General features: G+C 58.1%; 52 protein-coding genes, 1 tRNA gene and 3 riboswitches (2 of these 56 cut by a window edge). Of the genes, 20 read left to right on the top strand and 33 right to left on the bottom strand.

All coding sequences use genetic code 11. The features are described from left to right. Positions 1 to 2,372: the 3' portion of an ATP-binding protein gene (locus RUH64_RS05630; protein ID WP_313811977.1), read on the top strand. Its footprint begins 955 nt before the window's first position; the window shows 2,372 of its 3,327 coding nt (coding positions 956-3,327); its start codon lies beyond the left edge, outside the window; the stop codon is at positions 2,370 to 2,372. A 77-nt stretch (positions 2,373 to 2,449) separates the two neighbouring features. On the opposite strand, the gene RUH64_RS05635 is transcribed toward RUH64_RS05630, so the two are convergent. The 5 genes from RUH64_RS05635 to RUH64_RS05655 form a co-directional block, all read right to left on the bottom strand. Next, positions 2,450 to 2,794, bottom strand: coding sequence for a DUF6176 family protein (locus RUH64_RS05635; RefSeq protein WP_313811979.1), 345 nt, complete (start codon positions 2,792 to 2,794; stop codon positions 2,450 to 2,452). 107 nt (positions 2,795 to 2,901) lie between these two features. Continuing rightward, positions 2,902 to 5,412 carry an FtsX-like permease family protein gene (locus RUH64_RS05640; protein ID WP_313811981.1) on the bottom strand — a complete coding sequence of 837 codons (2,511 nt, stop codon included), beginning with the start codon at positions 5,410 to 5,412 and terminating at the stop codon, positions 2,902 to 2,904. Between the two features lie 3 nt (positions 5,413 to 5,415). Further along, entirely contained in the window at positions 5,416 to 6,165 is a 750-nt protein-coding gene (locus RUH64_RS05645) for an ABC transporter ATP-binding protein (RefSeq protein WP_313811982.1), read from the bottom strand. A gap of 126 nt (positions 6,166 to 6,291) precedes the next feature. Beyond that, entirely contained in the window at positions 6,292 to 7,206 is a 915-nt protein-coding gene (locus RUH64_RS05650) for a cation diffusion facilitator family transporter (RefSeq protein WP_313811984.1), read from the bottom strand. A gap of 4 nt (positions 7,207 to 7,210) precedes the next feature. Then, a complete protein-coding gene (locus RUH64_RS05655; protein ID WP_313811986.1) occupies positions 7,211 to 7,582 on the bottom strand; it encodes a metalloregulator ArsR/SmtB family transcription factor in 372 nt (123 codons plus the stop codon). Between the two features lie 80 nt (positions 7,583 to 7,662). Between RUH64_RS05655 and RUH64_RS05660 the strand changes: the two genes are divergently transcribed. Next, positions 7,663 to 8,259, top strand: a complete 597-nt coding sequence (locus RUH64_RS05660) for a DNA-3-methyladenine glycosylase I (protein WP_313811987.1) — start codon at positions 7,663 to 7,665, stop codon at positions 8,257 to 8,259. Positions 8,260 to 8,556: 297 nt separating this feature from the next. On the opposite strand, the gene RUH64_RS05665 is transcribed toward RUH64_RS05660, so the two are convergent. From RUH64_RS05665 to RUH64_RS05675, 3 genes are all read right to left on the bottom strand, one after another. After that, positions 8,557 to 9,429, bottom strand: a complete 873-nt coding sequence (locus tag RUH64_RS05665; RefSeq protein WP_313811989.1) for a siderophore-interacting protein — start codon at positions 9,427 to 9,429, stop codon at positions 8,557 to 8,559. Positions 9,430 to 9,492: 63 nt separating this feature from the next. Next, positions 9,493 to 9,960, bottom strand: a complete 468-nt coding sequence (locus RUH64_RS05670) for a thioesterase family protein (protein WP_313811991.1) — start codon at positions 9,958 to 9,960, stop codon at positions 9,493 to 9,495. Then, positions 9,957 to 11,042: a phosphatase domain-containing protein gene (locus RUH64_RS05675; protein WP_313811993.1), complete on the bottom strand. Its 1,086-nt coding sequence runs from the start codon at positions 11,040 to 11,042 to the stop codon at positions 9,957 to 9,959. The genes RUH64_RS05670 and RUH64_RS05675 overlap by 4 nt, the downstream gene beginning before the upstream one ends. 97 nt (positions 11,043 to 11,139) lie before the next feature. On the opposite strand from RUH64_RS05675, the gene RUH64_RS05680 reads away from it, so the two are divergent. Then, on the top strand, positions 11,140 to 11,574 hold the full coding sequence (locus RUH64_RS05680) for a pyridoxamine 5'-phosphate oxidase family protein (protein WP_313811994.1): 435 nt from the start codon (positions 11,140 to 11,142) through the stop codon (positions 11,572 to 11,574). 72 nt (positions 11,575 to 11,646) lie between these two features. Here RUH64_RS05680 and RUH64_RS05685 read toward each other — a convergent pair whose 3' ends face one another. Genes RUH64_RS05685 through RUH64_RS05695 form a run of 3 tightly spaced genes read right to left on the bottom strand, consistent with a single transcriptional unit; the run spans position 11,647 to position 15,200 of the window. Next, positions 11,647 to 12,504 (bottom strand): 3-hydroxyacyl-CoA dehydrogenase family protein, encoded by an 858-nt coding sequence (locus RUH64_RS05685; RefSeq protein WP_313811996.1) that lies wholly within the window; start codon positions 12,502 to 12,504, stop codon positions 11,647 to 11,649. Between the two features lie 33 nt (positions 12,505 to 12,537). Next, a complete protein-coding gene (locus tag RUH64_RS05690; protein WP_313811998.1) occupies positions 12,538 to 14,013 on the bottom strand; it encodes an aldehyde dehydrogenase family protein in 1,476 nt (491 codons plus the stop codon). Positions 14,014 to 14,024: 11 nt separating this feature from the next. Next, positions 14,025 to 15,200, bottom strand: coding sequence for an acyl-CoA dehydrogenase family protein (locus tag RUH64_RS05695; RefSeq protein WP_313812000.1), 1,176 nt, complete (start codon positions 15,198 to 15,200; stop codon positions 14,025 to 14,027). Positions 15,201 to 15,313: 113 nt separating this feature from the next. Between RUH64_RS05695 and RUH64_RS05700 the strand changes: the two genes are divergently transcribed. Further along, positions 15,314 to 16,861: a PucR family transcriptional regulator ligand-binding domain-containing protein gene (locus RUH64_RS05700; RefSeq protein ID WP_313812002.1), complete on the top strand. Its 1,548-nt coding sequence runs from the start codon at positions 15,314 to 15,316 to the stop codon at positions 16,859 to 16,861. On the opposite strand, the gene RUH64_RS05705 is transcribed toward RUH64_RS05700, so the two are convergent. Continuing rightward, positions 16,858 to 18,039: a CaiB/BaiF CoA-transferase family protein gene (locus RUH64_RS05705; protein ID WP_313812003.1), complete on the bottom strand. Its 1,182-nt coding sequence runs from the start codon at positions 18,037 to 18,039 to the stop codon at positions 16,858 to 16,860. The two genes, RUH64_RS05700 and RUH64_RS05705, sit on opposite strands and share 4 nt — an antisense overlap. A gap of 154 nt (positions 18,040 to 18,193) precedes the next feature. Between RUH64_RS05705 and RUH64_RS05710 the strand changes: the two genes are divergently transcribed. Beyond that, positions 18,194 to 19,051 carry an inositol monophosphatase gene (locus RUH64_RS05710; protein ID WP_313812005.1) on the top strand — a complete coding sequence of 286 codons (858 nt, stop codon included), beginning with the start codon at positions 18,194 to 18,196 and terminating at the stop codon, positions 19,049 to 19,051. Positions 19,052 to 19,127: 76 nt separating this feature from the next. Further along, positions 19,128 to 19,346: a hypothetical protein gene (locus RUH64_RS05715; RefSeq protein WP_313812007.1), complete on the top strand. Its 219-nt coding sequence runs from the start codon at positions 19,128 to 19,130 to the stop codon at positions 19,344 to 19,346. Positions 19,347 to 19,428: 82 nt separating this feature from the next. Here the strand turns inward: RUH64_RS05715 and RUH64_RS05720 are convergent, their stop codons facing one another. From RUH64_RS05720 to RUH64_RS05735, 4 genes are all read right to left on the bottom strand, one after another. Then, entirely contained in the window at positions 19,429 to 21,069 is a 1,641-nt protein-coding gene (locus RUH64_RS05720; RefSeq protein WP_313812009.1) for a thiamine pyrophosphate-binding protein, read from the bottom strand. Continuing rightward, positions 21,069 to 22,055: an agmatinase gene (gene speB, locus RUH64_RS05725; protein WP_313812011.1), complete on the bottom strand. Its 987-nt coding sequence runs from the start codon at positions 22,053 to 22,055 to the stop codon at positions 21,069 to 21,071. The genes RUH64_RS05720 and speB overlap by 1 nt, the downstream gene beginning before the upstream one ends. A gap of 726 nt (positions 22,056 to 22,781) precedes the next feature. Further along, positions 22,782 to 23,213, bottom strand: coding sequence for a hypothetical protein (locus RUH64_RS05730; protein WP_313812013.1), 432 nt, complete (start codon positions 23,211 to 23,213; stop codon positions 22,782 to 22,784). Positions 23,214 to 23,356: 143 nt separating this feature from the next. Then, complete coding sequence (locus RUH64_RS05735) at positions 23,357 to 23,920, bottom strand: helix-turn-helix domain-containing protein (RefSeq protein WP_313812015.1); 564 nt, start codon at positions 23,918 to 23,920, stop codon at positions 23,357 to 23,359. A gap of 187 nt (positions 23,921 to 24,107) precedes the next feature. Between RUH64_RS05735 and RUH64_RS05740 the strand changes: the two genes are divergently transcribed. The 3 genes from RUH64_RS05740 to RUH64_RS05750 all read left to right on the top strand — a co-directional run bounded on the left by RUH64_RS05740 (position 24,108) and on the right by RUH64_RS05750 (position 26,349). Next, positions 24,108 to 24,704, top strand: a complete 597-nt coding sequence (locus RUH64_RS05740; RefSeq protein ID WP_313812017.1) for a DinB family protein — start codon at positions 24,108 to 24,110, stop codon at positions 24,702 to 24,704. Positions 24,705 to 24,795: 91 nt separating this feature from the next. Beyond that, a riboswitch (SAM riboswitch) is annotated at positions 24,796 to 24,909 on the top strand. Positions 24,910 to 24,924: 15 nt separating this feature from the next. Next, complete coding sequence (locus RUH64_RS05745) at positions 24,925 to 25,191, top strand: hypothetical protein (RefSeq protein WP_313812019.1); 267 nt, start codon at positions 24,925 to 24,927, stop codon at positions 25,189 to 25,191. Positions 25,192 to 25,245: 54 nt separating this feature from the next. Then, the gene (locus RUH64_RS05750) at positions 25,246 to 26,349 is read left to right on the top strand and encodes a VIT1/CCC1 transporter family protein (RefSeq protein WP_313812021.1); all 1,104 of its coding nucleotides are present in this window, start codon (positions 25,246 to 25,248) and stop codon (positions 26,347 to 26,349) included. 26 nt (positions 26,350 to 26,375) lie between these two features. Here the strand turns inward: RUH64_RS05750 and RUH64_RS05755 are convergent, their stop codons facing one another. Both RUH64_RS05755 and RUH64_RS05760 read right to left on the bottom strand, forming a co-directional pair. Beyond that, positions 26,376 to 27,167, bottom strand: a complete 792-nt coding sequence (locus RUH64_RS05755) for an HAD family acid phosphatase (RefSeq protein ID WP_313812022.1) — start codon at positions 27,165 to 27,167, stop codon at positions 26,376 to 26,378. Positions 27,168 to 27,303: 136 nt separating this feature from the next. Then, entirely contained in the window at positions 27,304 to 28,485 is a 1,182-nt protein-coding gene (locus tag RUH64_RS05760; RefSeq protein WP_313812023.1) for an LOG family protein, read from the bottom strand. 86 nt (positions 28,486 to 28,571) lie between these two features. Between RUH64_RS05760 and RUH64_RS05765 the strand changes: the two genes are divergently transcribed. Continuing rightward, positions 28,572 to 31,928, top strand: coding sequence for an SNF2-related protein (locus tag RUH64_RS05765; protein WP_313812024.1), 3,357 nt, complete (start codon positions 28,572 to 28,574; stop codon positions 31,926 to 31,928). A 163-nt stretch (positions 31,929 to 32,091) separates the two neighbouring features. Further along, positions 32,092 to 32,376 carry a hypothetical protein gene (locus tag RUH64_RS05770; RefSeq protein ID WP_313812026.1) on the top strand — a complete coding sequence of 95 codons (285 nt, stop codon included), beginning with the start codon at positions 32,092 to 32,094 and terminating at the stop codon, positions 32,374 to 32,376. 253 nt (positions 32,377 to 32,629) lie between these two features. Here the strand turns inward: RUH64_RS05770 and sucD are convergent, their stop codons facing one another. The 3 genes from sucD to pcrA all read right to left on the bottom strand — a co-directional run bounded on the left by sucD (position 32,630) and on the right by pcrA (position 37,346). Next, on the bottom strand, positions 32,630 to 33,532 hold the full coding sequence (gene sucD, locus RUH64_RS05775; RefSeq protein WP_313812028.1) for a succinate--CoA ligase subunit alpha: 903 nt from the start codon (positions 33,530 to 33,532) through the stop codon (positions 32,630 to 32,632). 16 nt (positions 33,533 to 33,548) lie between these two features. Continuing rightward, complete coding sequence (sucC, locus tag RUH64_RS05780) at positions 33,549 to 34,721, bottom strand: ADP-forming succinate--CoA ligase subunit beta (RefSeq protein WP_313812030.1); 1,173 nt, start codon at positions 34,719 to 34,721, stop codon at positions 33,549 to 33,551. Between the two features lie 243 nt (positions 34,722 to 34,964). Beyond that, positions 34,965 to 37,346: a DNA helicase PcrA gene (gene pcrA, locus RUH64_RS05785; protein WP_313812032.1), complete on the bottom strand. Its 2,382-nt coding sequence runs from the start codon at positions 37,344 to 37,346 to the stop codon at positions 34,965 to 34,967. An 83-nt stretch (positions 37,347 to 37,429) separates the two neighbouring features. On the opposite strand from pcrA, the gene RUH64_RS05790 reads away from it, so the two are divergent. Together RUH64_RS05790 and RUH64_RS05795 are read left to right on the top strand one after the other, a co-directional pair. Beyond that, entirely contained in the window at positions 37,430 to 38,098 is a 669-nt protein-coding gene (locus RUH64_RS05790; protein WP_313812034.1) for a hypothetical protein, read from the top strand. A 65-nt stretch (positions 38,099 to 38,163) separates the two neighbouring features. Then, positions 38,164 to 38,240: transfer RNA gene (locus RUH64_RS05795), tRNA-Arg, on the top strand. 355 nt (positions 38,241 to 38,595) lie between these two features. On the opposite strand, the gene RUH64_RS05800 is transcribed toward RUH64_RS05795, so the two are convergent. The 5 genes from RUH64_RS05800 to RUH64_RS05820 all read right to left on the bottom strand — a co-directional run bounded on the left by RUH64_RS05800 (position 38,596) and on the right by RUH64_RS05820 (position 44,321). Continuing rightward, a complete protein-coding gene (locus RUH64_RS05800; protein ID WP_313812036.1) occupies positions 38,596 to 39,825 on the bottom strand; it encodes an ROK family transcriptional regulator in 1,230 nt (409 codons plus the stop codon). A 621-nt stretch (positions 39,826 to 40,446) separates the two neighbouring features. Then, positions 40,447 to 40,977 carry an HNH endonuclease gene (locus tag RUH64_RS05805; protein ID WP_396275989.1) on the bottom strand — a complete coding sequence of 177 codons (531 nt, stop codon included), beginning with the start codon at positions 40,975 to 40,977 and terminating at the stop codon, positions 40,447 to 40,449. Between the two features lie 195 nt (positions 40,978 to 41,172). Next, the gene (locus RUH64_RS05810) at positions 41,173 to 42,033 is read right to left on the bottom strand and encodes an NlpC/P60 family protein (RefSeq protein ID WP_313812040.1); all 861 of its coding nucleotides are present in this window, start codon (positions 42,031 to 42,033) and stop codon (positions 41,173 to 41,175) included. Positions 42,034 to 42,037: 4 nt separating this feature from the next. Beyond that, positions 42,038 to 42,207: riboswitch (cyclic di-AMP (ydaO/yuaA leader) on the bottom strand. A gap of 123 nt (positions 42,208 to 42,330) precedes the next feature. After that, positions 42,331 to 43,362, bottom strand: a complete 1,032-nt coding sequence (locus tag RUH64_RS05815; RefSeq protein WP_313812042.1) for a M23 family metallopeptidase — start codon at positions 43,360 to 43,362, stop codon at positions 42,331 to 42,333. A gap of 2 nt (positions 43,363 to 43,364) precedes the next feature. Further along, positions 43,365 to 43,547, bottom strand: a riboswitch (cyclic di-AMP (ydaO/yuaA leader). Between the two features lie 75 nt (positions 43,548 to 43,622). Beyond that, positions 43,623 to 44,321 (bottom strand): metal-dependent transcriptional regulator, encoded by a 699-nt coding sequence (locus tag RUH64_RS05820; protein ID WP_313812044.1) that lies wholly within the window; start codon positions 44,319 to 44,321, stop codon positions 43,623 to 43,625. 257 nt (positions 44,322 to 44,578) lie between these two features. On the opposite strand from RUH64_RS05820, the gene serC reads away from it, so the two are divergent. Next, a complete protein-coding gene (gene serC / locus RUH64_RS05825) occupies positions 44,579 to 45,706 on the top strand; it encodes a phosphoserine transaminase (RefSeq protein WP_313812045.1) in 1,128 nt (375 codons plus the stop codon). A 78-nt stretch (positions 45,707 to 45,784) separates the two neighbouring features. On the opposite strand, the gene RUH64_RS05830 is transcribed toward serC, so the two are convergent. Then, a complete protein-coding gene (locus tag RUH64_RS05830) occupies positions 45,785 to 46,420 on the bottom strand; it encodes a DUF3027 domain-containing protein (protein WP_313812046.1) in 636 nt (211 codons plus the stop codon). A gap of 3 nt (positions 46,421 to 46,423) precedes the next feature. Then, the gene (locus RUH64_RS05835; RefSeq protein ID WP_313812047.1) at positions 46,424 to 46,807 is read right to left on the bottom strand and encodes a cold-shock protein; all 384 of its coding nucleotides are present in this window, start codon (positions 46,805 to 46,807) and stop codon (positions 46,424 to 46,426) included. 250 nt (positions 46,808 to 47,057) lie between these two features. On the opposite strand from RUH64_RS05835, the gene RUH64_RS05840 reads away from it, so the two are divergent. The 4 genes from RUH64_RS05840 (at position 47,058) to RUH64_RS05855 (ending at position 50,020) form a co-directional block, all read left to right on the top strand. After that, positions 47,058 to 47,276 (top strand): hypothetical protein, encoded by a 219-nt coding sequence (locus tag RUH64_RS05840; protein ID WP_313812048.1) that lies wholly within the window; start codon positions 47,058 to 47,060, stop codon positions 47,274 to 47,276. Between the two features lie 57 nt (positions 47,277 to 47,333). After that, positions 47,334 to 48,041 carry a response regulator transcription factor gene (locus RUH64_RS05845; RefSeq protein ID WP_313812049.1) on the top strand — a complete coding sequence of 236 codons (708 nt, stop codon included), beginning with the start codon at positions 47,334 to 47,336 and terminating at the stop codon, positions 48,039 to 48,041. A 99-nt stretch (positions 48,042 to 48,140) separates the two neighbouring features. Further along, positions 48,141 to 49,634: a HAMP domain-containing sensor histidine kinase gene (locus tag RUH64_RS05850; RefSeq protein WP_313812078.1), complete on the top strand. Its 1,494-nt coding sequence runs from the start codon at positions 48,141 to 48,143 to the stop codon at positions 49,632 to 49,634. Between the two features lie 95 nt (positions 49,635 to 49,729). Next, on the top strand, positions 49,730 to 50,020 hold the full coding sequence (locus RUH64_RS05855) for a WXG100 family type VII secretion target (protein ID WP_313812050.1): 291 nt from the start codon (positions 49,730 to 49,732) through the stop codon (positions 50,018 to 50,020). An 87-nt stretch (positions 50,021 to 50,107) separates the two neighbouring features. Here RUH64_RS05855 and RUH64_RS05860 read toward each other — a convergent pair whose 3' ends face one another. Next, positions 50,108 to 51,262, bottom strand: coding sequence for an LPXTG cell wall anchor domain-containing protein (locus RUH64_RS05860; protein ID WP_313812052.1), 1,155 nt, complete (start codon positions 51,260 to 51,262; stop codon positions 50,108 to 50,110). A 290-nt stretch (positions 51,263 to 51,552) separates the two neighbouring features. On the opposite strand from RUH64_RS05860, the gene RUH64_RS05865 reads away from it, so the two are divergent. Then, the gene (locus tag RUH64_RS05865; protein ID WP_313812054.1) at positions 51,553 to 52,443 is read left to right on the top strand and encodes a DUF4031 domain-containing protein; all 891 of its coding nucleotides are present in this window, start codon (positions 51,553 to 51,555) and stop codon (positions 52,441 to 52,443) included. An 84-nt stretch (positions 52,444 to 52,527) separates the two neighbouring features. Here the strand turns inward: RUH64_RS05865 and groL are convergent, their stop codons facing one another. The 3 genes from groL to RUH64_RS05880 all read right to left on the bottom strand — a co-directional run bounded on the left by groL (position 52,528) and on the right by RUH64_RS05880 (position 55,429). After that, complete coding sequence (gene groL, locus RUH64_RS05870) at positions 52,528 to 54,162, bottom strand: chaperonin GroEL (protein WP_313812055.1); 1,635 nt, start codon at positions 54,160 to 54,162, stop codon at positions 52,528 to 52,530. 296 nt (positions 54,163 to 54,458) lie between these two features. Then, positions 54,459 to 55,091, bottom strand: a complete 633-nt coding sequence (locus RUH64_RS05875; RefSeq protein ID WP_313812056.1) for a LytR C-terminal domain-containing protein — start codon at positions 55,089 to 55,091, stop codon at positions 54,459 to 54,461. Between the two features lie 47 nt (positions 55,092 to 55,138). Next, positions 55,139 to 55,429, bottom strand: a complete 291-nt coding sequence (locus RUH64_RS05880) for a DUF3263 domain-containing protein (RefSeq protein ID WP_313812057.1) — start codon at positions 55,427 to 55,429, stop codon at positions 55,139 to 55,141. A 157-nt stretch (positions 55,430 to 55,586) separates the two neighbouring features. On the opposite strand from RUH64_RS05880, the gene RUH64_RS05885 reads away from it, so the two are divergent. Next, complete coding sequence (locus tag RUH64_RS05885) at positions 55,587 to 56,360, top strand: uracil-DNA glycosylase (RefSeq protein ID WP_313812058.1); 774 nt, start codon at positions 55,587 to 55,589, stop codon at positions 56,358 to 56,360. Here the strand turns inward: RUH64_RS05885 and RUH64_RS05890 are convergent. Further along, on the bottom strand, positions 56,357 to 56,677 hold the 3' end of the coding sequence (locus RUH64_RS05890) for a threonine/serine exporter family protein (RefSeq protein ID WP_313812059.1). It continues 1,350 nt past the right edge of the window; 321 of the gene's 1,671 nt are visible here — the last part of the coding sequence; the start codon falls outside the window, past its right edge; it ends in the stop codon at positions 56,357 to 56,359. The genes RUH64_RS05885 and RUH64_RS05890 overlap by 4 nt on opposite strands.

Below are 56,677 nucleotides of genomic sequence, written 5' to 3' on the forward strand. Positions count from 1 at the left end.
TTGAGGCCGAAGAGCAGGAACTTGCTGGACGCAAGACCAAGCTCGACGACCAGCTGCAGTCCTTGGAGGCGGCCCACGATTCGGCCGGCTCGGCCTCGTTGATGCTTCTTGAACGGGAAGCAGATGCCGCCCGCAAGGCATTAAGCGAGAAGGAACAGGTGCTGCGCGCACTGCAGCAGCAGGCCGCCGACGCCGGGCTGAACTTTGAGTTCACCTCAACTGGTCTGGACGATCTGCGAGCCAATGCGGCGCGGACACTGCAGCAGCTGGATTCGATCACGAAGGATGCCCAGACCGTCGAATACGAGGCCATGGCATCGCTGGTCAACCTGCGCAAGCGCGCCGAAACCCTGTCGGAGCAGATTCGCTCCTACCAGCGGCGCGGCACCAACATCGACGACCGTTCGGTGGCGGCACGCCGAACCATCGCCTCGGCCTGCTCGCTGCGCGAAGAGCAGCTGCCCTTTGCCGGCGAACTGATGGACGTATCCGCCGAGTGCGCCCTGTGGCGGCTAGCGGCGGAGAAGTCCCTCCATTCGCTGGCTCGCACCATCTTGGTGCCCGGCGAGTTCCTCAACCAGGTCACCCATGCCATCGATAAGCTTGATGGTCTGGGTCGAGTCCGTTGGGCGGATATCTCGCTTGCGCCCAAACCTGCGGAGGCAGGACCTGCAGATCTGGTCACGAAGCTTGACTTCGCGCAGGGTGAATCAGGGGCTTGGCTCAAGGCAAAGATCACCGCCGACTACCCGCTGGTGTGCGTCGAGAATGACGCCGCCATGCATATTCATCCCAAGGCCATCACGCCCGCAGGAACTATCAAGTCGGGCGCTGGTAGCTTTGAGCGCGATACCCGCACACTGCCAGCGTCCGAATACCTGCTGGGTTTCACCAACGAAGCAAAGATCGCTGAGCTGCAGGCAAAGGCAGCGCGGCTTGATGACAAGGTCCTCGACGCGCAGAAGGCCGCCGATGAGCGCAGCACCGCGAAGAACAAGGTCCTGGCCAAGGTGCAGCTGTTGGAGGCAATCGTCGCCGATGAGCGGAGCTTCGCCCAGCTCGACGCAGCGGATGCGCTACAGGCCCTGCGTCGCAGCGAACAGAAACTCGGCGACGCGTTGGCGCTCTCCGGGGACTCCTCCAAGGTGCGCTCGCAAATAGAAACCGCGAAGGCTGAATCCGAAGAACTCGTCGGCTCCTTGGCCCTGGTGCGCTCTGCGGTGCAGGATCTGGCGCTGAAGGTTGAACGGGCCGAAAAGATATTGTCCTCCAGTGATCGGGTTTCCGAAGACTGGGCGGAGCAGATTCCTCAGGCACTGCGTGACCATGAGCTGCTTGGACCAATCCTGGAGCAGGTGGCTTCCGGTCACTGCCCTAGCTCGGAACAGATTTCTGCCGCATTCGCTGAAGTCAAGCTTCAATTGGGCAGCCAGCTGAACGCGCTGAACAGTCAGCGCCAGGAAATCGGCGGGGCGTTGAGCGAAACCTTCCGCCGTTTTGCCCGCGAGTTCGGCTCCTCCCATGCACAGACCCACGGCACCTCACCGGAAGCGGCGGAGCACTACGCGCAGTTGCACGACCAGATCGTCGCCGATGGGCTGCCTCATCACGAGGCGCAGTTCCGCGAATACTTTGCCAACCGTTCCTATGAGCGCTTCAGCGACCTTCTGCAGCTGCTGGACGAAGAACGGCGCATGATCTCTGAACGCATCAAACCGTTGAACCAGATCCTCGCAGAGGTCACCTTCGAGCATGGTTCGATCCTCCGCCTTGAGGTCGAAAACTCCATTCCCGTCGAGGCCGGCAACTTCCGCAAGGAATTGAAGAATGCGTTGCAGGATGCCTACACGACCAAGGATGAAAATTCTCTTGCCAATTCCTACCAGGCGTTGGAAGCTCTGGTGACAGCTCTCAGCGACACCGCGCTGACCGCATGGCGTTCGACGGTGCTCGACGTGCGCCAGCATGTGGTGATCACCTGCAACGAGCATAAGCCCAACGGCGAAGTTGAAACAGGGCTGGAACCTGGAACGCTCTCCGGCGGCGAAGGCCAGCGTTTCACGTCCTTCATCATGGGCGCCGCCCTGGCGTACCAGCTGGGCTTTGCCACCGCCGGATTCACTTCCTTCGGTACCGTCATGATTGATGAGGCATTCATTCAGGCGAACTCGGAGTATGCAGCTGCCGGTATCCGTGCGCTGCAGGAATTCGGCTTCCACCTGGTGTTGGCGGCCCCCGAGGACAAGATCGACCTCAGCCGCCATCTCGGGTCGATAACCGACATCATCAAGCACCCGGGGTCGAACATCTCAGGGTTCGTGACCACCGGCCGCTCCCCCGCCATGGCCACCACCATCACCCTGCGCGGATAAGCACCACTCATTGCAAGGCCAGAAGCTGTCTCTAACGAGATCGCTTCTGGCCTTTGTAGTCTGAAGCGTGCGGGGGCCTACTTCATTTGTGCCGCAATGTGTTCGGGAATCATGTTCACCCGCGGGGTGAGGACCTGTGGTGTGAATTCCGGGTCGATACAGTTTTTCCAATATTTCAAGTGGGCTTCATCGATCCAGTGGGTCGAGTCGTGAACCTCGATCCCGCCCTCGCCTTGGATGCTGTACCAGTACAAGTAGTCGACTCCATCCAGGGTTTCACTGAAAATCGTCTCTACGTACATCTTCTCGCCTTCGAGGGTCTCTAGAACCGCTGGCATATTCGAGTTTAGAAAATCCATCCACCGATTGACCTGATCGGTAGCACCGGGAAGGACTCTAAATCTCATCAACTCGATCTGCATGTTTCAAGGGTATCGATCGCGTCTTCATTGATAGGGAAAATGACGAAGCGCCCGAAAGCCTGAAAATCTTCAAGCTTTCGGACGCTTCATCGGTTAGTACGCCGTGATTACTCCGCTGCCAGTCCTTCAACCGGAGAGAGCTTCGAGGCCCGGCGTCCCGGAGTGATCGAGGCGAGCAGGGCCGCCACGATGCTCACCACCAGCACGATGGCCAGCTGCAACCACGGGATGTCATAGGACATCTTGCCCATGGCCGACAGGGTCGCCTGTGCACCGAGCAGGCCGTAGGCCACACCGAGCACCAAACCCAGCAGGGCTGCGACGCCGCCGATCAACACCGCTTCCTGCGCGAGCATGGCGCGCAGCTGCTTCTTCTTCAGACCAAGGGCCCGCAGCAGCGAGTTTTCGCGGGTGCGTTCAAGCACCGAGAGGCTGAGCGTGTTCGCCACACCGATCAGTGCGATCAGCACGGCAACGGCCAGCAGTGCCGACACGATGGTCAACAGCACATCGATGATCTGGGAGAACATTGCGTTCTGCACCACGCCGCCGTCGACCATGTAGCGTTCAACGCCAGCTACTTCAACGATCTGGTCCACCAGTTTGTTGATCTCAGCCGAGCTCATCTCTGGCGTTACCTTGATCAGCACCCCCATGGACTCGGTGTCCGGGTCCATGGTCTTGAGCGTCTTCAGGGTGTCCATGGTGACGATGTCGGTGTAGAGCGAAGCCTTGGATTCCTTGACCTCCAGCTGTTCGCCGCCCACAGTCATCGTCTTGGTTCCCGGCGCGGCGAATCCACTGACCATGACGATCTCACCGTTGGCTGGAACGATGCTTGGGTCCAGTGCAACCTTCTCAAATTCCTGGGGCTCTACTGCCATCAGCGGCAGCCCAGTTTCGTCGGCTCCGTTTGGGTCATCCATGAGCGCGGTGGCCGAGCGGAAGGTGGTGCTCTGCTCCACGCCCTGGATGTTGGCCAGATCGCCTGCAAGTTTTTCTGCCTTGGCAGGATCCGCCTCCTCACCATAGAGCGAGACCGTCACATCCACCGGGTATTCACCGGCGATGCTGTTGTTCAGGCTTGCCTTGGCGGTCTGTCCGCCGACCATGATCATGGAAACCAGGGTGACGCCGATCAGCAGTGCCGTAGCCGTTGCGGTGGTGCGTCCCGGGTTGCGCACTGCATTCAACGCTGCCAGCTTTCCAGCGACCGAACGTCCGGCGACAAGTTTGCCGATGCCGTACACGCTGGATGGCACGAACAACGAGGCGAGCATCAAAATGCCAGGGAAGGACAGCAGGCCGCCGACGAAAGCGATCGGCAGTTCGCCCTTATAAGCACCGTATCCCAGCAGCGCTGCACCCCCCAAGGTGAGCAGCGCGCCGAAGATGATGCGCAGTTTGCCTGCACGGTTTTTCACGCTGGCGGCGTCGAAGGGACGAAGCGCGGCCAGTGGTGCCAGCTTCATCGCGCGGCGTGCCGGCAGGCTGGCCGCGATCACCGTCATCAGGATGCCGACGACCACCGGAATGATCAGCCCGCTCGGAGACAGTTCAAGGGTTGCGTAGGACATGGACGGTACATAGATGTGCAGCAGCTGAATCAGCCCAGCCATCAGCGCCACGGCCAGGGCCACGCCGATCACCGAGGCGAGAATCCCGATGAGCAGCGCCTCGATCAGCACCGAACTGCGGATCTGCTTGCGCTTGGCGCCGAGGGTGCGCAGCAGCGCCAGCTCCCTGGTGCGCTGGGCGATCACCACGTTGAAGGTGTTGACCACTACCAAACCCGTGACCACCAGTGCGATCAATGCGAAGACCAGAAGGACGACGGTGAGCTGATCGGTGCCGTCGGTCAGCGCCGCAACATCCTTGATGACCTTCTCATCTGCGGTCAACACCGAGATGTCCAACATGTTCTGGTCGGCGAAGTAGCCCTTGAGCTCTTTCTGAACCTGGTCGACAGCTCCCTTGGCATTAACCACGATGCTTGAAGGAACGAAGTCCTCGCCGGCGAACTTGCTCCAGGCGTCTTCTTGCATGCCCATCAGCGCGTATCCGGAAATCTGCGGATCGGTAGAGGTGCGCTGGAGGCCCACCACGATCAGGTTCTGGGCTTTCGAGTCCTCATCGTTCAGTGAAATCGTGTCGCCGATGGACACACCCATGTCTTCGGCGTGGTTGTCATCCAGCAGTACTTCGTTGGCGCGCAGTGGTGCGCGGCCTTCGACCAACTCCATCCCGCCGAGGTTTTGCTCGGCGGAAACAGGGCTGGTCAGCACCGTATAGCCGTTGTCGGCGGTGTGCAGTTCCCCACCGGAGTAGGCAATCGCATAGGCGGAGGATACCCCGTCGAGCTTCCGCACATCGTCGAGGTTCGACATGCCCAACTCTTTGGACTCTTCATCTTCGCTGGAGCCCGCGCTCCAGTCCGGGAAGGCTACCAGATCGGCGTTTTTGTAGGAGTCGCCAAGCGAGTTCTTCAAGGTGGCGCGGGTGGAGGTGTTCACCGCGAGGGTGGCGGCGAGGAATGCGGTGCCGATGGCTACCGCCAAAATGACGGCGATATAACGCCGTGCGTAGGTCTTTATATTTGCGAGGGCTACGTGCAGCATGGATTACTCCGCAAGGGAGGCGAGCGCCTCGGTGACGGTGGCGACGGTTGGTTCTTCGATGCTTCCAACCAGCTGGCCGTCCTTCATGAGCAGCACGGTGTCTGCGTAAGAGGCAGCGGCAGGGTCGTGGGTCACCATGATGATGGTCTGGCCCATCTCACGGGTGGAGGTGCGCATCAGGGAGAGCACTTCTGCACCGGTACGGGAATCAAGGTTGCCGGTGGGCTCGTCGCCGAAGACCACCTCTGGCCGGGTAAGCAGGGCGCGGGCTACAGCCACTCGCTGCTGCTGACCGCCGGAGAGCTCGTGAGGCTTGTGGTTCAGTCGATCGCGCAGGCCCAATGCCTCGATGACGGTGTTGAACCAGTCGCGGTCATAGCGCTTGCCGGCCAGCGACAGTGGAAGCAGGATGTTGTCCTTGGCGTTGATGGTTGGCACCAGGTTGAAGGACTGGAAGACGAAGCCGATCTGTTCGCGGCGCATCAGGGTCAGCTCGTCGTCGTTCATGTTCATCAGGTCTTTGCCGCCGATCATGATCTGTCCGGCATCTGCCGTATCGAGGCCTGCCAGACAGTGCATGAGGGTGGATTTGCCGGAACCGGAGGGTCCCATGATGGCGGTGAAGCGGGAGCGGGCGAAGGCCACGTCTACTGAACGCAGTGCCTGCACGCGGGTGCTGTCATGTCCGTAGCTTTTGGTCAGGCCTCGGGCCGAGACCGCGTAATCGGTGAGGGGCAGAGTTTCAGATGTCATATTTACAGACTATAAAAAGCCTACGCAGCCGCGTATCGGTCGACAGACCGGTCTTAAATGAAGCTGGCTCATACCTAGGTATGAGCCAGCTGGCAGGATGCTAGGAGCACCGTAGTGCACCGGTGCTCAGCACTGCGTGTTCAGTTCGCTGCTGCGGTGAGATTCCGGTTCGATCTGGAAGGTCGAGTGCTCGATGCTGACCTCGAAATGCGCCGCCACGCACTGCTGCAGGTTGCGCAGCAGGCCTCCTGCTGCATCGGCGTCGAACATCTCGTCCTTGACCACCACATGAGCGGTGAGCACCGGCAGGTTGGAAGCGATCTGGCTGGCGTGCAGGTCATGCACCGCGATGACTCCCTGCTGCCCCTCAAGATGGTCCCGCACCGCGTTCAGGTCGAGCCCGCGGGGTGTTGATTCCAGCAGAATATGGGTGGTTTCCTTCAGCAGCGACAGCGCCCGGGGCACAATCAACGCGCTGATCAACAGCGCCGCAATAGAGTCAGCCCGCATCCAACCGGTGTAGGTGATCACCAGTGCTGCAATGATCACTGCCACCGACCCCAAGGCGTCGTTGACCACCTCCAGGAATGCCGCGCGCATGTTCAGATTGTTGTTCTTTCCCCCGAAAATAATCCACATGGAGGCCACATTGCCCAGCAGGCCGACGATGCCGAAGATCAGCAGGCCGGCGGGCTGGACTTCAGGCGGTTCGAAAAGCCGCTGCACGGCATCGACTGCCGCGTAAATGCCCACGGCGAGTAGCAGCGCCGACTGCACGGTTGCGGAGAGCACTTCTGCACGGCGAAAGCCCCAGGTGCGTTTGACGGTTGCCTTGCGCATGATCAGGTTCGCAGCGGTTAGCGCCAACAGCAGCCCGGCGGCATCTGTCAGCATGTGCGCCGCATCGACCAACAGGGCCAGGGAGTTGGTGGCGATGGCTCCGATGATTTCGGCAATGAGAATGCTCGCCGTGATGCAAAAGGCCCAGGCTAACCGTGTGCGGTTGTTGTCTGCATGGTCATGCGAATGATTGTGGCCCATCGACTCACCTCCCTGTTTCTAACTGTGGGTGTTCTTCGCTCCAGTGGTGCGCTGCGTTGCCCGGCCGACTCAATTCTTCAGCCTTGGAAAGCACCTCGGCGAGCTGCGGCGACTGGTTGAGCGAGTACATACTTGCCCTGCCCTGAGTCCTGACGCTGACAAGATCGCTGTCGCGAAGACAGGCAAGATGCGCGCTGACGGTGCTTTGGGCTAGGCCCAGATGCTCGGTCAGATCCTTGACCTTGTGTTCCCCAATTTTCAGATGTTCCAAGATGAGCAGCCGCGTAGGGTCTGCAAGTGCATGAAACAAGGCAGCCAGTTGGCCGCGTTGGTGCGCACCCAGCTCTTCATCGGCTTTCGCCTCTATCATCGTCATATGACGATGATAGATCTTCCTTCTATCAAAAGATAGTCAAGGTGAGCAGTCAGACTTCGCAGGAATGCGAAGATGAAAGCATGAGTGAAGATTTGGTCATTGGAGACGACGGTCTGGCCCGACCGCTATGGGCTTCGAGCAATAGCATGCTGCGCGAATACTATGACAGCGAATGGGGCATGCCGATCACCGATGAGTCGGGCCTCTTCGAGAGACTCAGCCTGGAGTGCTTCCAGTCCGGGTTATCCTGGGCAATCATTCTGGCCAAACGCGAAGCCTTCCGCCGCGCATTTGCCAACTTCGACCCGGAAAAGGTTTCTCTTTTTTCTGAATTGGATTATCAGCGGCTGATTGAAGATCCATCGATCGTGCGCAATCAACTCAAAATCCGGGCAACAATCGCCAACGCTCAAGCGACCCTGGCACTGAGGGACGAAGGCGGTCTGGCCGATTTCATTTGGTCCTTCAAACCCGCACAGACGCCCGAGCCAAAAACCATGGAGCAGATTCCCACCCAAAGCGAAGAATCAAAGCAGTTGGCGAAGGCGCTGAAAAAACGCGGCTTCAAATTCGTCGGTCCAACCACCATGTACGCACTCATGGAGGCTGTGGGCATCGTCGATACGCATCTTCTCGGCTCGCACCGTCGCGGCAGCTCCGGAATTTGGACGGGCTAATTCTTAGGCAATTGAAAATGAGGCTTGTCGGGGTGTGCAATCCCGACAAGCCTCATTTATGCGATTCGGCTGACTGAGCAGGTCAACCGATTCCCTATTTCCCTTTGTTCGGCAAAGCCGACCAGCAAAGCCGGAGTGAGCATTCCCCGCCTTGCCGTGAACCAGCCGATTCTCACCGGGCAAGTTTGCGCTTCTCCCGACCACACACGGGAGAAGCTCTGCACTAAGCATACCCCACGACTACGCAATAAGGTCAATACCTAGATGTTAATTCAATTAAAATTAACTTAGGGTCATCTAACTTCTCTGCTGCGGTTCTTCTTCAAAGATCCGCCCAATGGGACTTTGCTTCTCCGCCTGGAAATCATCCTCAGCACGACCGAAGGCCCAGTATGCAGACAGCGACATGTCGCGACGGTCCACCCCGCGCTCGTTATAGAAATAGCCACGCAGGCGCTTCATGACCTCGCGTTCACCGTGGGCAAAGAGCTGCACGCGCCCTTCTGGCCAAGGGAATTCACGCACGGCTTTTTCCAAGACGGTGTTCTGCGGGTCGAAGGATCCCCCTCGGTGAACCCAGCTGACTTCAACCCCCGCGGGAGCCTTCAGATCCATCTCATCCTGAGCGTCGGCAACTTCAATAATCGCCACACCTCGCATGGCGTCGTCCATCGACTCCAGCGCCGCACTGATGGCAGGAATTGCGGTTTCATCACCGGTCAGAATATGGAAATCAAACTCTGGCTTAGGGAAATACAGCCCTCCAGGGCCTGCAAAACATACAAATTCCCCCACTTGGGCATTCCGGGCCCACGGTCCGGCCAACCCCTGGTCGCCGTGTACGACAAAATCAACGTCAATGGTCTTCGCCGCCATATCGCAGTGGCGAACGGTGTAGGTACGCCGCACCGGCAAATCTTCCATCGGCAGCTGCTCACGCAGCTGGTCCATGTCATAGGGCGGTACCAGACCAAGCTCCGGCTTTGCGAACATAATCTTGATATAGCGGTCGGTCACCGGCTTATCAACAAAAGTTTCGAACCCTGGACCTCCCAGGGTCAGGCGAACCAAATGCGGAGCAATCTGCACCCGCTTCATTACCTGAAGTACGGTCTGCGGGCGAGCGGCGCGTGCGCCCGCAGTTGCGGGTGCCGATTGAGGGGTAGCCACCAGAAAACTTCCTATCTGAATAAGATTAGATAGTTCAATCCTATTTCACAGAAGCCGTGCTGACTATTTCACAAAGGTAGGTTCACCTTCGTAGGTTGAAAGACCTTCGCGTTCAGCAGGGCTCAGCCTTTGCACCCGTCCGTTGGACGGATCAAAATAGGCCAAGGTCGTGGCGGCTTTGACGCAGAGAAAGTCTTCGATGGGGTCTCGGAATTCATAGCAGATGTCAAAGCTGGCTGGTTTGATATTTGCAACCCACAGATCCACATTGACAGGTACATTGCGGTACTCCAGTGGACGGGAGTATCGGACGCGGTGTTCCACGACCAGAATCTGCACCCCGTCGGGAACTGCGGAGAAAATATCAGCCTTCGGGCTCGTGCCCGGTGCGCCGGTGCCACCGGGCACACCAAATCCCGCAATGCGCGCTTCTTCCATGAGCCTGATGAGGTTGACGTTGTTCACGTGTCCGTAGGCATCCATATCGCCCCAACGCATGGGGACCTGCACACGCAGCGAATTCGCACTCATCTTTGCTCCTCCAATGATTCGTCATCCGGGCTCACCAGACCGAGCCGGGTTAAACCTTCCAAAATTCTTGCCCCATCCGGTTCATAGACCCAGGGGATCCCAGGCGTGGTCCGCCACAGCTCCTGAGATCGGCCGCCTGCCAGCACGGCTTCCGAGGGGGTGAGCTGGCGGATGACAATCGCCCGCACATGTTCAGGGCAGCGGCGGGCAAACTCTGCGTAGATTGCCGGGTCATGCTGGCCGTCATCCCCAATAAGCACCCACGAGATATTGGGAAACTCCTGGGCCAAGCGGCGTAGCTGGTCGACCTTGTGCTGCTGGCCGCTACGGAACCAGGCCCTGTCGGTCGGCCCCCAGTCCGTCAGCAGCAACGGGCCGCGCGGATATAGATTGCGCGACATAAAACGCTGCAGCGTCTGTGCAACATTCCAGGCACCGGTGGATAGATAGATCGTCGGGCTGCCCGGGTACTCATGCAGCATCCGCTGCATCATCACCGCCATCCCCGGGGTTGCAACGCGGGCATGTTCGGAAAGCACAAACGAATTCCATGCGGCCAACAGGGGTCGGGGCAGGGCGGTGACGACAACCGTGTCATCCACGTCGCTAATGATTCCGAACTTCTGATGTTCGCTGATCACGAGAATGCTTGCCTTGGCATCGTCCCCGTCGTGAACCCGCAATGAGATTTCATGCCAACCAGGTTCCAAGTCCACCTGCAGCTTGACGTCCAGCACTCCCCCGCGGTCAGCCTGCACCTCAAAATGCCGACCAGCAACCTCAATCGAGACGTTACCCTGCGGAATAATTGCTGAAATGAAGTTTCTAAATCCGCGAATTCCATCGTCGATGACCTGAGCCTTATGGTGCCCATCTTCAAATGCACCCGGGCGGGCCAGCACAACGCGGGCGAAAACCCTAACCCACCCTCCATCTTCACTGGAGTATCCGTAGCCAACGTATGGGAGTATGACAGGTTTTAAACCCCTTGACCGTGCACCGCGAGCTCGCCAGCGGTGATACCGATCTTCTAGGCGGGAAGCGACATGGCGTGCAACGCCATCGCTTGAAGCGTGACTCATAATCTCAGTCTTTCACGAGTTAGCAACCGCTTCTTGGAAAAACTTCCAGTGTCTCCAAAGCCTTGAACTTTTCTACAATTCGTAGAAAACTGTTTGTATGGAATTCATTCACGGTCACAACCAGCCAGTTCTCGTTTTGAGCGAAGAGCAGTCTTGGCAGTTGCTTTCTCATACCTCGCACGGTCGCGTAGCCACTGCGGTGGCCGGCAACATCGATATAGTGCCGGTGAACCACGCCGTGCACAATCAGAAGCTCTTCCTGCGCACCGCACCGGGAAATAAGCTCGCATCGATGGCAATCAACTCCAAGGTTGCCTTTGAAGCCGACGGCATCTTGGCAGATGAAGCATGGTCGGTGGTGGTCCACGGAAATGCTGAGCTGCTGGAACGCGAGGCGGACATCCAGGAAGCCCGCGAAAGCGGCGTCACCCCGTGGATTCCCACTTTGAAGGAATCATGGGTGCGCATCCATGTCACCTCAATCTCCGGACGGCACTTCGAACTTGGCGAGCAGCCGGAAATCGTCGATTAAACCCAAGTTGAACTGACGATGCTGCAAGGACTGCACCGATTCTCGGAGCAGTCCCTGCAGCGTTTCGGAAAGCTAGTTGTAGGGGTAGAACCCTTCGCCGCTCTTACGGCCCAGCTTGCCCGCAGCGACCTTTTCAACGATCAGCGGGTGCGGCAAGTCAGCCTCGTCGTCGGTTTCCGCATAGGTCGCCTGGGCGATGAAGTCCACCACGTCGAGCCCCACCATGTCCATCAGTTCAAAGGGGCCCATGGGGTGGCCCAGTGCGGTCCGTGCAGTGGTGTCGATGTCTTCGATACTTGCAACGCCCGACTGGGCGAGGTTCAATGCTTCCTTGTTGATGGCGCCCATCATGCGGTTGGCAATGAACCCCGGGATCTCCTTGTTCACGAGTACCGGCTGCTTGTTCAGCCGCTGCGCCACCTCGGTCACGGCGTTCACCGTCGCATCACTGGTGTCTGCATTGCGCACGATCTCCACACACTTCATCACCAGTGCCGGGTTGAAGAAGTGCATGTTGCAGACCCGGTCAGGCCGCCCGCTGGCAGCCGCCACCTTGGATGAGGGCAGCGTCGACGAGTTAGTTGCAAGAATCGCATGCTCCGCGGTGATCTGGCCGAGCTGCGCGAAGATCTGCTCCTTGATGTCCAAGCGCTCCACCGCCGCCTCAATAACCAAGTCAGCGTCCTTGGCAGCAGAAGTCAGATCGGATTCCTGGCTCAAGAGCTGAAGCGCGCTGTCGACCTCGTCCTGGCTCAGTTTGCCTTTGGCCACCCTGGATGCAGACCAATTTTCCAGTTCGGTGCGCGCGGCATCAAGGGCCGGCCCGGAAATATCCTGCAGCACGGTGGTGTAGCCGCCCAGGGCACAACTCATGGCAATCTGCCGTCCCATGGTGCCGGCACCGATCACGAGAATTCTCTGAATTGTCATCAAGTACTCCTTGCTCTCCTGTACAAAGCGGCCTTAGCCCCGCAGATACACCGTTGTGGTGTGGGTGTAGAACTCGCGGGCAGCTGCACCCTGTTCCTTCGGTCCATAGCCAGATGACTTGGCCCCACCGAAAGGTACGTGGGGATCGGCTCCCGCTGATTCCGAATTTACATGCAATATGCCGACATCCAAACGAGATTGCGCCTCAATTGCGGTGCCCAGGTCCCGGGTGAACAACGCGAGGCTCAGCCCGAACTCGGAATCCTGTGCCGCAGCGAATGCCGCCTCTTTGCCGTCAACCACCATCACCGAAAGCACGGGGGCGAAGAACTCTTCACGCCAGGCAATATTCTTCGAGCCTGCTTCTCCTGTTGGGAGCAGGATGATGTTCGGCGCCATGAAGCTTGCCTGCGCCGGGGCGGCGCCCTCGTAAATCAGCTCGGCCCCCTCGGCGAGCGCTTTGCCTAGGGAATCCCTGGCAGCGTTCGCCGCCTTGGCATCCACCAGCGGCCCCATGTGCACAGCGGGGTCCAGCGGGTCGCCGGTGACCCATGCGTCCAGTCGGGCGGTGAGCTTGGCCAAGAATAGTTCGGCAATCGACGCATCGAGAATCAGTCTGCTGGTGGCGGTGCACTTTTGACCGGTAGCCCTAAAGGCACCGAAAAGCACCTGCTCGCTGGCAAGCTCCAGATCCGCATCGGCCAAGACCACCGAGGCGTTCTTGCCTCCCATTTCTGCCTGGACGGGGATTCCTCGGGCAGCACCCGCAGCACACAGCTTCCGGCCGACGCCGGTGGAACCGGTGAAGCTCAAACCGGAAAGGCGTGCATCCTCGATGAAGCGGTTGCCCAGCGCACCTGGACCCACAATCAGGTTCAACACGCCGGCCGGGAGTCCGGCCGCGTGCAATGCCTCCACCAATCGAGTGGCAAGCAGCGGCACCAGGCTGGCGGGCTTGAAGACCACCGTGTTGCCAAAGATCAGCGCCGGCGCGATCTTCCATGCAGGAATGGCCATCGGGAAATTAAACGGGGTGATGATCCCGATGACTCCCAGCGGTTTGTGGCTTACGAGAATCTGCTCCCCGGCCCTGGGCGATTGAAAGACGGTGCCCGCGCAGCGTTCGGCTTCGCCTGCGTAGTAGGTGAAAATTTGGGCGGCGCGAAGCACTTCGCCGATCCCCTCGGCCCGTGTTTTTCCTTCTTCCTGGGCCAGTTCTTCTCCGAACTTCTCGGAGTGCTCCCGCAGGTATTGCCCGGCCTTGAGCAGGTAGGCGCCGCGTTCTGCCATGGGCAGCTGCGCCCACGATTCTTGGGCCGCCGCCGCGGCCCCGAAGGCCGTGGCGACCTGCTCTTCCGTGGCCGCCCGACCGACGGCAAGGATCTGCTGTGCGTCGGCGGCGCTGACGGTGCTGATCTCGGCTCCAGCCCCGTTGCCCCACTGTCCGTTGATGTACTGGCCCAGCACAGGCAATGACTCTTGATTCATGGTTTCGATTTCGTTCGTCATGGTCCTGATTCTTAGCGGAAGGCCGGAACGCCGGTGAGCTTGTTGCCAAGGATCAGCGTGTGGACTTCGTCGGTGCCTTCGTAGGTACGTACAGATTCAAGGTTGTTTGCATGGCGCAGCGGCGAGTAGTCAAGGGTGATGCCGTTGCCTCCGAGGATCGTGCGCGCTTCACGGCAAATTTCAATGGCCTCGCGGCAGTTGTTCAGTTTGCCTACCGAGATCTGGTGCAGGTCCAGGGTGCCTGCATCCTTCATCCGTCCGATATGCAGTGCGAGCAGGAATCCCTTATTGATTTCAAGTGCCATGTCGACAAGTTTCTGCTGGGTGAGCTGGTAGCCGGCCAGCGGCTTGTCGAACTGCAATCGTTCCTGCGAGTACTTCAGCGCATCTTCGAAGGCGTCGCGGGCGGCGCCCATGGAACCCCAAATGATCCCGTAGCGCGCCTCGTTCAGGCAGGAGAACGGCCCCTTCAGACCCTTTACGTTCGGGAGCACCGCGGTGCCAGGCAGGCGAACATCGACCAGTTCAATCTCGCACTGAATCGATGCGCGCATGGAAAGCTTCGGCTCGATGGGGGTTGCCTTGAACCCAGGGGTGGAGGTCGGGACCACAAAGCCGCGGATCCCTTCGTCGGTCTGCGCCCAGATCACTGCCACCTTTGCCACATTGGCAAGACCGATCCAGCGCTTGGCCCCATTCAATACCCAATCATCCCCATCGCGGCGGGCGAAGGTCTTCATGCTTGATGGATCTGAGCCTGCAGTTGGCTCGGTTAGACCGAAGCAGCCGATGGCTTCACCGGCGGCCATCTGAGGAAGCCATTCCTGCTTCTGCTCTTCGGAACCATGCTTATAGATCGCGCTCATTGCCAGTGATCCCTGCACCGACACAAAGGTGCGCAGCCCCGAATCGCCGGCTTCCAATTCGGCGCCTGCCAAACCGTATTCAACTGCCGATCGACCCGCGCAGCCGTAGCCCTTCAGGTGCATGCCTAACAGTCCAAGCTTTGCCATTTCTGGAACGATTTCCAGTGGGAACTGCGCATTTTCATACCATGAGGCGATGTTCGGCTTAATGCTTTCGGCAACGAAGCTTCGCACTCGTGTTCGCAGCGCGAGTTCCTCTTCAGTGAGCAGCGCATCGAAATTGATTAGGTCTGATGGGTCAAGCACGCGTTCTGCGATCATTGAAGCCTCCCGGTTCATGGTGTGTAGTTCTCTCTCTAAAAAATACGAAAGTTTCCGCCCAACCGCCTTAGACGATTTGTACAAGAGGTATGAAGTTATCGGATACTTTTTCTATGATCACTCTGCTTCAGTTGGGCACAGCCCTGGCATCGGACCTTGAACCGGGGCCCAGCGGCACCTATAGCAGCGCCCCCCTGACTGGTGTGCACATCTCAGAATTGGAAGATCCAACCCCCTATTTGCTCGGCGGCGAATTGCTGCTGACTACGGGAATGATCTTTGCCCGATCCCACACTGAACCGCTGGCATACGTGCAGCGTCTGAAGGACAAAGGGGTGCGGGTACTCGGCGTAGGGCTGGGACCATCATTGAAGTCGGTGCCACCGACGCTGACCGAGGCCTGCACGAGTTTGGGGATCGAACTTGTCGTGGTCCCCGACCAGGTGCCCTTCCAGAATGTTTCACGGGCCTTCTGGCAGTTGGCGATGCGCAGCAGCAATGCCGGCCTGATGGATTCTTTGGGTACGCAAACCGCAATGGCCCAGGCAGCCATGCGCCCCGATGCGGTGCCTGCGGTGGTAAAAAATTTGGCGCAGTCCTTGGGCGGGTGGGCTGCGTTCGTCCCCCGCTTCAGCGAAGGTGAGACCGTCTGGCCCCCGTCCGCCGAACAGTTTATGCCCAAGGTGCGCAGGGAATCCCAGCAGCTGGCGACCTTGGAAGCCCCGAGCACCGCGACCTTTGAGCTGTTGAATCAGCCGGTGGTCCTCTACCCGGTACTGGTCAACACGCAGGTGTACGGGGTGCTCAGCCTCGGACCCGGTCGCCGGCTGACCCCAGCGGACCGACAGGTCATCACGACCGTCTGCGTGCTTCTGGCGATGCGCGCCAAACAACGTGAACAACTGACCGAGTCGACATCGGTGTTGGGCAGCGCCGTGGCCAAACTTGCCGTGCGCGGACAGCTTGAGGCGGCGCGGCTGCTGGCCGAAGATTCTGGCCTGCCGGATCTTCCCAGCAGCATCAGGCTGCTGGCACTGCGCGGGCAGGGAGCCATTCCCGTGGCCTTCGCGGCCGAATCGGTTCGCGGGCTGACCGGAGATGAACCCTATGATCTAGTCCCCGCATTGATGGCTACGCCGTTCATCTTCGAGCAAGATGACCTTCTGATCGCCCTGCTCGATGCGGCGCAGCTCAAACCGCTCTCGCAGCGGCCCTTCGACGACCTAGAGGATACCGAGTTCCAGGCCATGGGGCTGGGGCAGCTGACGCAGTCCAAGACACCTGAAACCGCTGCGGTGCTGTCAACCAGTGTGAACGGGACACAGCTGCCTTCGGTGATTCATGCCCTGCGGGCCTCGGTTTCGCGCGCGCCATTGGGCACATTAACGCATCTTGGATCAAGCGACGAGTCCAAGGCCGCGACCTGGGTCAAATTGCTGCATGAGTATTCCCGCGCAGATCTAGTTTCTACGGTCACCAGCTATTTACGCCATCGTGGCACGTGGGAGGAGGCCGCCAGGGAATTGGGGCTGCACCGCAACACCTTGCGCTACCGGATGCAGCTGGTGCGTTCCCTCATCGGGGTCGATGTGGACGACCCCGATGTCTCGGCGCACCTGTGGCTGGCCCTGCGTCATGCAGAGGCATTAAAGGGAAACTAGGATCGGCTTTCGGCTGAAGCGTTCACCTGCGCGGACAGCCAGTGACGCACCTGCGCGTTGTGTTCGCCAAGTTTGGGCGGGGCCTGCCGCGGCGAGTCAAGCGCCGGTGTCCATGTGGCTGGGTGGCGGATCTGCTCCCCTGTCACCGTTCCGTCCCCGTCGACAACCTGAATTGTCGGTTCCAGGCCGAGGCTGGCAGAGAATTCAAGGCCCTGGGCGATGTTCGCCACCTTTCCAGCGGGCACTCCCACTGCGGTGAGCCGGCGTTGCCACGACTGTGCGGTATCTGCCGCCAAGGCGGCTTCTAGCAGCGGGATGAGTTCTTTGCGATTTTCGACCCTTTGGTTGTTGGTTGCAAAGCGCGGGTCGGCAGCCAGCTCGTCCACCGACAGCTCGGCGCACAGCTTTGCGAACTGGCCGTCGTTGCCGCAGGCAACCGCCACCGAACCGCCGGCGCAATTCAGCAACTGATACGGCACGATTGAAGGATGCGCATTGCCCATGCGTCCGGCAATTTTTCCTGCGCCCAGGTACGCCTGCCCCTGGTTGGCTAATGCTCCCTGCAGGCTTGAAAGCAGGTTGACTTCGATATGTGCACCGCGCCCGGTGTTCTGTCGGTTCTGCAGCGCGGCAAGGATTGAAATGGTGGCATCTTTTGCGGTCAGCACATCCACGAGCGCTACGCCCGCCTTCATCGGGTCGGCATCGGCTTCGCCGGTGATCGACATCAGCCCGCCGAGCGCCTGGACGATGAAGTCATAGCCGGGGATCTTCGCTCCCGCCTTGGAGCCGTAGCCGGTGACGGAAACATAGATCAGCTCCGGGTTGAGTTGGGACAGCTCTTCATATCCCAGGCCGAGCTTGTCCATTCCGCCGGTCAGAAAGTTTTCCACCAGAATATCGGCGGTGGCTGCCAGCTCGCGGGCAATGACCTTGTCGTCCTCGTCCCGCAGATCAAGGGTGATCGACTGCTTGTTGCGATTCACTGATTCGAAATAGGTGGCTCCGGTGGCCGAGTACGGCGGGCCCCAGCTGCGGGTGTCGTCGCCCGACTCCGGACGCTCGACCTTTATCACCGTTGCGCCGAGGTCGGCCAGGGTCATGGTGCTCAGCGGGCCAGCAAGAACCCGGGAAAAATCGGCGACGACAATGCCGTCCAGTGGTCGAAGGCCGCTCATTGACTCCCCTATCGTAGTGTCTTCATTCCACACTAGGGTTTATGTTGTTCAACGGTTCGGAAGTACTGTCCAAAGAATTGTTAACTCTGCACAAAGCGGCCCGGACGCACCTGTCCCTCCGCGTTGCAGCGTCCCTCCCCGGTAGGGTGGACTCGTGACTGAACATTCAAGCTCCGCCCTTACCGCCACCGCCGAATCACTGCGCCTGACCGCCCTGTCTGCCGGCCGGGAAGCCGCTGTGCTGCTGCGCGGTGCTTTCAGGAAGGGTGTTCAGGTTGAAGAGAAGACGAATACTCACGATCTGGTCACACGCATTGATCGCCAAAGCCAAGAGCTGATAACAAAGCAGCTGCTCGGCGCGGTCGAAAACTCCTGGGTCCTCGGCGAAGAACAGGTGGACGGCGATGCTGGTGTTCGGGGCGCTGGAAAGATCCAATGGATCGTCGATCCGATCGACGGCACCAGCAATTTCGTTCATGGGATCGCTTTCTTCTGCGTCTCCATTGCGGCAGCCATCGACGACCGGCTCATAGCGGCGGCCATCATCGACCCTGTTTCGGGCGATGAGTTCAGCGCCAACCTAGAGGCCGCGTACCTCAACGAGCAGATCCTGAGCCCAGCACCGTGCCCTGAGCAGTCCCGTGCAAATCTCATGACCGACTACCCCGGCGCAGAGTCCATGGTGAAGGACGGTCCCCTGGCCATGGAGCTGCTCGGCGAATGGATCCAGAGTTTTGCCACGGTCCGCCGCAAGGTGTCGGCGGCGCTCGCGCTGGCCCATGTCGCCGCCGGCTGGTGCGATGCAACCATCGGGTTCGACACCAAGGTGTGGGATGTCGCCGCCGGGGCGCACCTGGTGCGCATGGCGGGCGGCAGCTACCGCGGCTTGGCCTATGGGCAGCCCTTCGACGCCGACCACCTCTGCCCGGGATTCATCGCACAGGGTCCCGGAGCCGATTATCCGGCGCTTAATTCCGCGGCCGGACGCATCCACACGCTGCGCACCAGCTAGCTGATAAGAATGCGCCAACGCGACGATCTTTCGTGAACCCCTCGGCTTTCGAAGCGCAAAGTCGTACGATACGACTATGGAACGACAAAGCAATCGAACCGTACACTCCGCAGTACGGCACCACGGTGGCGGAGGCGTGATCATCGGAGGTATCGGAGCAATGCTGCTCTTCGGTATCTTCGCAGTGACGTTGGCATCTCAATCTTCTACTCAGGACTGGGTACCACTGCTCATCGGCGTCAGCATGGGATTCTCGGCAATGCTCTTCGGCATTGTCTACCACTTCACGCATTGAGCCAATCAAAAATTACTCTCGACAAAAACACCCCGGCAGCCGTTGACGGCCACCGGGGTGTTTATGGGTTCTGTACGGTTTTCTACAGGTGGGTCGGCGCGAACATTTTCAGCAGGGTCTGGACCACGATCACGTTCGGCCCCTCTGACTCAAATGCCTCGCTCAGTGCATCCTTGATACCCTCCGGCGCCACCGCGCGGGCGGGGATGCCGAATGACTGTGCCAAGGCAACAAAATCCGGACGTGCCAGTTCCGTGGCGGTGGCCTTGCCGAAGGCCCCCTCCATGTACTCGCGCAGGATGCCGTAGCCGCCGTCGTCGACGATCAGCCAGGTGACCGGGGCATTGTGCTGCTTGGCGGTGGCGAGCTCCGCGATGGAATACATCGATGAGCCGTCGCCGCTGACCGCAAGCACGCGCTTGGACGTGCCGATGGCTCCGCCGATCGCCGAGGGGAAGCCGAAGCCCAGCCCGCCGGCACCCTGGGCCGAGTGGAACTCGCCCTGGCGGGCATCCCAGCAACTCCAGCCCCAGTAGGCGGCGATGGTCATATCCCAGAAGGTCTGCATGTCATCGGGCACCGCCGCGCGGATGTCCGCCATGAAGGTCCGCTCCTTGGCCAGGTCCTGGCTGTCGAGTCGGGCCGACACCTTGGCCAGCGTCTGCGCCACCACCTGCTGCGCAGTCTCCCCGTGCCAGTCGGCGTGGGAAGTGAAGTCGCTTGCCGCCAGCTGGTCGTTCAGGAATTCAAGCGCCGCCTTGGCGTCTGCACGGATGCCGAGCGCCGGGGTATTCGACTCAAGCACGCGCGGCTCGGCGTCGATCTGGATCATGCGCCCGCGTGGTGCCAGGGAGAAGTAGTTGCTTGATACTTCGCCCAGGGAGGATCCGATGACCACCAGAACGTCGGCGTCTTCCAGCACCTCGGAGACGTAGCGGTCTTCTACCCACGACTGCAGTGACAGTTCGTGGTTCCAGCCGAAGGCGCCGTTGCCGCCAGGGGTGCACAGCACCGGGGCGTTCAGCGTTTCGGCGGCCGCCAGCAGCGCCGCCTGGGCACCCGCACGGCGCACACCGCCGCCTGCCACGATGGCCGGACGCTTTGCCTCGGACAGCCAGCGCACCGCTTCCTCGACCAGTTCCACGCGCGGCGGATGGTCGTAGGCTTCGGCCAGGGCGTCGCGCACCGGCGGCACCATGACCGGGGCCAGCAGCACGTCCTGCGGTACCTCGACCCATACCGGGCCCATGGGCACGGTAATGGCCCGCGCCCATGCGTCCTGGATCGCCGAAGGGATGCCGGAGGCATGGTGCACGGTCTGCTGGAACTTGGTGACGTTCGCGGCCGAGGCCTTCTGGTCGTCAAGCTGGTGCAGCATGCCCTTACGGCGCGCGCCCAGGCCGTCCAGCGGAATCTGGCTGGCCACAACCACCATCGGCACGCCGGTGGCATAGGCTTCCTGCAGGCCCGCCAGGGAGGTCAAAGCACCGGGGCCAGTGGACAGGAACAGGACGCCGACCTCGCCGGTGGCACGCGAGTAGCCGTCCGCGGCGAAGGCCGAGTTGTTCTCCACGCGGGAGGAGACGAAGTGCAGGTCCGAGCGTGAGAGCGCGTCGAACAACCCCAGGGCATGTTGTCCGGGGATGCCGAAGACCGTCTTGGCCCCCAGGGCCGAGAGGGTTTCGATGACGAGGTCGCCGCCATTGCGCTGTGCGCCCGACATTAGTCGTTCAGCCCGTTGGTCGCGCGGAAATCGCTGATCAGGCTGAGCAGGTCGTAGGTGACGTGGCTGGCTGCAACGCCGGTGATTTCTGCGTGGTCGTAGGCAGGGGAAACCTCGACGATGTCCGCGCCGACGATCTTCAGTCCGCGCAGGCCGCGCAGGATTTCCAGCAGTTCGCGGCTGGTGATGCCGCCGGCTTCCGGGGTGCCAGTGCCTGGGGCGTGGGATGGATCGAGCACGTCGATGTCGATGGAGATGTACAGCGGGCGGTTGCCGATGCGGTCGCGCAGCTTGGCGACGATCTCGCGCACGCCCTGGTAGTAGACATCCGAGCTGGTCACGATGCCGAAGCCGAAGCGCTTGTCGTCTTCCAGGTCCTTCTTGCCGTACAGCGGGCCGCGGGTGCCGACGTGGCAGATGGCTTCGGTGTCCAGGAGGCCTTCTTCCACCGCACGGCGGAATGGGGTGCCGTGGGTGTATTCGGCGCCGAAGTAGGTGTCCCAGGTGTCCAGGTGGGCGTCGAAGTGCAGCATTGCCACCGGTGCACCGGCGCGCTTGGAGGCTGCGCGCAGCAGCGGCAGGGCGATGGTGTGGTCGCCGCCGATGGTCACCAGCGTTGAGCCGTCCTCGGTCAGTTCCAGTGCCTCATGCTCAATGGTCTCGATGGCCTCGTTGATGTTGAACGGGTTCACCGCCATGTCACCGGCGTCGACAACCTGGCTCTGTGCGAACGGTGAAGTTTCGGTGGCTGGGTTGTATGGACGGATCAGGCGGGATGCTTCACGCACGTGGGTCGAGCCGAAGCGTGCGCCCGGACGGTAGGAAACGCCGCTGTCAAAAGGAACACCGACGATCTTGATGTCTGCGCTGGACACCTGGTCCAGTCGTGGCAGGCGGGCGTAGGTGCCCAGACCTGCATAACGAGGGATCAGTGCCGCATTGATCGGGCCCAGATTGCCGTTGTCTTCAATCCTGATTTCCTTCATTGGAACATCCTTTCGACACAGTGGCCGGTCCAACCACGTGTTGCCTAATATGAAACATACGTTTTCCCTCATGCTATTTTGTGCGACAGCTAACGTCAAGGCGTCGCAGGCAAAAAGATGCGGAAATCCGGGTTAAAAACCCGCCAGCATCAAGGATTCTAACCCTGAATACCGCTTCATGCTCCTGAAATTTGGTGGCGGTTTGGCTGGAGCGACGTATCGACCACGCGAACATGGCAGTGTCAGCGATTTTTGCAGGCCGAACTTCTCTGGCTCACGAAAGGTACTGCTGAATAGCCGCTTTGCCCGAGCTTGGTCTCAGGGACTGCCGCAACGGGCGATGAAGTTCAAGAATCCTGATGCAAGAAGCCGTCGTCCAGTCAAAAGACCAAGCCCCTCGCAGGCTCGCAGCCGGCGTTCCTTGAGGATGAAGTCGGGCGCGCCACCACCGAATGACGCCGGAAGGAACCACGAGCCTGCAGGCGGCAGCGAGCCAATAGAACTGACTCAAAGAGCAAGTTGAGTTGGTGGAATCCGCGCCCATTTCCAGCACGTCTTCAAAGCCGCTGAGCATTCGCCAGCCTTGATGAACCTCCGCAGCTCGCAGGATTGATTAGGTTTCTGTCTGAGATGCGGGGAGATGACCCATTAAATTGCGCGATTCCGGCAACTGCCTTGCCCCAGAATCTTGAGGTTCCATCATTCTAGGCCGCCTGAGGTAGGGTCCTACTTTGAAATCTCGGTGTTGGCCTTAGTTGCCTTGATCAGGGCACGGTCGACCTCGTGAATTCCGACGATCAATCCTGCCGATAGGATCAAAGATTTAATGGTTAGTCCGTTCAAATCAGTTGCAACATAAACCAACTGCACCGGTCCCACTAGAACAAGCAGTACGATCATCCAGAAAATATAGGTCGCGTCGGTTCTCGCACGAGCCAACTCAGGATGCTTGGCACGGCGTCGGATCGTATAAACGCCGATCACGATGATGACGACCGCCAAGATCGCAGCACCCGCAAAAAAGAAATACCGTTGCGTACGAATCCATGTCATCGTCGGTCCGACAAGTAGGCCAAGAGCCACGGCTGCCCACCAGCTGATTGACCGCAATTCGCTCTGCGAAGCAGATGAATTGCCAGTTGGTTTGTCAGCAGCCACGGTACTCCTTCCTCGATATCTATGACCTTTTGCGATAAGGCACTGTTTCAAGAATACGCGGTGAGAACTCGCACTCATGCCCTTGGATCTCAAACCCCTGCAGAATGTTGCGCGATTCGCACCAAAAGGTACTTAAAGAATCATTAGAGAATTAGTGTCCAAAGGACCAGCGCCGGTTCATCCGACAGATTTTCCCAGCTGTGAGGTTCACGCCCGGGAAAGGTGATGGTATCCCCCGCCTCAAGTTCCCATCTCTGGTCCGGCAGCACCAAGGTGAATTGCCCCGAAACCACGTGCAGGACTTCAAGCTCGCAATCCACCGAGTACAGCTCGGCTTCACCAGCACCCTGGGGTGCAACTTCGGCTCGAATGACCTGCACTCGCTTTTCACCGCGTGGAGTCACCAGTTGCTCGGTAATTCCTTCACCGCCTAGAGACACCCGAGGAGCATCTACCAAACGAACCAATTGAGTTTCTGGAACTTCAAACAAGGTTCCGACGTCGATTCCCAAAACTTCGCAAAGTTTTATGAGTGTGGATACCGATGGGCTGGTCAAGTCCCGTTCCACGCGCGAAAGGAACCCCTTGGTCAAACCTGATAGTTCGGCAACTTGGTCAATCGTCATTCGCTGCTGCTGACGAACCCCACGTAGGCGCGCACCAATATTAATCGTCGAGCCGGAGGATTCAACGGGCAGCGTTTTCATCTATGCGCACCAAGACCTGTTCTCTTGTAGATTTCGAAGGCTTCGTCAACGGGGTCAACGCCGGCCATCGCATGCATACAGTTTACCAATACGCAACATTGCAGGACCGACCGCCTACGAGCCTCCGAAATTAGGGAAAACCATCGTTAGGGTTCCCCCGACCATTGCAGTTACCTAAACTCGTGCCATGAACTCCGAAAATTCAACTGCCACCCTTTTGCGCGAATATCTCAACGATGCACGGGAGGCGGTCATCTTCAAGGCGGAAAAACTCAGTGAAGAACTCGCTCGACGCCCAATGACGCCCACAGGAACTCACATTCTAGGGGTGGTCCATCACCTGGCCGTGACAGAGTACGGATATTTCGGACTGTGCCTGAATCGAAACGTAGACAACGAGTACATCTCAAAACTGCTCGAAATTGACGACCCCCAAGCAGACTTCCTGCCACCTGCTGAGTTCAGCGTCGCGCAGATTATTGATCTCTACCGTCGATCAATCAGTTTCGCAGAGACGGGATTCGATCAACTGGAACTGGAATCTCCGGCAGAAGTTCCCTGGTGGAACAAGCACCGCAGGACAACGCTTGAACGACTCATGGTGCATATGATCGCCGAAACCTCACGGCATGCTGGCCACCTCGACATCGTGCGTGAACTACTCGATGGTCTTGCCGGCCTCAGGCCGGAAGCAATGAACCTGCCAGATTATTCACCCGACCAGTGGCTGGAGCAGCGCCGCGTCATAGAAGACATTGCCAGAAGAAAAGTTACGCCAGCCTAGCTTGCGCTTCTCTCCACGGAAATTTCTTCGCGTCATATGACGGAATACAGCTTCACCGCGTCACATGTCGCCGGTAGCATCTGAATTGTTGCTTCACGAGACGCGGCGCCAAGCTCCGACTGGCCGCGCACCAACCCCAGGTTCATGGGTGGTTCGGATGAAGAAGCGGCCCGGGCATCGACCGATGCGCGGGCAAGAGCTCAGCGAGAGTTGTCGTGTCATGGCATATTCCGTTCTACCCATCATCGACCTGCAAACCGGTCAGGTGCAGTTCAAGGTCCAAGGCCGTTGGTATACGCGCTATGTCGACCGCCCGGCGCAGCTTGAGCGCCTCGTCGCCCGTGCAGCGCGGCGACCAGTTTTTGATCCTGCCAACGGAGAGCTCATCGTCTTCATTGCGGCCGCCGGCATTCCCGCCGGGAGGCAGTCGGCTTTTAGTCTTGCCAAATTCCCCACGGAGAGGACGCTGGCTAAGCTGGGTGGCTGAACAAAACTTCGGATTTCAGTCGAAGTCCCCGGCCGTAGGAGGGTCATCTTCGAGATGTCACAACACCCCGCGACGCAGCCAACTCCATCCCAAATCCGCAGGTGGCGCCAGTACGTCGCCGATGAAGCCGCCGAGGGCGCCATCTACCGCGCGCTTGCAGAGAAAAAGACCGGTCAAGAACGACAAATTCTGCTTGGCCTCGCCGAAGCCGAATCACGCCACGAAGAATATTGGCGGGCAAAGCTCGGTGAACATGACAGGCCGGTACGACCTTCACTGCGCCGCAGTTTCCTGCGTGTGCTTGCTGCCCGCTTTGGCTCGGTCTTCGTCCTAGCCTTGGCGCAGCGGGCCGAAAGCAGCACCCCCTATGCCAAGGATGAGGATGCAACACCTCAGATGGCCGCCGACGAACAGGTTCACGAGGAAGTTGTCCGCGCCTTGGCCACGGCTGGCCGCGCCCAGCTGTCAGGCAACTTCCGCGCGGCAGTCTTCGGCGCCAACGACGGCTTGGTCTCCAACCTTGCCCTGGTCATGGGCATCGGGGCCACCGGAGTTTCTTCGGGCATGGTGCTGTTCTCCGGTATCGCTGGCTTGCTCGCAGGCGCCCTGTCGATGGCGGCGGGCGAGTACGTATCGGTGCGCTCACAGCGCGAATTGCTCACCGCTTCACGCCCGACACAGGTCACCTTGACCGCCGCAAAACACCTTGATCTTGACGCCAATGAACTGGTGCTGATTTACAAGGCCCGAGGCATGAGCGACGAGGACGCAGAACACCGCGCCGCCGAACGCATGGGCTTGTTCACCTGCGACTGCAACCCTTCATTCTCCCTCAACCCCGAAGAACGATCGGAAGAGTTGGAGAACGAACACGAAGAACTCGGTTCGGCCACCGGCGCGGCGACCTCTTCATTCCTGATGTTCGCTTCCGGCGCGGTGATTCCGATCCTGCCGTACATCTTCGGCATGACCGGAATCGCCGCAATCGTCACCTCGGTAGTGCTCGTTGGCATTGCCCTGATGATCACCGGCGGCATTGTCGGTCTGCTCTCCGGTGCTTCACCGCTCAAACGAGGTTTGCGTCAGCTGGCCATCGGGTGGGGTGCGGCAGCGGTGACCTACTGCCTGGGCCTGCTCTTCGGCACGAACGTCGCCTAACCCTCGGTCGAGAATTCGGCCTCCCACTATTCCAGCGCAGCCTTGGACCACGAACCGTAGGTCGGGTTCGGCAGAACGATCCACTCGTTGCCGAACTTTTCCGAGTTCTGCTCCACCAGGCTGCGCTGTTGCGTTAACGAAGTTCCGGCGAAACCCTCATCAAAGTCATGCAGTGTGTCACCAAGCTGCATCAGAACCGTGTGATCGCTTTGCACTGTTGCGCGGCGCTCTTGTTTTGGAGGACCAAGAAGCAAAACCTGCTGCTCGCTGACCTGGGGTAGACCCAGTTCATTGAGCGTGTCGAGGGTCGGTTCAAGATTCTCCACGCTGCGGTCCGAGATGTAGAAGATGTCGACGCCTAGCTGATCAGCCCGTTCCAGAAATTCCTTGGCTCCGTTGATCAGCGTTGGGTTGCCCTGTTGTTCCCAGTCTCCCCAGGTATCCCAACTGGTGTAGTCGTGACAGTGCTCCATGTCCCGGGCCAGCAGCGCCGTGTTGTCAATGACCGTCTCATCGAGGTCGGTGATGATTGCCAGATTCTGGTGCCGCTGGGCGGCGTTGCCTTTGCCGTTATTGCTGTGGGAGCGCGCCTTCTTGACCTTCTGTTCAAGTGTCTGCGTTGCCAGTGCATAGGTCTGAGCCTGCAGCGCCCGGGCTTCACCCGATTGTTGTTGCCAGCGCAGAGCCATCGCATATTGGCTCACCGTACAGGAGCCGGGTTCCTCCTGAGCAACTGCAGGAGCTTGTTGCGACGCGGCCACAAAACCGCCGGCAGAACCAATCGACAGCGCCACAGCAATGGCAGCAGCTTTCTTCATATTGCCTCTTTCCACTCGACGATGCACTGCACACCCTTGGGCAGTGATCATGAGGTTCAGATTAACAATCACTGTGAGCCAAGTCACTACTGATATATCAATATTTCATATGTTGAACATCAGAAAATTTGCGTTTTTAGTTTGGTATGCGAGTGCGACGCCGCAGCGGTTGAACCGTTTCCAGGAACCCAACCGCCTCTTCTACGCTGTCCACCAGTGCGATCTTGTCCTCCATGACCCGACCGGCGGCCAATGCCTGCAAGAGCGGCCAGGCCGGCAAGGTCTTTGTCCAATATTCATCCCCTACCAACACCAACGGGACCACTCGCGCTTCGGTGGCGTAGTAGTTTTCGCAGGCATCCTGGAAAATCTCCTGAACCGTTCCGGCAGCGCCAGGAAGCACAATGATTCCTCCGTTTGACTGCTCCAGCAGCGTGGCCTCACGAATGGAATTCGTGAAGAACTTTGCAATGTGAGTTGCAAACAGGTTGGGCGGCTCATGGCCATAAAACCATGTGGGAACGCCGAGTGAATTTCGTTGGGAGGGAAACCTGTCCTTGACGGCGAGCGCAATCCGCGCCCACCCAGTTCGATGGTGGATGGCATCAGGCTCGGCGGCCAACATGCTCAGTGCGGTCTTAATGTCCTCCTGGTCATAGTCCGCCAACCATGCCCCGGCATTAGCCGCTTCCATGGCTCCAGGCCCTCCGCCAGTTGCCACCGCATAACCGGAACGAGTCAGCATGGAACCAAGTTTGAGCGTCTGCGCATATTGTGGTGTGCCGCGGTCCATCGCATGACCACCCATTACCCCGATAATAGGTGCGTCTTTGAAGGTTCCGTCGTAGATTTCGGAAATGAGTGATTGACCGATGTGATGATCGTGCAAGGTTGTCGCCATCGCGTCGGCATCGTCTATGGCCCCGGGGTTGCGCTGCTGCGAATACGCATAAATCTGTGCGTCCAGCACCTTGTCGTAGGTTTGCGAACGTATACCCTCGTAAAGTTCCTGTGGGGTGTACAGCCTTCGGTCGCTGGTGCGAAACGGAAGGTGTCGCCCGGAATCCATGCACAGTCCGCCCGTGCGTTCAATGATCTCCTGGCCATGCGCGGAATATTGGCAGTCGATGAATAACGCTTCGGACAAATCGAGCGAAGAGAGAACGGTATCGCGTCCGCTCAGGTCTATTCGGTGTACCCGCCAACCACGTCCGCGTGCGCTGGGTCTGTTCAACGCTTCGGCAGCGAGACGGTCAAATTCAGCCAAAGTCGTGATGTTGACTGCTCGTGCCGGGAGGTAGGGCCACACGTGAGACATGGCTCAACGCTACGCGACGATTAGGGATTATTCACAGTAATGCTTCTCAACTTTCACCACGGACAAGAACATGAAACGATTAGAGGATGACTAATTCTGTTCCACCCACCATTGATGCCAGAAACCTGCTGGCTTTCTTGGGTAATGTTCCCTACTTCTTTGGAAAGAAACTTTCCGATGAAGCAAATGCAGTTACCGGTGTGGAATTCAATGAAACAACAGCTCAGGTAGAAGGAAATGTTGTTGATTCTGGAACCGAATATTCGGTCATGGTTCAGTTGCGGCGCGGTGCCACCGGTTGGGAAATCGATTCTGCTGAGTGCAATTGCGACAACGAGGCGATTTGCTCGCACATTGCCGCCCTGCTCCTGACATCCAACAAGCAGTCGGCTCTCGCCAAGACCTCCGTACACCGTGAGGAAAAGCCGGTGACCCAATGGTCGCAGCAGATCGACTCCTGGTATCAGCCTCGCGAGCCCCGGCCCACCGACGGACTGCTTGGCTCACTCAATGATCCTGTCGTGCCTATGGCACTTCAGTTCCTGCTCTTTGATTCCAAGGATGCCTCGCAACAGCAGCAGTGGATGCCCAATGGGGTTGCCACCAAGACAAATCCTGCGGTACGCAACAAGCGATTCCGCCTAGGCGTGCGGCCTGTAGTCCGCAATGCAGAGGGACGCTGGGTGCGCGGACAGCTGCGCTGGACCACCATCGGATTCAAAACCTTCGGATGGAACCTTCTGAAGGCCCAGCATCATTGGTTTGCCCGTTTCGCCGCCATGGCACGCAGCAACGGCCAGCTGCAGTTCAAAATCGATGAAGATTGGCTATTTCTCGACGAGTACTACTCATACCTGTTGTGGCCCTTGCTGGCAGAGGCCCAAGAGCTGGGCATCGAGTTGATTACCGCGCGCAATGAGCCCTCGGTCTCAATTTTCTCGCCTTCATGGCTGGATCTGGCGGTGTCCCAGGATGACGTCGAGAACCTGAGCATTGATGGTATTTTGCACATCGGCGGTCAAGAACTCGCACTCGACACCAATACGCCTTCGGGAGCTATCGGTGATCACGGTTACTACATCCAGCTCAACAACCCGGAACAAATTTGGATTGCTCCGAGCCTGAACAAGCATTCGGACGTCAACCTCACGTGGCTGGATCATCATTCACCAGTCCATGTTCCGCAGTCGGACACCAAAGACTATTTCGACGGCGAGTACCAGCGCATGGGGTACTTCTTCAATGTGAACAGTGCCTCCGAAGACCTTGTTCTGCCACAGCTGAAGCCGCCTTTTGTGCGCGCCTCCGTTTCCTATAAAACCGAGGAAACCGATCACGGCGTCAGAGAGTCGGCGAATCTGGATTTCGGTATCAGCTACCCGGGTATTGCCAAAGGAGAGAAGCCTCATGACGTTGAAGCCGAGCTGCGGCTGAACTCGATTGTCAACGAGCTTTTTGAAAAGGCCACCGGCAACGGCAACCCGGACCTTTCACCCAAGTTCTACTCGGGAACCGACATGATCGATTTCGTCTCCGAGCTGATCCCTGCTTTGGCCGCCCACCCAGAGATCACACTGGAGGAGGTCGGACAGCGTCCGGTCTACCGGCAGTTGCGCGAACTTCCAAAGCTGCAGATCAACGCCGTTGAGCATGAGCGCAACGACTGGCTGGACCTCGGACTCCTGGTCAAGGTCGGTAATCACGAGGTCACTTTCGCCGAGGTCATTGAGGCAATGTCAAATGGCGCGATGAAGGTCAAGCTGCCGGATAACACCTGGTTTTCATTGGACGATCCGATGTTTGCCAAACTCAAGGCCCTGGTTGACGAAGCCCAAGCGCTCAACGACAAGCCGAAGGATGGGGACCTGCAGCTTTCGGTCTTCCAGATCTCGCTTTTTGAAGAGCTTGATGAATTGGCCGAGGGAATCAACGGCGCAGACTTGTTCATCGCCCGCATGCGCGGCCTGCTACGTGTTGCCGAAGGTGGAGAAGCCGATGTCCCTGCGGGCCTGCAGGCCAAGCTCCGCCCCTACCAGGTAGACGGCTTCCGCTGGCTGGCGCGTTTGTACCGGGGCGGATTCGGCGGCATCCTGGCCGATGATATGGGCCTGGGTAAGACCTTGCAGACCATCGCCCTGGTTCTGCATGCCCACGAGCTCTGGGACGATCGGCAGGCCTGTGCACAGCTTCCTGCGGCACAGCAGCAGCGCGCACCGTTCCTCGTCGTCGCCCCAAGTTCCGTCGTTTCAAACTGGGAAATGGAAGTGCGTCGTTTCGCGCCGGACCTGAAGGTTGTCAGCATCGATTCGACCTTGCGCGATGCGCGGCAGCTGCGGGAACTTGCCGAAGGCAACGACGTGGTTCTGACCACCTATACGCTGCTGCGCCTGAATGATGAGATCTACGAGTCCCAGCGCTTCGCCGGCCTGATTCTTGATGAAGCGCAATTCGTGAAGAACCGTTCCACCAAAGCCCACAAAGCTGCGGTGAATCTGCAGACAAACTTCAAGCTCGCGGTGACTGGTACTCCCATGGAGAACAACCTCTCCGAGTTGGGTGCGCTGCTATTGCTGACGGCACCGTCGCTGTTTATGAACATCACCCGGTTCAACAGGCAGTTCGCCCGGCCGATCGAGGTCTTGGGCGACAAGGATACACTTGAGCTGCTGCAGCGACGGGTCAAGCCGTTCATGCTGCGTCGCACCAAGGAATCGGTGGTATTGGATCTTCCTGCAAAGCAGGAGCAGCAGGTGCTGGTACGCCTCTCGGAAGAGCATCAGCATGTCTACGACACCCACCTGAACCGCGAACGCCAGAAGATCCTGCACCTCGTCGAAGACCTGGATAAGAACCGATTCACTATTTTCCAGTCGCTGACCCACCTGCGCATGCTGGCATTGGAGCCTTCTCTTGTCGACCCTGAGCTCAGCGAGGTTCCGGGCTCAAAGCTGGAGGCACTCTTCGACCAGCTTGACGATGTGCTCAATGAGGGCCACCGGGCACTGATCTTCAGCCAGTTCACCTCCTACCTCAAGGTCCTTGCCGACAAACTCACCGAGCGCGGCGTGAAGTTCGTCTACCTTGACGGCAGCACCCGCAACCGCGCCTCGGTGATTGAGCAATTCAAGGAAGGCGAGGCGCCGCTGTTCCTGATCTCGCTCAAGGCCGGCGGCTTCGGACTGAACCTGACCGAGGCCGATTACTGCTTCCTGCTCGATCCATGGTGGAACCCTGCCGTCGAGGCGCAGGCCATTGACCGCACCCACCGTATTGGCCAGACCCGCCAGGTCATGGTCTATCGGATGATCGCGCAGGGAACCATCGAGGAGAAGGTGGTTGCATTGCAGGACACGAAACGCCAGTTGATCAACACCGTGATGGATGAAGCCGACGGCTTTGCCAAGGCGCTGACGGCGCAAGACATCCGCGGACTGCTTGAATAACAGATTTATTAAGTCTTCGTGGTTTAGACGGCAATTGGACTGGAAACACGCTATATTCAATATGCCCCCTCGTGTGCGCTACGCCACACCGAACGCATCGTGAGGGCTCCCGTCCTGGGAGGTCTTCTCCCGGGACTAACGCAAGATGAAGGCGGTCATAACCGTGTCCCTGATCAAGTCGGAGACTCTGAGTACACCGAACGACGACTGGATGAATGCATCGGTGAGCACAGAAGCGGATCGTGTGGTGATTGAAACCGAGCAGGAATCCCTGTCGTTGCAAAACGATCGGCTGTTGGAAAAAATTCAGCGGGTTCTGGCATCTCCCCTGGAGGAGATTTTCTACAACCCCAAGCATCGCATGCTGCTCATCCCAGGAGCATTTGCTGTCATCGGCTCTTCATTTCTGAGAGTTGATACGGAAGCGGCGGCTGGCCTACGCAGCTAGTCAACTTCCAGTGCCCACTGCGCCCCAGGCGAGCCGAAATCCGGCCGCCTCGGGGCGATTATTTTTTGGGCAATGCGTCAAGGCCCAGCACCGTCAGCTGGCTCGGCCGCCGATGCCTTATTCGGCCGACGGGCTCAGGCTAGGCGGTGCTGCTTCCAAAGACACAACAGAGGCCATTCAATGCACCAGATGGTGCATTGAACGGCCTCTGTTCAGTTTCTAGCCGTGCGCCCCTTACAGGGAACTTCAGGGCTTAGAGAGCTGCGAAAACCTCGCGCAGCAGGCGGGCGGTCTCCGAAGGAGTCTTGCCAACCTTGACGCCTGCGGCTTCCAGTGCTTCCTTCTTGGCCTGAGCGGTGCCAGCCGAGCCGGAAACAATGGCGCCTGCGTGACCCATGGTCTTGCCTTCTGGAGCGGTGAAGCCTGCAACGTAGCCAACAACTGGCTTGGTTACGTTGGCCTTGATGTAGTCAGCTGCGCGCTCTTCAGCGTCGCCGCCGATCTCACCGATCATTACGATGGCCTTGGTCTCTGGGTCAGCTTCGAAAGCAGCTAGGGCATCGATGTGGGTGGTGCCGATGACTGGGTCGCCGCCAATGCCGATGGCAGTGGAGAAGCCCAGGTCGCGCAGCTCGTACATCATCTGGTAGGTCAGGGTGCCGGACTTGGAAACCAAGCCGATTGGGCCCTTGCCGGTGATGTTGTTCGGGGTAATGCCGACCAGTGCCTCACCCGGGGTGATGATGCCTGGGCAGTTAGGGCCGATGATGCGGGTGATCTGGTTGCCGTCGGCGTCGACCTTGGACTGTGCCAGCGCCCAGAACTCAGCCGAGTCCTGTACTGGGACGCCTTCGGTGATGACGACGACCAGGCCGACCTCGGCCTCGATCGCCTCAACCACTGCGTCCTTGGTGAACTTCGGTGGGACGAAGACGATCGAGACGTCTGCACCGGTCTCTGCCTTGGCCTCAGCAACGGTGCCGAAAACCTTGATCTCCTGCTCGCCGTGGGTCACGGTGGTGCCGGCCTTGCGTGCGTTCACGCCGCCGACGATGTTGGTGCCGGCCTTGAGCATCAGGGCGGTGTGCTTGGTGCCTTCGCCGCCGGTGATGCCCTGGACGATGACCTTGGAGTCCTTGTTCAGGTAAATGCTCATTGTTCGCTTATCCCTCTTACTTCGCTGCGTTGGCGAGCTCGGCGGCCTTGTCGGCGCCCTCGTCCATGGTTGCTGCCAGGGTCACCAGTGGGTGGTTGGCTTCTGCCAGAATGGCGCGGCCTTCCTCCACCTTGTTGCCGTCCAGGCGGACAACCAGCGGCTTGTTGGCCGAATCGCCAAGGGTGTTCAGCGCGCCCACGATGCCGTTGGCCACTGCGTCACAAGCGGTGATGCCGCCGAAGACGTTGACGAACACGGACTTGACCTGTGGGTCGTTCAGGATGACGTCCAGGCCGTTGGCCATGACCTCAGCCGAGGCGCCGCCGCCGATGTCCAGGAAGTTAGCTGGCTTCACGTCGCCGTGGTTCTCGCCAGCGTAGGCGACAACGTCGAGGGTGGACATAACCAGGCCTGCACCGTTGCCGATGATGCCGATTTCGCCGTCCAGCTTGACGTAGTTCAGACCCAGAGCCTTGGCCTTGGCTTCCAGTGGGTCTGCAACCGCCTTGTCCTCCAGCTCCTCGTGAGCTGGGTGGCGGACCTCGGAGGCGTTGTCATCCAGGGAGACCTTGCCGTCAAGTGCGACGATGTCGCCGGCGCCGGTCTTCACCAGTGGGTTGACCTCAACGAGGGTGGCATCCTCTTCCTTGAAGACGGTCCACAGGGTCTGCAGGGTTTCTGCTACCTTGCCGCGCAGCTCTTCTGGGAAGCCTGCTTCAGCAACGATCTCTGCTGCCTTGTCGGCGTCGATGCCGACCAGTGGATCAACAGCAACGCGGGCCAGAGCTTCTGGGCGCTCCTCGGCCAGCTGCTCGATCTCCATGCCGCCCTCTACCGAGCACATGGCCAGGTAGTTGCGGTTTGCACGGTCCAGCAGTACCGAGAAGTAGAATTCCTCGGCAATGTCTGCGCCCTGAGCGATCATGACCTTGTTCACGGTGTGGCCCTTGATGTCCATGCCGAGAATGTTGGATGCGTGCTCGAAAGCTTCGTCTGCGGTCTTTGCCACCTTGACGCCGCCAGCCTTGCCACGGCCGCCAACCTTGACCTGTGCCTTAACTACTACAACGCCGCCGATCTTCTCAGCTGCGGCCTTGGCTTCTTCCGGGGTGTAAGCGACGATACCGGCAAGCACGGGAACGCCGTGTGCCTCGAATAGATCGCGCGCCTGGTACTCATACAGGTCCACGGGTTTGTGTCCTTCGTTCGAAGTTCATGCTGACTCGCGGCATAGTCCTGAACCGAAATCCAAAACCACACCTAAGTAAGCGCACCGCAACCAAGCGAACGTCGTAACGGCGCCGTAGCCGTGCGCATCTCTCAGACTAGCCCTACTTTCGCTACTTTCCCACTTTTACAGGCTGTAGAGATTCCTAGGTCGGTCGACATTTTGAGTTAAATGTGATTAACGGAACATCGGCACTTTCGCCATTTATTCCACAATTTCCAGCGGAGCGTAGCGCAGTAGAAGTCTTTTCTCGGAATCCGGAAATTGAACCTTCGCCACGGTCTTGTCACCGGCGCCTTCCAACGCGATGACGGTGCCCACACCAAACGCTGAATGCTTGACGTTCTGCCCCACCTTGGGAATAACAATTTCCTTGTTCTGCACGACCCGCTGCTTCGAGACCGGCGCAGCATTGTGCCCGCGGGTCGGAAGACTCGTCGCCGACGATCCTGCTCCCCAGTGACTACCCCGGTCATAACGGCTCGTGGCGAAGTTAACTGCACTGGCCCCGAAGGATAGGCCTCCGCCTAATGACGAGCCTTCACGCTTCCAGTCGATCAACGACCCTGGAACTTCCTCAAGGAACTGGCTTGCAGGGTTGTACTGCGCCTGCCCCCACAAGCTGCGCTGTTCAGCACGGGTCAGATACAGGCGCTCTCTCGCACGGGTCAACCCGACATAGGCAAGACGCCGTTCTTCCGCCAGTTCCTTCTCATCGGTCATCGAACGCTGATGCGGGAACACACCGTGTTCCATGCCGGTCAGGAACACCACGGGGAATTCCAGTCCCTTGGCAGTGTGCAGGGTCATCAGCGTCACCATGCCTTCGCGGGCAGCCATGGCCGCACCCTCGTCATCGCTCGGAGCCTGAGGAATCTGGTCGGCATCGGCAACAAGAGCCACGCGCTCCAAGAAGCCCGCCAGTCCCCCCTCGGGCTCGTCGGTGACATAGTCCCGGACCACGGCAACCAATTCTGCAAGGTTTTCCACACGCGATTCATCCTGCGGGTCGCTGGAAGAACGCAAAGTTTCCAGATATCCGGTCTGCTCTAGTACGGCTTCCAGCGCTTCAGCCGGGCCGGAGCCTTCCGCTACGGTCTGCAGATCATCCATGAGTGCAACGAAAGCAGCCGTCATCTTAATGCCGCGTGTTCCAAGCCCCGGCGCCTCGTCCGAACGGCGCAGCGCTTCCATAAAGGAGATCCGCTCCCGTTCCGCCAACGCAGCAACAGCTCCTTCAGCCCGATCGCCGATTCCTCTCTTAGGCTCGTTGAGGATCCGGCGAACGTTGATGTCATCTTCAGGATTCACGAGGGCACGCAGGTAGGCCAGCGCGTCCTTAATTTCCTTGCGATCGTAGAACCGGGTGCCGCCGACGACGCGGTATTTGAGATCCACGCGCATTAACTGCTCTTCCAGTGCACGGGATTGCGCATTGGTGCGATAGAAGATTGCTACATCCCCGGGGCGTACATCTTCCTCGTCGTTCAGACGCAGAATCTCCTCAGCGATCCACCGTGCTTCGTCAGACTCCGACTCACCGACATAGCCGACGATCTGTTCCCCATCGCCGCTGGCAGTCCACAAACGCTTGTCGTTGCGGTCAGGGTTGCGTTTGATCACTTCATTGGCCGCAGACAAAATGTTTTGCGTGGAACGGTAGTTTTGTTCCAGCTTGATGGTCGCTGCGTTCGGGTAGTCTTTTTCGAACTCGATGATATTGCGGATATCAGCACCGCGGAATGCGTAAATCGACTGGTCCGAGTCGCCGACCACCGTCAGTTCTCCCGGAGGAGTCTGTCCGTCGGGACCGGTAAGTTCACGCACCAGTGAGTATTGTGCGTGGTTTGTATCCTGGTATTCGTCGATCAGAACATGGCGGAATCGACGACGATAGTTGTCAGCAACCCGCGGAAATGCCCGGAACATGTAGACCACTTGGCCGATGAGATCGTCAAAGTCTAGGGCGTTCGCTGCCCTCAGACGTTGGGTGTAGCCCCGGTAGACTTCGGACACCGCACGAGCGAACGGGTCATTCGTATTGATGGTGGACGCATAGTCTTCGTCGTCGATCAGCTCATTTTTCAACGATGAAATCTTGTGCGCAATAGCCTTTGGTGTGAATCGTTTTGGATCAATTTCAAGCCCCTTGGCCACCAAGGTGATCAGCCGCAACGAGTCGGCGGAGTCGTAAATGGAGAAGTTGGATTTCAACCCAATCGTTGCGGCTTCACGGCGCAAAATACGCACACAGGACGAGTGGAAGGTCGAGATCCACATCTTTTTCGCCTGATCTTCGCCGATCAGGCCACCTGCACGCTCGCGCATTTCGGCGGCGGCCTTGTTGGTAAAGGTAATGGCAAGGATTTCGTGGGGGCGCGCGCGTCCAGTGGCAAGCAGGTAGGCGATCCTGTGGGTGAGCACCCGGGTTTTACCCGATCCTGCGCCGGCGATGATTAGCAGAGGGCCTCCGGCGTACCGTACTGCTTCTTCCTGCTGCGGGTTCATGCCGACAAGAAGCTCGTCGGCAGTCGGCAATGCCTGCTGGGGTGCTTCTGGAGCGAAATCATCAAAAAGGAAATCCATGATAATGCCAGTCTACGCAGTACCTCGGACAGTACCGGCCTCGCAAGAAATTCTGTGTAGCGATCACAGGCATAATGGATTACATGGCAAAGAAGGTCAAAAAGTCTAAGGAATACCGCAAGCCCTCACAGTTCGTGGAGCAACAAGGTGAAATTCTGGATAGTCAGCTCCGCTCCAGCAATGGAATTAAGAGCACCTCAGATCAGAACCCTTCCAATCCCATGTTGCTGATCTCCGCAGGGCTGGTCATTTGCGTGTTCCTCTTCTTCTACCTTCATATCCTGACCATGAATCAGATGAAGGACCTCAGCGACGGCCTAGTCATGCCAGATCAGCGCGTCTTCGGCTATACAACGGCTGACATTGAGGCGCTTCGGTCAACCATGAATGACGATGCCCGCGGCCAGTTGAATTATGTCCACAAGACCGCAGGTTTGCTCTTCCCGCTCTTTACTGCCGGAATCAGCATGATGCTTTTTGCCCGTTGGATTCCAAATCGCCGTATGCGCTGGCTTGCCTGGTTGGCACCACTCGGTTTCGCTGTGGCCGACATTCTCGAAAATTTCGCCATCGACGCACTGTTCTCCGCCGATCAGATCACTGCAGGAGCAGTGATGTTCGCCTCGGTCCTCACGACAATTCGCTGGACCTTGCTAATCATCACTGCTGGCCTAATCCTTGGACTCGGCATCGCGAGAGGCAACCGTGCGTTGAAACGAAAAATGTCCGAACTTCGCGGCGAAACGGCGTAGCACCGCCGATGAAATTACATGAAGAACTTCCTAGTAAGATAGTCTTGATGATGATTTCATGCCCAGCCTCTGTAGCTCAGTAGGATAGAGCGACCCTCTCCTAAAGGGTAGGCCGTCGGTTCGATTCCGGCCAGGGGCACCAAAGATAAAACCCCTACATTCCAGTAAACATCAGGAATGTAGGGGTTTTGTTATGCTTGAGTATCTAAGTGTTCAGTTTTATCACCCAGTGCTAGCCCCTCGGCAGGCCACACGATGGGGCCTCCTTCACGCTAATCTCACTCACAACGGCGAGGACAGTACCCTCAGGCGCCGAGCTGAAAACCCGAAGTTCTCTTCGCTCATGCCGCTGCCCTGCTTTGGTGTCACGAATTCACTGAAATTGATCTAATCAACAGGTCATTTGATTGCGTCAAAAATGAAGTTAAACGTGCAGGTACGGCAAAGGGGAATGCCTCGTACAAAGCATTCCCCTAGGTCTTCCCTACCGTCGCTACTTAGCGCAGAAGAAGAGCAGTTGCCTTAGGCGACAAAGACGCATCCATAACTACACAGGCACCGCCAACGGCACCCACATTGCCGCCGAGCTTGGAGGTACGCGAATTGATCTCGTGAACCGCGCGCAATGCAAAGCGGCGCTGGATTGCCGCGTCGACTTCGTCGGCCACCAGCTCGTTGACCTTGACCCACTGAGGACCGCCAAAAACAACTTCCTGAATGTCCAGTGCGTTCGCAAGCTGACCGGCGACCTCACCAACCATGATCATCGTTTCAGTGACGATCTCCTTGGCGACAGCATTGCCCTCAAGCGCCAGCTCAGTCAGGCGGTTGATACCCTCAGCACGCTGCTCTGGGCCGAGGATTTCGTAGGTTGGCAGATCCAATCCACGTTCCTTCGCCTTCTGCGAGATGAACTCGTAGGAGGTGCTGGATGCAAGGCAGTCATCTGCCCCGCATTCTTCACACTTGAACGACTTATAGCCAGTGGAGTAATGACCGATTTCACCGGCATTGTTGCTGGAACCGTGGTGAACCTCACCGTTGATAACGATGCCTGCGCCGAATCCATGGCCGCAGTAGACGAAGACGAAATCATCCGCCTTCTCTTCCTTCGACTGCCACAGTTCGCCCACTGCCGAGGCAATGGTGTCCTTTTCGATGATCACCTGCAGACGCAACAGCTTGCGCAGGGGGTTCACCAACTCCACGTCGGCCCATCCATCGAGCAATGGCGGGTTCAACACCACGCCCTCTTCAACGTTTACCGGACCGGGGACTGCGATGCCCACGCCAACAATGTGCTTTTTTGGCACACGAATTTCAGCGATGAGCTCCTTGACGGTATTTGCCATCAACTGAACAGTCTCGGAAGCAACTTCCAGGTTCGGCACCTCGATGCTTCGCTCGCGTAGGACCTCGCCGCGCAGATTCATGGCAACGAAGCTCAGTACGCTGGGGTCAAGATGAATACCGATGGAAACCAGTCGGTTTCCTTCCAGTTCCAGAACGGTGCGAGGTTTTCCTGGACCTGAAACGATCGTGCGGTCTTCGCGCACGATACCGTCGTCGAGCAGTCGGCGGACCACATTAGAAATGGTCTGCGGTGAAAGTCCGGTTGAACCAGCAAGTTCAACGCGGCTGATGCCATCCGGTGCCCTTCGGATGGATTCAAGAATTACCGCTTGGTTGAAGTCTCCCAAGCGGCCTAGGTTTGTACCCCGTCGCATTAATGCTCCATTGATCTGTAAAGTTGATGGATCGATCTTCCAATTCCAACGTTTCGCCTTGCTCTACTGAAAACGGCCTAAAACTGCGAGTAATACAACCGTCTGGCGATACAACTAAAAACGTTGGAGATCCAATTAAGCACGTTACCATCATTAAGCACGTCGCACACGCATTATTGTGAATTCTCGCCGAGAAATCTTGCGATCACCGGTGTTTGTTTAATCAACAACCAAGGACAAATTGGCTCGCTCAATGCTCCAAACACCACGCATTCAACCTAAACTAATTCCACAAGTAGCACCTTTAGAAACTGTCATTAGAGAAACTAACCAAGAAAACTTGGCAGAGTGAGCCAGCTTCGAGCCATGAATCTCATGTCCGAGGTTCAGAGCTTCCCCGCTTATTTATCGACACTCAGTGCTGTACACCTATGCCTACCGGTCCATCGACTGGATCTCAAGAGCTTCCGCCTCGCCACAGTAGTGGTTCAGAGTGCGACAACAGCTGCGCAGTGCACGTCTACCGTTGCATTAAAGATCAATGCCCCCTGGACTCTCGAGAGTCTAAGGGGGCGTTGTCGCAGCCACGCTGCTTCACACCGCTATTTGACGGTGCTGTACTTAACTAGCTTGCAGGTACATGTCCCACGCTTCGTCGATATGGTTCAGCCCGGAGACCAAGTGTCCGCCTATCCGAGGGCGATGCGGAGTCACTCTGAGCCGCCAGCCAAGCTGAGCAAGCATCTTATCGGCCTTGCGGCTATTGCAAGATAAGCATGCGGCCACCAAATTCTCCCATGTGTTCTGCCCACCTCTGCTACGGGGAACTACATGGTCAATGGTGTTCGCTGCCTTACCGCAGTAGGCACACATAAAACCATCCCGACGAAGAACGCCCCTACGAGTGACATGATTCATGTCCCTGTAGGGGCGTCGGACGTAGCGCTTCAAGACAATTACCGTCGGCCGCGGTAATTCACCGTGGGCACTGCGCACAGGCTTGGAGTCATCCTGAAGCACTATGGTTGCCTTCTCCGCCATAACTAACAACAAGGCGCGGCGGAAAGTTACTACGGCTAAGGGCTCGTAGCCAGCGTTCAAAACAAGCGTTCGCATAGTGCAGTACGTCCTTCTTGAACCGATTGCCGCCATCTGGCATGGGTGGGGCTCGCGTTCTCTTGGGAGAGGTCTACCGCTAGCCTAAGGGATCAAGGCGCTTGAGTGTGAGGGATAAGGAAAAGATCTTCTGGAGTTCACTTCATCCCTAGCTCTCGTTCAACTGATTAAACGAAAACAGGCCGTTGAACGTCTTCCTCGTTCAACGGCCTGTTATCAAAAGCTGAAAGCTTAGCCAGCCAGGGTGTAGTAACCGTACAGTGGGTTACGGGTCACCGAGTGGATCATGGTGTCCACGGTTGGGTTCTGAGCGCCGATCATCTTGCCGTTGCCCAAGTAGATGCCTACGTGGCTGCCGCCGCGCTGGAATACCAGGTCGCCTGGCTTAGGGTTGCTGGTGCGCTTGAACTGGCCCGAGCCCAAGATTGCCGAAGTACCGCGTGCAACGTTGATGCCGTGCTGTGCGTATACGTACTTGACGAATCCGGAGCAGTCCCAACCCGAAGGTGTGCTGCCGCCCCAAACGTATGGAACACCGACATACTTAGCAGCAGTAGCTGCGATACCCGACAGGCTGCCGGTGCTGACCGAAGTTTCTTCCTTGGAAGTCTTGGCCTTGGTCGCGGTGCTCGACTTGGTGGAAGTCGACTGCTTACCAACGTTCGAGCGAGTCACAGGAGCGAAGGCATCATCCGACGAGCTGCTCGAAGCGGACGAAGAATCGTTCGACGAGGACTTGGTCGAAGTTACTTCGTTTGCAACTGCCACAACCACTGGTTCTGGCTTTGGCTTTGCAGTGAAGCTTGCGCGCTGGATATCTCCCGAAGCGTCCTTGTCCGCAGCAACGGTAACTGCCTTGACAGCTACGCGCTCTGGGTTGATGGTATCCACTGGAGCAGCGGATACGTCGCGCGATGCGGTGGCCTGGCCTGGAACGCCCAGGGTGATGATCAGGCCAGAAGCAGCAGCAACGACTGCTGCCTGACGTCCCACAGAACCGGCGTTGTTTGCCACTGCCTGCGAAATCGCCTCTAGCGAGTTAGTACGTGGCACGTCGGCGCGGCGACGTCCATGAGCTTGACGCTTGGTCACTATAAAAGCCTCTCCTTGATACCTACGAGGTAAGCTGTCGGGTTCGAAGTGGAGTTACCTCGGTGGATTCGAAGTTTCCTTCTCTTCCACTTCACCCCTAGGGTTGTTAGTTCAAACTAACGACCCGATATTGGTTCCCCCGCCACTGCCGTACGAGTTGTGTATAACTGCACATTGCGTGTTGGCAGTGCTCGGTTCTCACGCAATGTTGCTCAGGGATCCCCCTGGCACGCATCTAAGCCTATAGGATGATTTTCGAAAAGTCACATTTTGATCACGAAACGGTGACGAAGACCGTTACAACCAGCCGGCAGGGTCTTTGAACTGCCCGTCGACGATGACATCGAAGTGCACGTGGCAGCCGGTGGAGTTTCCTGTGGTGCCACTCAAAGCGATCAGGTCACCGCGCTGAACCTTGTCTCCAACGTTCACAAGCACCTTGGTGTTGTGGCTGTAGCCAGTCTCCAATCCATCACCGTGATCGATCATCACGCGGTTACCGGAGTGCCCTGCCCAACCCGCAACAGTGACGGTTCCGGAGGCTGCAGCGTAGACATCTGTGCCGCACTGCACACCGTAATCTGTACCACCATGAATCATGGTGCCAGCACCAGTGGGGTTGCTGCGGTGGCCGAACGGCGAAGTAATGCGGTTGGACTTCACGGGGCGGTCAAGCAGCCCCGAAGTCGACTTAATGGCCGTGACGCTTCCGCCGGAAGCGGCCATTACTTCTTCAAACTTTTCTTCGTTAGCAACCTTGGGATTGACATCCGAAGTCAACGCCGCGCGCTCTACATCGAGAGAGCCAGAGCCAGGTGCAGTGACGTCAACCACAGAAGCCGTAGCGGTTCGTTCGGCCGCGACTGCCACCGAGCCGTCATCGGTGGATGTACCGGAAAGCTGAGGCGCAAACGCCGCGAGAGCCAGACCAGAAACGGCGGCTACTGCAGCGATCTTGTGGCTGAACCCAAGGCGGGAGGAATTCTGATTTGCCGAGCCGAGTTTGGAGATGAATTCAACGTTGCCGGAGATCTCGGCAGCTTCATTTGAAACCCTGACGGCGCTTGGCAACGCAATGACATTGCTGTCATCTTCGCCCAGAGCCAGCATCTGGCGGGTTGGCGCGATACCGTAGCGCTGACGCGCATCAAAGCGACGACCTACAAAGTTACTGTGTACAGGAGCCGCTGCTTCAATAGTCGCCACTGCTTCACTGACACGCGATGCGCGGCGTCCACCGGAATTTTCAACGGCAGAAGCTGCGATCTCACTGATCGCATCTAGCTCAACAACGGCGGCACGTCGGCCGGTCGTCTTGGTATCGGCCAAAACATTCCTCTCAAGTTGCGCCTACGAAGTTAGCTGTCGGATTCGGCTCCTGAGATTGAGCCGGCCTGCTTCTACGCAAGACTTCACCCCAAGACGTAGAACGTCATTAAGTGGGTCCCCCGCTATTGCCCAAAAACTACTGTCTTCTCACCTTGGCGCAGGGCAATACTAGGCGTATGCGCAAAAAGTGAGCCGGAGCTGGATAAACCCCTAGCTCCAAGCTTTAACGTTACACGTCACGCCAGAAAGTTACAATTTCGTTATCTTTCCTGAGCCTTGACGAAAACGTGTCCGCTGACTTCCACGGGCAGTTCCAAAGCCCCTTCAATCCCCTGAACCCGAACAACTACATAGTCGTCTGCTCGCTCCAAGGTAACGATCGCACCGGGGCGGATTCCGCCTTCATTCAGTTGTCCGAGCAGGATTGGGTCGGTTTGAATCGGCTCAGCCAACCGTGCGATAGCCACTGGCCCTTCGACTCCATCCAAGAGCGCTTGATCGAGATTGACGACGTCAGATGAGATTTCGCTCACTTTTGGTCCGCCGAGGACTTCGAGACCGGGAATCGGGTTGCCGTACGGCGAAACGGTCGGCTTTCCCAAAAGGTCATAGAGGCGGCGTTCAACGCGCTCACTCATCACATGTTCCCAGCGGCAAGCTTCTTCGTGAACGTACTCCCAGTCCAAACCGATCATGTCTGCCAACAGGCGCTCGGCAAGTCGATGCTTGCGCATAACGCTCGTTGCCAGTTCGTGACCTTTCTCGGTCAGGGCAAGGTGACGGTCAGATGAAACCACGACAAGGCCGTCGCGTTCCATTCGGGCAACGGTCTGCGATACGGTCGGCCCGGAGTGGCCAAGACGCTCTGCGATGCGTGCGCGCAAGGCCACGATTTCTTCTTCTTGCAGTTCAAGAATGGTACGCAGGTACATCTCGGTTGTATCGATAAGGTCTGACACGGCAGCCGCTCCTGGAAGTCACAACAATTGAGGTTCGTTTGAATAAAATGAGACGTCGATAGTCCACTCTACTTGGTGTGGGCGACATAAACGTTACGAAGCCCACCAGCGCGTATGTCGTAACCGACCGTCTAGATTTTCTCCCGAACCCTCGCAATTTGCGAAGATATCTATTGAAACGCCTGAAGCCTGCACGGTTATTCCATCCGTGCGGTCGACGCCTTCAGCAGTTCACATAATCGCTATCGAGGAGCACGATGAGCACAGATATCACCATTCCGCTAGACCTCCTGCCAGCTGACGGACGCTTCGGCGCCGGACCCTCAAAAGTTCGTGCAGAGCAAGTTCAGGCAATTGCTGATGCGGGCTCCAAGCTCTTGGGTACTTCCCACCGTCAGGCCCCGGTTAAGAACCTTGTCGCATCAGTACAAAATGGGCTGAAGGAAATGTTCAATGCCCCTGCTGGCTATGAAGTTTTGCTCGGTGTCGGTGGTTCAACTGCATTCTGGGATGCTGCCGCCTTTGGCCTAGTACGCAACAAGGCACAGCACCTTTCATTTGGTGAGTTCGGTTCGAAGTTCGCCAAGGCCACCGACAAGGCGCCTTTCTTGAACGCCTCTTCGATCATCGTAGGTGAGCCGGGCACCGTCCCAACGCCTGTCGCAGAAGCCGACGTCGACCTCTACGCTTGGCCGCACAATGAAACCTCCACCGGCGCCGCGGCACCGATCAAGCGTGTAGCCGGCGCCAACGAGGACGCACTAGTAGTTATCGATGCCACCAGCGCCGCCGGTGGTTTGGACGTAGACCTGGCTGAAACCGATGTCTACTACTTCGCACCACAGAAGAATTTCGCATCCGACGGAGGCCTGTGGCTAGCATTCGTCTCCCCTGCAGCTATTGCACGTATCGAAGAAATTGCGGCCAGCGATCGTTGGATTCCTGACTTCTTGAATTTGAAGACCGCTCTTGATAACTCACTGAAGAACCAGACTTACAACACTCCGTCCCTGACGACCCTGGTGTCCCTGGACAACCAGATCCAGTGGATCAATGCCAACGGTGGACTGAAGTGGGCCGCAGAGCGAACTGCGCAGTCGGCTGGCAAGATTCAGGCCTGGGCAGAGGCCTCCTCGGTTGCCTCCTGCTATGTGGCCAAGCCGGAGCACCGTTCAAATGTGATCTCAACTGTTGATTTCGATGACTCCGTTGATGCTGCAGCCATCGCCAAGGTACTGCGTGCCAACGGCGTGGTGGATGTTGAACCGTACCGCAAGTTGGGCCGAAACCAACTGCGCATCGCAACCTTCGTTGCCATCGAGCCAAATGACGTTCAGGCCTTGCTGAACTGCATTGACTTTGTGATCGAGCAGATCTCGGCATAGAGCCGCAGAAGTAATCAAGCGTGGCCTCCAGATTTTCTCTGGAGGCCACGCTTGTTTTGATCTGTCTTAGTTGTCTTTCTAGCTTTCCTTGCGAGCCCTGTTGCGTTGCGCTGCCCGGCGGCGAGCAGCAGTCCGCTGAGCGGTTCGCCGGCGTCGAACCTGGCGCCGTGCGGGAGATTTCGGAGCCTGAAGCGGCTCCTGGGACTCATCGGATTCCGATTCGTCCTCCGTCGCAGTCTCAGCCTCACCCTGCTCTGTTTCAGCATCAATCTGGGCGGCTACGGATTCGCTTGGCGCAGCTTCGGACTGCTTCTGAGCATCTTCACCCTGCTCGGGATCCTGCGGCTCATCGTCCGTGACATCCTTTGCTGACTGGGCTGCTTCGGCGGCTTCGATCTCTTCTTTGGCGAGTCGTTCAGCCCAAGGCACCCAAGCCGGCGCCAGCAATGAGCCCTCCCCGGCGATAATGCCGACCTCGCAGACCGTTAGATCCTTGGCCTTGGCCCGTGGAACCCGTGCGAGGGTCGCAAACCAAGTCCATCCCTGATACCCCTTTTTATGGGAGATAAATCGATGGGTGACAAGTCGCTCACCTTCGGCTGTTGCTCCGAGGTACTCACCGATTTCGGCATCTGCGGCGATATTCGCCAAAGACTGCCGTGCAGCGTCTACTGCATCAGCGAGGATGGTGTCCATCTTAGGTTTACGGGCCATTATTTATGCGTCCAGATCATCGGCTACCGCGCGTAGCACGGTAGCAACTTTTTTGCCGTATGCCTGTTCAGGATATCGCCCGTTGCGCAAGGTATTGGAAACACTGTCCAGCAATTTGATCAGATCTTCAATAACAACGGCCTCAGCCTCTGGCTTCTTGCGCTTTGCGCGTGCCACCGACGGGGCCGATTCCAGCAGGCGCAGGCTTAGCGCCTGCGGTCCACGCCGACCTTCGGCCACACCGAATTCCAACCGCGTACCAGGACGCAGGTCATGGATTCCATCGGGCAGAGCTGCAGCGTTGACGTAGATTTCTTTGCCGTCCTCTGCGGTAATGAAGCCGAATCCCTTGGACTTCTCGTACCACTTAACCTTGCCGGTAGGCATGTCGTTATACCTCGTTCATTCTCGTACGTAGCAACATGGCCGAGGCCTGCTCAGCGCCATGTATTCTCATGTGTTCGTCTCCGCGGAGCGTTCACCGGGGTTCGCATTCTTTGACCGGGTGCTCAACGTATGGAAACGAATCAAGTCGTTTACCTTTGATTATGTCATTCATTAGGACCCAAAATCACCTTTGCGGCTTATATCAGCATGAGGGATCAGGTCATAGGCGGCGCCGGTAGAGTAGGTAATCGTGAGCGTTTCATCCATAACCCTGAACATCGTTTCCCGTATAGCGATCGTCATTGCCGTGCTTTCGGCCCTTTCACTTGTCGCAACACTGGTGCTCTACTTCCAAGGAATCTCCATTCCACCGCTGGTCATGGCTTTGGGTGTCTGGGGACTGCCAGCAGCTTTCATCTTGGCAGCGGTAGTCGTCATCGGGAACATCATCAAGCGCCGAAGCAACTAATCTACTGCCCCAGTATTCATACAGGCGGCTCCCAGACTTCTTGGGCACACTAGGGTCATGAGTGCTAAAACCCCAGAAGCAAAACTTCTAGTTGTTGACGACGAGCCAAATATCCGCGAACTGCTCTCCACCTCTCTGCGTTTCGCAGGATTCGAAGTAGTTTCGGCGGCCAACGGTCGCGATGCGTTGGCTGCGGTTGAAGCCGAAGAGCCAGATCTAGCCGTGCTGGACGTCATGCTTCCAGACATGGATGGCTTTACCATCACCCGCAAGCTACGTGCGGCGGGGCGCCACTTCCCCATTTTGTTCCTCACCGCACGAGACGACACCTCGGACAAGGTCACCGGACTAACCGTTGGCGGCGACGACTATGTAACCAAGCCGTTCAGCCTCGACGAGGTGGTCGCCCGCATCCGGGCGGTCCTTCGCCGCACGTCCTCCGGCGAAGAAGAGAACGCGACCATCGTAGTTGCAGACCTTGAACTGGACGACGATGCCCATGAGGTTCGCCGCGCCGGTGAAATCATCGACCTCTCCCCGACCGAGTTCAAACTCCTGCGCTACCTGATGATGAACCCGAACCGAGTGCTCTCCAAGTCGCAGATTCTGGATCATGTGTGGGAATACGACTTCAACGGGGACGCCTCAATCGTCGAATCTTACATTTCCTACCTGCGTCGCAAGGTCGATCGCCCCGAGTGGCCAGCACTGATTCAGACCAAGCGCGGTGTTGGTTACCTCATGCGCACCCCCGACCGCCGCTAATCACCTTCGAACTCTGCATAGGGGCTCAAAAGTCATTTCATGAAGTCGATTCGTTCTCTTTGGCGACGCACTACACTGCGCACAAAATTGGTGGCAGTGATGTTTGTGTTGATGATTGTGGCAATTATTGCCACCGCAGCCGGTTCAGCCCACACGCTGCGGATCTCCATGACCAATCAAATCGATGCGCAGCTAAAGAGCGCCGGGCCGACCATGGGATTGGGCCTGAGCAAGGCCTACCTCTATTCGCTGGATCACGATGACGACCCCAGCGGGTTCAAGGACTTCGACCCGACGCTCTTGGGGCTGAACAGCTCCTATGCAGATATTCGCGATCAAGACGGCAAGATCGTCTACATCATGCCTCGTTCCAGGGTTTCCCTCGCTTCAACATCGGACTATCCGTTGCTGAATATGGAAAACATCGATCTACTTCTCGAAACCCCGAAGAAACCGGTCACCCTTCCGGGCATCAAGGCAAACTCCGCGGGATGGCGAACCATGGTCATGCCGTTGAAAAGCAGCAACCTGAACCTCTTCTTGGCCATTCCGCTGAACACCGTCAACAATACGGCGCAGCAGTCGGCAATTCTGGTTCTTTCCACAGGTCTCCTAGCCACACTGGTGATGTCGATGATCGCGTACGGGCTGACCAGCCGTTCGTTGAAGCCGCTGCTCAAGGTTGAACGCACCGCATCGATGATCGCAGCCGGAGATCTTTCCCAGCGAGTGACGGACTATCCCGAAGAAACCGAAGTTGGACGATTGTCGCGTTCCTTGAATGCGATGTTGGCCCAAATTGAAAAGGCGTTCATCGACAGAGAAGTCTCGGAGCAAAAGATGCGACGATTCATCCAAGATGCTTCGCACGAATTGCGTACACCACTGGTGACCATTCAGGGTTATTCCGAGTTCTACAGGCACGGAGGTCTGGCCAATCCGGAGGCTCTTGACTCGGCCATGAGCCGTATCGAAGCCGAATCAAAACGCATGGCTCAGCTCGTTGAAGACCTGCTGATGCTCGCCCGGCTGGATGAACAACGCCCCATGGAGAAGCAGTCGGTTGATCTCTTAGTTCTGGGCCAAGATGCTGTTGAGGACACCAAGGTCCGAGCCCCGGACCGCGAGGTCAAACTCGTCGGGCTTTTCTCGAATCAGCCGAGCCCTGCCAGCACCGTGGGCGATGACGCACGCATCCGTCAGGTCATCGGCAATCTATTGACCAACGCCTTGCGCTACACGCCGGAGGGGACCCCCATTGAGATTGCGGTGGGTGTCCGCTCCCTGGTAGCCGGCGCAATTGACGCGGTGTTGGAGGTCAGGGACCACGGACACGGAATCCCTGAGGAAGAGGCGAAGCGAATCTTTGAACGCTTCTATCGTTCCGACAGCTCGCGCCAGCGAGAGACCGGAGGATCCGGTCTGGGTCTCGCAATTGTCGCAGCCATTGTCCAACAGCACGGCGGTTCAGTTTCGCTGACCCAAACCGAAGGCGGAGGCGCGACCATGGCAATCTCCCTGCCTTATGTGCCTATGCCAGAGCCTCGTGACGATGACGACTTCGACGAGGATCCGCCAGCGGTTCAGTCCTGATCCGGTTCTCCACAACCGGCAGCTGTCCGGTGCTTGGGGGCCGCGCAGATTCTTACCTTTAATACATCCATCCCGATGAAAGGTAAGGAGACATCATGAGTACGTTCTCTACGAACACCGGAGAAATGCAGGCGAAGTCCCAGGCGGTTATGAACACCATTGACCGCTTGCGCTCAGAGGTTTCTACAATGCAGATGAACCTCGACCAACTGCAAAGCACCTGGCAGGGTTCTGCCGCGGCTTCCTTCCAATCAATTGTTGCCGAGTGGCGTTCTACCCATATGCGCATCGAAGAGGCCCTTGGAAACATCGCAACGGCCCTGCACCATGCCTCTGCTCAGTATGAGGAAGTGGAACAGGTGAATACCTCGTTGTTCCGCTACTAGCGCGAAACCACCGTCCCCTCCAGTCTCTCAATGCACGTGGCCGCCGTCTCTCGGAGTAATCCGAGAGACGGCGGCCACAAAGCTTGGTTACTTCGCTACGTTCTTGCGTCGCTGTCCCACGAAGAACGCGCCCGAGAGCGCCAGCATGGCGCCGATTCCGGCAACGGCCAGTGAGTCGAAACCTGTGTCCGCAAGCTCATTCTGTGCTGTCGCCTGAGGCTTTACTTTGGAGGCGGTCTCATTGGTATCTTCTGTCGCCGGCTTCTCATCGATGTTGCCAGCGGGCTGAATCTCGACCTCGTCCTTCGGTTCAGTGCCCTCTGTATCTACCGGGTCTTCGTTATCGCTGGGCTGCTGATCCGTATTTCCGGTTCCGTCTTCTTCGCTGCCCTCGGCACCAAAGTAGAACAAAGCAAACGCGTCGAGCCATTCGCTATCGTAGTTTTCGTCGAGGAAATTCAGCAGTTCGTCGTATTCTTCATCGCTTGCGTTATCGAGGAGGAACGCCAGATATTCAAACTGGATCTGCCGGCCTTCATCTGTTTCGAAGTATTCTTCCCAGTCATCCGCGCCCCAGGAATCTACGTCGCTTGGCAAACGATCGGCAATGCCTTCCCAGAAAGCGAGGTCATCTTTGATGTCTTCGTCGCTGGGTTCAAATTGCGCCAGAAACTCTTCTCCCTCGGGTGTCTCGTAGAAAGCTTCCCATTCGCTTGCGTCCCAGTCTTCGCTCCCCTCAGGGTATTGGATTTCTTCGATGTCACTGGCAGGTGGCAAATCATCCGTGGAGACTTCCGCGGTTGGTGAGTCGTCCTGAGGTCCCTTTGCTTCTTGAGCAACGGTAGCCGTTATGGATTGCTCGATTGACGTCATCTGGGTGACTTCCGAGGGGGCTTTCGACTGTTCGGCAACCTCTGTAGTTGCTGTTGCGTCGTCGGCAGAGCCGTCTGCCTCAGATGATTCATTGACGGGTTCCGATGCAGCTTCTTGGACACTTCCCGTTGAGGTTTCTGGCTCTTCCACCATCTCAGGGACAACCGGAATTGCTTGTTCAGCCTCCGTAGGAGCCGGATCCGACTCCGTAACAGGTGCAGCTTCAGCTGGTTCAACTAGATTGCTGACCAGGGCCTCTGATGTGGAGTTCTCGGTTGCTTGCGAGCCGCTCACGTCCTCCAAGGTGCTGCTGAGGGCTGGTTCATCGATTATTTCTGATGCTTGTGCCGGGACTGCAGCGAGCAGCATTCCCGATATCACTGCTGCCGAGAGCAGGGAGGTGCTTGCCTTTGGCGACATTATTGTCCTATTCCCCAAAAGTTGACGCGTGGCAAGGGCAAATCTGCCCAGATAGGCCGAAAGGCCTAGCATGTCACGTGTAAGGTGCCGAATGATGAGACATAATCTATCCGAAGAAAATCATTCCGCATAGTTTTATTTTTGCCTTAGGCACCGCAACCGGACCGTTAGGCAATGACTCCAGATGTTTGCCGAAATCTTCAGGCGTGGTTGCCGTAAAACCACGTACTCTTATCACTATGGGAATCTTGATCGATCCGCCGCTGTGGCCAGCGCACGGCACCTACTTCTCCCACTTGGTCTCAGACATCTCGCTGAATGAGCTGCACGAGTTCGCCAAGGAGCAGCAACTTCCACCGCGCGCCTTTGACCGCGACCATTATGACGTTCCTCTGGAACGCTTTGAACAGCTGGTCACCGCCGGCGCCCGCAAAGTCACAGCCAATGAATTGGTCAAGGCCCTAATCACCTCTGGCCTTAGGATCCCAGCCAAGTATCGGCCGGAGAAGCTGAACGTCATTCTTGCTCGGCGTTGGGCCAAAACTCTTCCGACTGAACCAGGGTTAGGCCGAAGCCTCCTGACATTGTGGGCTCAAGAACACCGGCATTACCATGACAGGGTTCATCTGCTATCGACATTGGAAGCCATCGATTGGTTGGCCAAGGAGCAGGTGAACGGTCAAGAACTGATGCTTTTGCAGCTGGCAGCGTGGTTCCATGATGCAGTCTATGAAGCGACCGCCGAGGATGAAGCGAAGTCTGCGATCCTCGCCCGGGAGCGGCTAAATGGCATCTTGTCCGAGGATGCCGTATCCAAGGTGAGCCAGCTGGTTCTGCTTACCGCTGGGCACAACCCGCAGCAGCAAGACAAGCTTGGACGGATCCTTTGCGACGCAGATTTGGAGGTACTGGCTAGGCCGGCGCCTGCGTACCAACGTTATGCCGAAGCTATTTACTGCGAGTACTCACACTACGCCAGGTCAGATCTGGCCAAGGGAAGAATCAAGATTCTCGGTTCGCTTCTGGAAAAGCCGGCGATCTACAACACTCAGCGCGGTGCCGAGCGGTGGGAAGCAGCAGCCCGCAGCAACCTGTCCGCGGAGATCAAACTGCTGGAAACCTGGCTATGAATCATTAAAGGCCAGTGGCCCGTTCCAACTGGAACGGGCCACTGGCTCGCCTGATCGACTAGGAGCCGAACGGTCCGGGGAAGCTTAGAAGCCGCCCATTCCGCCCATGCCACCCATGTCATCACCGGCTGGAGCAGCGCCAGCAGGAGCTGGCTTGTCTGCTACAACAGCTTCGGTGGTCAGGAACAGTGCAGCGATCGAAGCAGCGTTCTGCAGCGCCGAACGGGTCACCTTCACTGGGTCGTTGACGCCAGCTTCCAGCAGGTCCACGTACTCGCCGGTGGCGGCGTTCAGGCCGTGGCCGGCAGCCAGGCCCTTGACCTTGTCGGCGACGACGCCTGGCTCCAAGCCGGCGTTCAGGGCGATCTGCTTCAGTGGGGCTTCGATGCCAACACGAACGATGTTCGCGCCGGTGGCCTCGTCGCCTTCCAGCTCCAGCTTGGCGAATGCTGCTGCGCCAGCCTGGATCAGTGCAACGCCGCCGCCGGCGACGATGCCCTCTTCAACTGCTGCCTTGGCGTTGCGCACTGCGTCTTCGATGCGGTGCTTGCGCTCCTTGAGCTCAACCTCGGTGGCTGCGCCGGCCTTCAGTACTGCGACACCTCCGGAGAGCTTTGCGTGGCGCTCCTGCAGCTTCTCGCGGTCGTAGTCCGAGTCGGTGTTCTTGATCTCGGCTGCGATCTGTGCCTTGCGGCCTTCGATGGCGTCGGCTTCGCCGCCGCCTTCAACGATGGTGGTCTCGTCCTTGGTGATAACCACCTTGCGGGCGGTACCCAGAACTTCCAGGCCCACGTTGTCCAGGGACAGGCCGATCTCTTCGGAGACAACCTGGCCACCGGTGAGGATGGCGATGTCGGTCAGCATGGCCTTGCGGCGGTCTCCGAAGCCTGGAGCCTTGACAGCAACGGACTTGAACAGACCACGGATCTTGTTCAGGATCAGGGTGGCCAGAGCCTCGCCCTCAACGTCTTCTGCGATGATCAGCAGCGACTTGTTCGACTGCATGACCTTCTCCAGCAAGGTAACCATGTCCTTGACCGAGGAGATCTTCGAGTTGACGATCAGGATGTATGGGTCCTCCAGCACGGTCTCCTGACGCTCAGCGTCGGTGACGAAATATGCGGAGATGTAGCCCTTGTCGAAGCGCATGCCCTCGGCCAACTCCAGCTCAAGGCCGAAGGTGTTGGACTCTTCAACGGTGATAACGCCCTGCTCGCCGACCTTGTCCAGAGCCTCGGCGATCAGGCCACCGATTTCGGTGTCGCCAGCGGAGATCGAAGCGGTAGCTGCGATCTGTTCCTTGGACTCAACCTTCTTGGCGGCTGCGAACAGTTCTGCAGTGACGGCTTCTACGGCCTTGTCGATACCGCGGCGCAGTGCGATTGGGTCGGCACCTGCAGCAACGTTGCGCAGGCCTTCCTTAACAAGTGCCTGAGCCAGAACGGTTGCGGTGGTGGTACCGTCGCCAGCGACGTCGTCGGTCTTCTTGGCAACTTCCTTGACCAGCTCTGCGCCGATCTTCTCGTAAGGATCCTCCAGCTCGATCTCCTTAGCGATGGAAACACCATCGTTGGTGATCGTAGGGGCGCCCCACTTCTTTTCCAGAACAACGTTGCGGCCGCGTGGGCCCAAGGTTACCTTTACGGCGTCGGCAAGGGTGTTCAGGCCGCGTTCTAGTCCGCGGCGTGCTTCCTCGTCAAATGCAATCATCTTGGCCATAGTGGCTTAAGGTCCTTTCGGGGACGATTTTGCGAAAATGCAACCGACAGACAGCGCCCGCGACGGACGAGTGCTCCGGTGCGGCATCGGGCCGACCACCGTCTCAGCTCTCGCTATCTGAGGTATTCTTCACGCTCCGTGCGTTGCCACAACTGTGCCTCAGGTCCTGCCCAAAAATGTGCAAAGCCGATCGGTGTTAGCAGTCGCAACGCATGAGTGCTAATACAAATATTGGCACTCTCGCCCTGCGAGTGCAAGCCGATCGGCTCACAGCGAAGAGTTCTTTCGGGTGGGAGCTACTGCGTCTCGAGTACGTTATCCGAGCCCATCACCACAGTTACCCTGTTGGGAATGTTTGTGGTCTGGTAAACTTCGTCGACGCCGAAGATTTCAGCGATCTTTTCCGCAGTGGCGCGGTAGGCGTCTGAAGAATAGTAGATGTCGGTAGTCTGCGAGGACTTGGTCCAGTCTCCCGTGGCAACATTCGTGAATCCGGCCTCGGTCAGCGCGTCCTGCCCCAGCGATGCCGCACCGAGGGTATTCGAGCCGTTGTACACGCCGATCAGTTGACCATAGAGCACCTCGGAGTCGTCGATGGTGCTGCTTGGAGATTCGCTAGGTGACTGACTGGCGCTTTCCGATTCGCTCGGCTCAGCGCTTTGCGCCTGGTTCTCGCCACCGGTTTCCTCCGGGTTTTGAGAAGCGGTGGTGGTACTTCCAACTCCCAATGGCGCACCGCCGGAAGGTCCGAAGAAGTAAGCAAGCAGGCCGACAATGATCACCGCAACTGCCGCCACGACTACCCAACGCAGTTTGCCCCCGGGGGCTTTGGAGGCAACCGACTGCGCCCAACCGTGGGCATGGTGCGAGCCCACACGGGTATTAAACTCCGGTACGCGATCGAATTCGTCACGTGGGTAGTTGGTCATTCTTGTCCTTGCTCGAGGTCTGACTGGTCGCGGCAGGCATCCAGGATTTATCGCCCGGCTGCCGAGTTTCCGCTCACACGACGCTTGGTAGAGCGGGCTCTGCGCAAACGTTTGACCAGCATTGGGTCGTAGGCCAGCGCCGCGTCGGTCTCTATGAGCTGATTGAGTAGCTGATAGTAGTTCGTCGGCGACATGGAGAACTGTTTAGTAATTGCTTGTTCCTTGGCCCCGGCATACTTCCACCACAACTTTTCCATGTTCAGGATTTGTTGGGAACGCTCATCCAGCTCGGAGTCGGGATTCATTACGAAATCCACGAGCACTTCGCCCTCTGCCATGCGTTCTCACCTCATTCCTCGTCCATGATCTTGCCGGGTTGTGGCCTTGCGATAGGATCCGCACCGTGCGGACATACCACCGACATTCTAACCAACTCACCAGCACAGCGCCGAAGCCACCACCCGGATATCGCCAGAAAACGGCAGAATAGGTCACATGGACAACTCCCAGTCAGCACTTTTCGACCTAGCTGAACCAGAGAACACCCCGCTCTATGAAGCACAAGACTTCCCGTTCTACCACGGCGCCCAGTACCTGGCTGAACACGGTTTCATCGCCGATGACTGGGTGCCGGTGCTGCGGCCCCTGGATCTGAAGCTGCGGGCCATCGCAATTGATCTAGCTGCCCGGAGCAGCTCCGGAGAGCATCTGCTTCCGGCGCCGAACGTGATGTTGCGCGCATTGCAGATTCCTTTGGCAAAGGTAAAGGTGGTGGCCATCGGCCAGGATCCATATCCCACGGTGGGCCATGCAATCGGTCTGGCCTTCGCGGCCGAGGCCTCCGTGCGCCCGTTGCCGCGGTCATTGGCGAACATCTATAAGGAGTTGGAATCTGACTGCGGCATTGAACGCGCCGCCCATGCCGATCTGAGCAGCTGGCATACCCAAGGGGTGCTTCTATTGAATCAGGCGTTGTCGGTGTCGGCCGGAAATGCCGGCGCTCACCTGAAAATCGGGTGGACCGAGGTAATTGAAGCAGTAGTCGCCGCCCTCAATGAACGCGCTACCCCACCGGTGGCACTGCTCTGGGGAAAACACGCGCAGAAGATGGCTCCCCTAATGGACCGAATGCCCCAGCTTGCCAGCGCGCACCCTTCACCGCTGTCGGCGTCGCGTGGCTTCTTCGGATCCAAGCCCTTTTCTAAGATCAATCGGCTGCTCACCGAATCTGGTGAACAGCCGATTGATTGGAAGATCCCGGAGGTTTAGCGCCGGCGGATCAGCCTGCGCTCGCGCCGCGCCCTGGAGGTCAGGGGCCTGCACAATGTATCGCCGAAGACTACGCCTCCGGCAATGGACAGCATGATGGCAAAGGCATTGAACATTTCAACCAGACCGCGGGACATGTCATCCACCTCGAAAACGATGCCGTACATGGCGCGGAAGATCATCAAACCTGGCAGCAGGAACATCACCGCAGGGGCTGCAATCACCAGCTGCGGCGAGCGCAGCTTGTCGGCCGCAAAACGAGCCGCAAAGCCGATCACCGTGGCAACTACCGCGGGAGTGGCCCGTGCGCCCAGACC

The organism is Glutamicibacter sp. (assembly GCF_032154645.1).
Classification (GTDB): Bacteria; Actinomycetota; Actinomycetes; order Actinomycetales; family Micrococcaceae; genus Glutamicibacter.

Excerpts from the sequence above, each read along its gene's own strand:
- RUH64_RS05635 (WP_313811979.1), bottom strand. The coding sequence starts at position 2,794 with ATGCAGATCGAGTTGATGAGATTTAGAGTCCTTCCCGGTGCTACCGAT.
- RUH64_RS05640 (WP_313811981.1), bottom strand. The coding sequence starts at position 5,412 with ATGCTGCACGTAGCCCTCGCAAATATAAAGACCTACGCACGGCGTTAT.
- RUH64_RS05645 (WP_313811982.1), bottom strand. The coding sequence starts at position 6,165 with ATGACATCTGAAACTCTGCCCCTCACCGATTACGCGGTCTCGGCCCGA.
- RUH64_RS05650 (WP_313811984.1), bottom strand. The coding sequence starts at position 7,206 with ATGGGCCACAATCATTCGCATGACCATGCAGACAACAACCGCACACGG.
- RUH64_RS05655 (WP_313811986.1), bottom strand. The coding sequence starts at position 7,582 with ATGACGATGATAGAGGCGAAAGCCGATGAAGAGCTGGGTGCGCACCAA.
- RUH64_RS05660 (WP_313811987.1), top strand. The coding sequence starts at position 7,663 with ATGAGTGAAGATTTGGTCATTGGAGACGACGGTCTGGCCCGACCGCTA.
- RUH64_RS05670 (WP_313811991.1), bottom strand. The coding sequence starts at position 9,960 with ATGAGTGCGAATTCGCTGCGTGTGCAGGTCCCCATGCGTTGGGGCGAT.
- RUH64_RS05675 (WP_313811993.1), bottom strand. The coding sequence starts at position 11,042 with ATGAGTCACGCTTCAAGCGATGGCGTTGCACGCCATGTCGCTTCCCGC.
- RUH64_RS05680 (WP_313811994.1), top strand. The coding sequence starts at position 11,140 with ATGGAATTCATTCACGGTCACAACCAGCCAGTTCTCGTTTTGAGCGAA.
- RUH64_RS05685 (WP_313811996.1), bottom strand. The coding sequence starts at position 12,504 with ATGACAATTCAGAGAATTCTCGTGATCGGTGCCGGCACCATGGGACGG.
- RUH64_RS05690 (WP_313811998.1), bottom strand. The coding sequence starts at position 14,013 with ATGACGAACGAAATCGAAACCATGAATCAAGAGTCATTGCCTGTGCTG.
- RUH64_RS05695 (WP_313812000.1), bottom strand. The coding sequence starts at position 15,200 with ATGATCGCAGAACGCGTGCTTGACCCATCAGACCTAATCAATTTCGAT.
- RUH64_RS05700 (WP_313812002.1), top strand. The coding sequence starts at position 15,314 with ATGATCACTCTGCTTCAGTTGGGCACAGCCCTGGCATCGGACCTTGAA.
- RUH64_RS05705 (WP_313812003.1), bottom strand. The coding sequence starts at position 18,039 with ATGAGCGGCCTTCGACCACTGGACGGCATTGTCGTCGCCGATTTTTCC.
- RUH64_RS05715 (WP_313812007.1), top strand. The coding sequence starts at position 19,128 with ATGGAACGACAAAGCAATCGAACCGTACACTCCGCAGTACGGCACCAC.
- RUH64_RS05720 (WP_313812009.1), bottom strand. The coding sequence starts at position 21,069 with ATGTCGGGCGCACAGCGCAATGGCGGCGACCTCGTCATCGAAACCCTC.
- speB (WP_313812011.1), bottom strand. The coding sequence starts at position 22,055 with ATGAAGGAAATCAGGATTGAAGACAACGGCAATCTGGGCCCGATCAAT.
- RUH64_RS05735 (WP_313812015.1), bottom strand. The coding sequence starts at position 23,920 with ATGAAAACGCTGCCCGTTGAATCCTCCGGCTCGACGATTAATATTGGT.
- RUH64_RS05740 (WP_313812017.1), top strand. The coding sequence starts at position 24,108 with ATGAACTCCGAAAATTCAACTGCCACCCTTTTGCGCGAATATCTCAAC.
- RUH64_RS05745 (WP_313812019.1), top strand. The coding sequence starts at position 24,925 with ATGGCATATTCCGTTCTACCCATCATCGACCTGCAAACCGGTCAGGTG.
- RUH64_RS05750 (WP_313812021.1), top strand. The coding sequence starts at position 25,246 with ATGTCACAACACCCCGCGACGCAGCCAACTCCATCCCAAATCCGCAGG.
- RUH64_RS05755 (WP_313812022.1), bottom strand. The coding sequence starts at position 27,167 with ATGAAGAAAGCTGCTGCCATTGCTGTGGCGCTGTCGATTGGTTCTGCC.
- RUH64_RS05760 (WP_313812023.1), bottom strand. The coding sequence starts at position 28,485 with ATGTCTCACGTGTGGCCCTACCTCCCGGCACGAGCAGTCAACATCACG.
- RUH64_RS05765 (WP_313812024.1), top strand. The coding sequence starts at position 28,572 with ATGACTAATTCTGTTCCACCCACCATTGATGCCAGAAACCTGCTGGCT.
- sucD (WP_313812028.1), bottom strand. The coding sequence starts at position 33,532 with ATGAGCATTTACCTGAACAAGGACTCCAAGGTCATCGTCCAGGGCATC.
- pcrA (WP_313812032.1), bottom strand. The coding sequence starts at position 37,346 with ATGGATTTCCTTTTTGATGATTTCGCTCCAGAAGCACCCCAGCAGGCA.
- RUH64_RS05790 (WP_313812034.1), top strand. The coding sequence starts at position 37,430 with ATGGCAAAGAAGGTCAAAAAGTCTAAGGAATACCGCAAGCCCTCACAG.
- RUH64_RS05800 (WP_313812036.1), bottom strand. The coding sequence starts at position 39,825 with ATGCGACGGGGTACAAACCTAGGCCGCTTGGGAGACTTCAACCAAGCG.
- RUH64_RS05805 (WP_396275989.1), bottom strand. The coding sequence starts at position 40,977 with ATGGCGGCAATCGGTTCAAGAAGGACGTACTGCACTATGCGAACGCTT.
- serC (WP_313812045.1), top strand. The coding sequence starts at position 44,579 with ATGAGCACAGATATCACCATTCCGCTAGACCTCCTGCCAGCTGACGGA.
- RUH64_RS05830 (WP_313812046.1), bottom strand. The coding sequence starts at position 46,420 with ATGGCCCGTAAACCTAAGATGGACACCATCCTCGCTGATGCAGTAGAC.
- RUH64_RS05835 (WP_313812047.1), bottom strand. The coding sequence starts at position 46,807 with ATGCCTACCGGCAAGGTTAAGTGGTACGAGAAGTCCAAGGGATTCGGC.
- RUH64_RS05845 (WP_313812049.1), top strand. The coding sequence starts at position 47,334 with ATGAGTGCTAAAACCCCAGAAGCAAAACTTCTAGTTGTTGACGACGAG.
- RUH64_RS05850 (WP_313812078.1), top strand. The coding sequence starts at position 48,141 with ATGTTTGTGTTGATGATTGTGGCAATTATTGCCACCGCAGCCGGTTCA.
- RUH64_RS05855 (WP_313812050.1), top strand. The coding sequence starts at position 49,730 with ATGAGTACGTTCTCTACGAACACCGGAGAAATGCAGGCGAAGTCCCAG.
- RUH64_RS05860 (WP_313812052.1), bottom strand. The coding sequence starts at position 51,262 with ATGCTGCTCGCTGCAGTCCCGGCACAAGCATCAGAAATAATCGATGAA.
- RUH64_RS05865 (WP_313812054.1), top strand. The coding sequence starts at position 51,553 with ATGGGAATCTTGATCGATCCGCCGCTGTGGCCAGCGCACGGCACCTAC.
- groL (WP_313812055.1), bottom strand. The coding sequence starts at position 54,162 with ATGGCCAAGATGATTGCATTTGACGAGGAAGCACGCCGCGGACTAGAA.
- RUH64_RS05875 (WP_313812056.1), bottom strand. The coding sequence starts at position 55,091 with ATGACCAACTACCCACGTGACGAATTCGATCGCGTACCGGAGTTTAAT.
- RUH64_RS05880 (WP_313812057.1), bottom strand. The coding sequence starts at position 55,429 with ATGGCAGAGGGCGAAGTGCTCGTGGATTTCGTAATGAATCCCGACTCC.
- RUH64_RS05885 (WP_313812058.1), top strand. The coding sequence starts at position 55,587 with ATGGACAACTCCCAGTCAGCACTTTTCGACCTAGCTGAACCAGAGAAC.